Here is a 53,300-nt window from a genome sequence, read left to right as displayed (position 1 = left end):
TTTTCCATATCGATTTTTAAGTAATTGGCCAAAAAATGAAGGGGGTCAGAAAATAGATGCGTTATTCCATTTTATGGATATTAACTTTTTGTTCTATTTTGCCTCTTCACTCAGCTTCATTTTCTTCTTGGCTTGATCATTCCAACCGATGTGTTCATAATAGGCGGTTCCTTGTACATTTTTGTACTCCTTTGACGCCCTTTGTTGTTCTGGCTTTTACTCCTTCGATGAAGCTCGGATTCAAGTAGCAAATTAGGTTTCTCCCATAAAAGACGAAGTGATTGAAGCACTTCCCACAAACTCATTCGGGTTCCACTGATCACATGAATGAGCATGGCCATAGCATAAGCGATCAAAGCGATAAAGATCTGGTTCCATATCCCTTGAGGATCATAGCTATACAGCTTCACTAATCGCAAATGCTGCTTCATCCACTTGAAAAATAGCTCGATCAGCCAACGCTGCCGATAGATGTCCGCGATTTCCTCAGCACTTAGGTCAAAGCACGAAGTAGCCAGACGATACTTGCGCCCCTTTTCATCCAAAAACTCTACAAGGCGTAAAGAATTCTCTGTCTTGCGAAAGGCACTCCCTAATTGAACGATAGCATCTCGGATGATGTTTGAATCCGGATGAACCGGCAGCTCTTGCTCCACCTGCCAAACCCTATGTTTTTCGTTGATTCGAGTTACGAATTGAACTTTTTGCTCTAGCCAAGTATCGAACTGTTTATACTTCACATAACCGCGATCCATCACGTATATTGTGCCGTCATCTTCGACCAGAAAGTTCATGGTTTCGTAGTCACTCACATTCCCCGTAGTAGGGATGGCCTTCTCAGGAATGACCTCTTTCTCTTCATTTTTAGTCAAAACCAAGACTCGAACATGAATTTTGATTTGAGTGTGGTCACGGGTTACGTACGCCCAGTTGGCCAGTGTCGCCGGAAGTCTTAGACAAGTCGAGTCGATAATCCGAATCTGTGTGCCCTTGATTTCCGATGGAGCTTTCTGCTTGACCTTGCCGATGAGTTCAAGGAATAGACCTTCGAGTATCTCGGTAGGAATCATCTTTAGACGCCTGGAGATTTGAGAACTACTGATGCTGGATAGTTCCAGACTTTCCTGCAGCGTTGTGCTTGTTCGAAGTGGCTTGAGAAATGTGTTCATAAGAATCCCACTTAGCGAGTTGGGAGGCTAAAATTAACTTGATACTTTTTAAGGTAGTAAGCTTGCGAACACGATGATCGGAAATTGGAAAGCTAAAATTTTCTTCAGAAATATAAGAAAAGCATTGACGAATCACAGATAAATTGTGTATGTTACCCATGGTTGGCTCCTTTTGTTGAGATGAGTTATGGGTAACGCATCTAACTCAACAATAGGAGCTTTTTTTATTTTATTCCATGAAAATAACATATAAATTAACATATTTAGTAAATACTGTTCCGTTAATTTCTTGTGTCAGGTTTAATGCAATGCTAGTGCCTTTTGGGACGTTAATTCGGCCCGATTCGGCTCCGAGGGAATCATAGCGGTCAAAGGGCCTTATTCCCCTGATGCGGGCCCCGAAATCAGGTTTTGGCCCGCTTTTTCCCTATATAAGGCCCTAAAAAGCAATGACGTTGCATTAAACCTTCCTTGATGCTGCCCATTTAGGGCCAATCCGCCGCTTTGGCAAGCAACATGTCGAACTTAGATCGTCTCCCCCTCTAAATCATGCTAACGGTCGCCACGGCCCCTATTTGCCCTGTTTGCGCTGACTCCAAATTCTAACGGTCGCCACGGCCCCTATTTCATATAAGTATGGCTGTTTTGGTCGAAATAAAGGTAAATAACGGTCCACACGACCGTTAAAATCCCAATACGTGATTCAATCGCAACATAACGGCTCTCACGGCCGTTAGACTTCCTAACTGCAGAACCTTGTTTAGAGGCCTGTACTTATTTCGAAGTTCTCTAAAAGAGATTAAGGCATCAAGCTCCGTTGTAATCATGTGTCAGGGTTAATGCAATGCTAGTGCCTAAAAAGCGCTTATTTCACTCGACCCAGCCAAATTCGACAAAATAGCGCCGCATATGGCACTTATTCACCTACCGGCTTTTCAAATAGCAAAGCTGGCCGCTGACAATATACGGCCTAAATTCCTCCCAAAAACGTGGGGGCTCGCTCCGACGAACCCCTACCGGGGTTCTCATCCCCATTGGACGCAAAAAAGCCGGTTCACGTATGAACCGACTTTCTTCTTACGTCCCAGGAGGGATACTCGCGCTGCTGCGCGAGACTCCGCTCGTCCTTCCCTGCTAAGCGCGGGAGGTCTCGCTCCGACGAACCCCTACCGGGGTTCTCATTCCCAAGGGACGCAAAAAAGCCGGTTCACGTATGAACCGACTTTCTTCTTACGTCCCAGGAGGGATTCGAACCCCCGACCGACGGCTTAGAAGGCCGTTGCTCTATCCAGCTGAGCTACTGGGACATGATACATAAAAAACAGAAGCAAAAAAGATTATATCATGGCAAATTAGTTTGCGCAATAGGGTGGCTGGGATTTGCTATAATGGGATGATTTTTGCCTTCTTTCATCTCTATGCTATAATCTCAATAAATTAGACCGGATGAAAGGAGGTGCCCTTATCAGCGACACTCACAACCAGAAGGACAACGTGGTCTTGTTTCCCAAAACCTTGGATTTTTACCAGATTGAATTGACGAGAATGCTGGAGACCGAGCGATACGGCGAGGCTGCCGAGCTTCTGCGGTTTTTATTGCAATGCCAGGGCCAGGACGACAGGCAGTATGCGGAATGGAGGAACTTGTTGGATTGGCTCACGGACGCGTTTCCCATGCTACAGGATGAAGCGGCGAACCACACCGGCCTATCGGACGATGAGGAAGAGGACGAGGATGTCATAGCCCGGCGGCATGTCGAGGCCAAGATGGCCGAGGATCATCAATACGCCGACAAGCTTTTGCGGGCGGTCATCGGGAAGCCGATGTCGGAGCAGACGTTCCTTGCGCTGGAGCAGCTGGCTTATCTGGATCGGCCGGAAGTCGACGAGGCGCTGATTGATTGGCTGAGCCGACAAGAACTGCATCCTTTGCTTCAATATCGGGTACTTCAAATCTTAAAACGCCGCGGGGCCCATGGTGTCGTTTCGTTTTTTCGCTTTGGGGAGAAGGTGGAGATCGAAATCGAATCCGTGCCGATCAAGCCGGAGGATTTCCCTGCACCGGTTCAGCATGTTCTGGAACGCGTTGGCGATCAGACCCAGGTTCATGATCCGACGTTGTTTTATTTTGCCCAGGAGCTTTGGACGCAGTTTGTTATGGCCATTTACGGGACGATGGATTACAGGTCGCTGCTGAGCGATGAGGACAGCATGATCGACATCTGGGCCGCCGCACTCCATCAAATGGTCGCGGACAGCTTGCCGGGCGGGATTCATGAAGAGGAGATCCGGAGTTTGTACGGCATCACCGACAATTTGCGGCTGCGTTTCGAGCAAGCTTGCCGGTCCATGCGGCAGTTCGTAACGGCGGGGCTGAAGTAATGAACAATGTTTACAATAAAAACCGGTAAATCTGGAACCCGAAGGGGAACCTACTAACAGCTCTTGTAAAATGCTGTATTGTTGTTTATAATATAGTGGTTATTCTCGAACGTGGACTAAGACAGCTATACTGAAACCAAGATAGCTGCTTTATCGCGCGATTCGGTTTCAGTATTCAGTATAAGTGAAATTTGGAGGGGAAAGCATAAAATGAAAGCAACTTGGGAAAAAATAGAGAAGAACCTCGGCGTTCTCGAGGTTGAAGTGGAAGCGGAACGCGTTGCCGCTGCACTGGATAAAGCTTTTCAAAAAGTAATTAAAAAAGTAAACGTACCCGGATTCCGTAAAGGTAAAGTACCTCGGTCGATCTTTGAGGCCCGTTTCGGTGTGGAAAGCTTGTACCAAGACGCCATCGATATTTTGCTTCCTGAAGTTTATACTGAAGCGGTTGATCAAACGGATATTTTCCCGGTAGACCGCCCGGAAGTGGATGTTGAGCAATTTGCCAAGGGACAACCTTTCAAGTTTAAAGCTAAAGTAACCGTGAAGCCTGAAGTGAAGCTTGGCGACTATAAAGGTATCGAAGTTCCTGCAACTAACACCGAAGTTGGCGAAGAAGAGTTGAGCGAAGAGCTTACCCGCATGCAAGAACGCCATGCCGAGCTCGTCGTGATCGACGAAGAAGCTGCACAAAACGGTGATACCGTTGTCATCGACTTTGACGGCTCCGTGGACGGAGTTCCGTTCGAAGGCGGCAAAGCCGAGCGTTATTCCCTTGAACTGGGCAGCAACACCTTCATTCCTGGTTTTGAAGATCAGGTTGTGGGACTGGCTACAGGCGACTTTAAGGACGTAACCGTTACTTTCCCTGAAACTTACCATGCTGAAGAGTTGGCGGGTAAAGAAGCGGTATTTAAAGTGAAAGTTCACGAAATCAAGCGCAAACAGCTTCCTGAACTGGACGACGAGTTTGCCAAGGACGTAAGTGAATTCGATACGTTGGACGAATACAAAGCGGATATGAAGAAACAATTGGAATCCCGCAAGGAAAAAGAAGGCGCATCTGAACGCGAAAGAATTCTCGTTGACAAAATCGGCGAGAATGCCGAAGTGGAAATCCCGCAAGCCATGATCGACAGCGAAGTGGAGAACATGGTACGCGACTTCGATAACCGTCTCCGCGCCCAAGGCATGAACCTGGATATGTTCCTCGGTTTCTCCGGCCAAACGGTTGAAGATTTGAGAGAACAAATGAAGAACGACGCCGAGAAGCGTGTTCGCAACAACCTGGTGCTTGAGCAAATCGCGAAAGCCGAGAAAATCGAAGCGACGGAAGAGGAAGTCAACAAGGAGCTTCAGGATATGGCGGACGCTTACAAGCGCACTCCTGAGGAAATTCGTAACATCCTTGCCGCGAACGGCTCGCTGGGAAGCGTGAAAGAGGACGTTCTTCTTCGCAAGACGATTCAGTTCTTGACGGAAAACGCCAAGGAAGTTCCCGCCGAGCAATTCGAAACGGCGGAGAAATCCGAGGAAGCCGACAAGCCGGCCAAGAAAGCGACGAAGAAAGCGGCCAAAGCGGATGATTCCGCAGCGGAAGAGAAACAAAACGAAGAAGAATAAGTCCTTGCCCGCAAGGAGCTATTTGATCATACAACACAAGGCAAATGCTAAGGCACGTATAACTTAATGCGTGCCTTAATTTTTCACCTTTTATCCATACAATTATTTCCACCCGGGAATAGGATATCCCTATCGGTTATATATTGTAAATTCAAACACATAAACTGTATGGGGTGAAAAATGACATGCGCCTTTGAACGTGATAAAATAATCTAGGGCGCAGGAAATTTGATAATAGAAAAGAGGTTGGTCACATGAGTCTGGTACCTATGGTCGTGGAACAAACAAACCGGGGAGAACGGTCTTACGATATTTACTCTAGACTGCTCAAGGATCGCATTATTTTCTTAAGCAACGCGATTGACGATGACGTAGCCAATCTCGTGATTGCCCAACTGTTGTTCTTGGCAGCCGAGGATCCGGATAAAGACATCCATCTGTACATCAATTCTCCGGGTGGTTCTGTCACTGCGGGGATGGGTATATATGATACGATGCAGTACATTAAACCCGATGTGTCAACGATCTGTGTGGGCATGGCGGCCAGCATGGGCTCGCTTTTGCTGACGGCAGGCGCTCCGGGTAAGCGATTTGCGCTTCCGAACAGCGAAGTGATGATTCATCAACCGCTCGGAGGAGTTCAAGGGCAGGCGGCGGATATCAAAATTCATGCCGAATGGATTATCAAGACACGGGAGAAGTTGAACCAAATCTATGTGGATCGGACGGGTCAACCCCTTGAGAAAATCCAGCGCGACACGGACCGTGATTTCTTCATGAGCGCGGAAGAGGCTAAGGCCTATGGGATTATCGACCAGGTCATCAACAAGCCGATTAAACCATAAAGGGGTGTTTACATGTTTAAATTCAACGATGAAAAAGGACAACTGAAATGCTCATTCTGCGGAAAATCGCAGGAACAGGTCCGCAAACTGGTTGCCGGGCCGGGCGTTTATATATGTGACGAATGCATTGAATTGTGCACGGAAATCGTGGAGGAAGAGCTCGGACATGAGGAAGAGCTCGATCTCAAGGAAATTCCGAAGCCGATGGAAATCCGCGACATTTTGGATCAGTATGTTATCGGTCAGGAGCAAGCGAAGAAGTCGCTTTCCGTGGCGGTTTACAACCACTACAAGCGGGTAAATTCGCAGAGTAAGAACGATGACGTCGAGCTGCAGAAGAGTAATATTCTGCTCTTGGGACCGACAGGTTCGGGGAAAACGCTTTTGGCGCAAACGATGGCGAAGATTCTTAACGTTCCGTTTGCGATTGCCGATGCCACATCGCTTACGGAAGCCGGTTATGTGGGCGAGGATGTGGAGAACATCCTGCTGAAGCTGATCCAGGCAGCGGATTACGACGTGGAGAAAGCGGAACGCGGCATTATTTATATCGATGAAATCGATAAAGTGGCCCGTAAATCGGAGAACCCGTCGATTACGCGCGACGTTTCCGGGGAAGGCGTACAGCAAGCTCTCTTGAAAATTCTCGAAGGTACGGTAGCTTCCGTTCCGCCGCAAGGCGGCCGCAAGCATCCGCATCAGGAGTTCATTCAAATCGATACGACGAACATTTTGTTCATCTGCGGCGGTGCCTTTGACGGTCTCGAGCAAATGATCAAACGCCGGATCGGTAAGAAGGTCATCGGGTTTAACACGGCAAACGACGGACAAAAGGACCTGAAGCCGGGCGAATATCTGTCGATGGTCTTGCCGGAAGACCTCTTGAAATTCGGTTTGATTCCGGAATTCGTAGGGCGTTTGCCGGTCATTTCTACTCTGGAGCCGTTGGATGAAAAGACGCTGGTCCGCATTTTGGCGGAGCCGAAGAATGCCCTCGTGAAGCAATACCAGAAGCTGCTTGAGCTTGACAACGTCAATCTTCAGTTTGAGCCGAAGGCGCTGGAAGCCATTGCTCGCGAAGCGATCAAGCGGAATACCGGCGCGCGCGGATTGCGTGCGATCATCGAAGGCATTATGCTGGACGTGATGTATGAGGTGCCGTCCCGCGATGACATAACCGATTGCGTCATTACCGAAAAAGTCGTGATCGAGAAGACGTCGCCGGAACTCGAAGGCAATAAGAACAAGAAGCAGGAAGAGAGCGCGTAAGGCGGAAGCCGGATCGCTTACAACCCAAGTTTTCCATCACGCAGCAGGAATGGCCCTTTGGGGCCTTCTTTGCCTTTAACGGACCTTTTCCGTTATTCTGCGATTAATCTAAAACGGCACACCACACTTGCTTCGGAGTTTGTTGTCTGACTTGAAGTGCAGTGAGATTTGGCGTTATGGGGGGAGGCCAGAATATGTTCTTGAGACAAGATACGCGACCGGTGAAGGTCGGCAATCTGACGATCGGCGGGAGCAATGAAGTCATTATCCAGAGTATGTGCACGACCAAAACGGCGGATGTCGCCGCGACGGTTGCTGAAATCCACCGGTTGGAGGAAGCCGGCTGCCAGTTGGTTCGCGTGACGGTGAATAACGAGGAAGCGGCTGCGGCCATCAAGGAAATCAAGAAGCAGATTCACATACCGCTTGTGGCCGACATCCACTTTAATTACAAGCTGGCTCTGCTGGCTATCGAGAACGGGATTGACAAGGTACGGATCAACCCCGGGAACATCGGTCGGCGCGAGAAGGTCGAAGCCGTCGTTAAAGCCTGCAAGGAGAGAGGCATTCCGATTCGAATCGGCGTAAACGCAGGCTCTTTGGAGAACCACCTTCTGGAGAAATACGGGTACCCAACGCCGGAAGCGATGGTGGAAAGCGCGTTATTCCATATCGGAATTTTGGAAGAACTGGATTTTCACGATATCATCGTCTCGCTGAAGGCCTCGGACGTACCGATGGCCATTGCGGCGTATACCAAGGCGGCGGAAGTTATTCCTTACCCGCTTCATCTCGGCATCACGGAAGCCGGTACGCTCTTTTCCGGTACCGTGAAGAGTGCGGCCGGAATTGGGGCGCTGCTCTCCATGGGGATCGGTTCGACCGTGCGGATTTCGCTCAGCGCCGATCCGGTTGAAGAGGTCAAAGTGGCCCGTGAATTGCTGAAAACGTTCGGTCTGATCACAAATGCGGCCACGCTCGTGTCCTGTCCCACCTGCGGTCGCCTGGACATTGATCTGTTCTCGATCGCCAATGAGGTGGAGGACTATATCGCCAACCTGAAAGTACCGATCAAAGTCTCGGTACTGGGATGTGCGGTCAACGGTCCCGGCGAAGCCCGGGAGGCCGATATCGGGATCGCCGGTGCGCGCGGGGAAGGATTGTTATTCCGTTACGGAGAAATGATCCGTAAAGTACCTGAAGCCGAGTTGCTTTCCGAGCTCAAGAAAGAGATCGACCATATCGTCGAGGTGTACGAAGCGACCGGCGAAATTCCGGGGCGGAAGGAACATCGGTCGTTTAGCGCGAAATAAGTCTGGATTTTACAAAGCCGTGGGCTGTCATTTACGATAGTCCGCGGCTTTTTTTGCGAAAAAGATATGATTCTTCCGTGTGGGTCGTTTTATGATGGGGTGAAAGGGCTATACTACCAAGTATCAGTCAAAGTGGGGAGGTTCTGTGACATGGATCTGAGTGTCATTCTGATGTCCGTTCAAATGTTTTTTGCTGTAGTCATCGGCCTGTATTTCTGGAATCAGCTGCGCAATCAAAAAGGAAACCGGACGGCGGTGGACCGCGAATCTCGCAAGGAGATGGAGAAGCTGCGCAAGCTGCGGGCGATTTCGCTGACGAAGCCGCTTGCGGAGCGGACGCGTCCGGCTTCATTGAGCGATATCGTCGGCCAGAAGGATGGGCTTCGTGCCTTGAAGGCGGCGCTGTGCAGCGCAAATCCGCAGCACGTGATCATTTACGGGCCGCCGGGCGTAGGCAAGACCGCTGCGGCACGCGTGGTTATGGAGGAGGCGAAGAAGAACCCGGTCTCCCCTTTTAAAACCGACGCGAAATTTATGGAGATCGATGCCACGATCGCCCGGTTCGATGAGCGCGGGATCGCGGATCCGCTGATCGGATCGGTGCATGATCCGATCTATCAAGGGGCCGGGGCGATGGGGGTCGCCGGTATCCCGCAGCCGAAGCCCGGGGCCGTAACCAAGGCCCACGGAGGGATTTTGTTCATCGATGAGATCGGTGAACTGCATTCCATCCAGATGAATAAGCTGCTGAAGGTGCTGGAAGATCGGAAGGTGTATTTGGAGAGCGCCTATTACAATTCCGAGGATACCGGTACGCCGGCGTATATTCATGATATTTTCCAAAACGGCTTGCCTGCCGACTTCAGGCTCGTGGGCGCGACGACGCGCTCGCCCCAGGAGATTCCGCCCGCGCTGCGTTCCCGATGTATGGAGATCTATTTCCGGCCGCTGCTTCCGGAGGAGATCGCGCAAATCGCCGAGGATGCCGTGAAGCGAATCGGATTTCAGCCTTGCCCGGAAGCGGTGGAAGTCATCAAGAAATACGCCACCAACGGCCGTGAGGCGGTTAACATGGTGCAGTTGGCGGCAGGACTCGCGCTGACGGAGAAACGGGATCACCTGCTGGCGGCGGACCTGGAATGGGTGGCCACAAGCAGCCAGCTGGTACCTCGTCCGGACCGGAAAATTCCGGCGCAGCCGGAAATCGGGGTCGTCAACGGGCTGGCCGTTTACGGGGTCAACATGGGCACGCTGCTGGAAATTGAAGCGACGGCTGTTCCTGTGGAACCCGGCAAAGGCATCTACAATATCACAGGTGTAGTGGATGAAGAGGAAATCGGAGGGGGGACTCGGACGCTTCGGCGCAAGAGTATGGCCAAAGGCTCGGTCGAAAATGTGCTGACCGTGCTGAAGCGGATCGGTATCGACCCTTCCGGCTATGATCTGCACATTAACTTTCCGGGAGGGACGCCGATCGACGGTCCGTCAGCGGGTCTGGCGATCGCGACGGCCATCGCCTCGGCGATTAAACGGATTCCGGTGGATCACCGCGTCGCCATGACGGGAGAAATCGGTATCCATGGCAAGGTTAAGCCGGTCGGCGGTGTGGTCGCCAAGGTGGAGGCCGCTTTTCAGGCCGGGGCAACCACGGTGCTTATTCCGAAGGATAATTGGCAGACTCTTTTTGAAGGCTTGGACGGATTGCGGGTCATTCCCGTTGAATCGGTCGGCGAAGTGTTCCGGCATGTCTTCGGCCCCGAAGCCGAGAAGGACTTCGGCTTTATGTCGGGTGGAGAGCTGTTTGCGCCTTTGCCGGCGCCGGCGCCTTTTCTGCATGCCGAGTCGCCTCCATCCAACGGCGTGGTCTGACCGGGGTTGGGTTCTGGGCGGCTGCCGTTTGGGCAGCCGCTCTTCATTGGTGTTTTCATGTAACATTTGTTAAAATAGGAATGATATCTTAACGAGAACGTTTGGAGGTGCGAAAACGATGGGACCCCATAAATCCAGAGGTCGTCGTTTTCCTTTGCTGCCTTTGCGCGGCCTTCTCGTCTACCCGAGCATGGTGCTTCATTTGGATGTAGGCCGGGAAAAGTCGGTGAAGGCGCTGGAGAAGGCGATGGTCGACGACAATTTGATTCTCCTCTGTTCTCAATCCGAAGTGAACATTGAAGAACCGACCCAGGAAGACATTTTTCGTATCGGTACAGTCGCGAAAGTTCGGCAAATGTTGAAGCTGCCGAACGGCACCATCCGGGTGCTGGTCGAGGGGATGGAACGTGCCGAGATTGTGGAATATTTGGATAATGAAGAGTATTACGAGGTGATTGCCAAAGAGCGGCCGGAGGAGGATACGACCGATCCGGAAGTCGATGCGTTAATGCGCACGGTGCTCACCCAATTCGAACATTATATCAATTTATCGAAGAAGGTTACCCCCGAGACGCTTGCGGCGGTTTCGGACATTGAAGAAGCGGGCCGCCTCGCCGACGTCATTACGAGCCACTTGTCCCTTAAAATTAAGGATAAGCAAGAGATTTTGGAGACGATCGACGTCCGAAAACGCCTGGAAAAATTGCTCGACATTTTGAATAACGAGCGAGAAGTGCTGGAGCTGGAGCGCAAAATCAGCCAGCGCGTCAAGAAGCAGATGGAGAAGACCCAGAAGGAATACTATCTGCGGGAACAGATGAAGGCGATTCAGAAGGAACTCGGCGAGAAGGAAGGGCGGGCCGGCGAAGTCGAGGAATTACGGGCTTTGCTCGAGGAGAAGAACCTGCCGGAGAAAGTCCGCGAGAAGACGCAGAAGGAGATTGACCGGCTGGAGAAGATGCCGGCCAGCTCCGCTGAAGGCGGGGTTATCCGCAATTATGTGGACTGGCTGCTGAGCTTGCCTTGGGACGAGAAAACCGAGGATGACCTGGATTTGGCCAAAGCGGAGCAGGTGCTGAACGAAGATCATTACGGACTCGATAAACCCAAAGAGCGCGTTCTGGAGTATCTGGCGGTACAGAAGCTGGTGAAGAAGCTCAAAGGGCCGATCCTCTGTCTAGTAGGGCCGCCAGGGGTGGGTAAGACTTCGCTCGCCCGCTCGATCGCCAAATCGCTCGGACGCGAGTTCGTGCGGATTTCTTTAGGCGGAGTTCGCGATGAAGCGGAGATCCGCGGGCACCGGCGGACCTATGTGGGCGCGATGCCGGGGCGGATCATCCAGGGGATGAAGACGGCCGGGACGCTGAATCCGGTGTTCCTGCTGGACGAAATCGATAAGATGGCCTCCGATTTCCGCGGGGATCCGTCATCGGCGCTGCTTGAGGTGCTCGATCCCGAGCAGAACAACACGTTCAGCGATCACTTCATCGAGGTTCCTTTCGATTTGTCGAACGTCATGTTCGTGACGACCGCCAATGCGGTCCATAACATTCCGCGTCCGCTCCTGGACCGGATGGAAATGCTCTATATTCCGGGCTACACGGAATTGGAGAAGCTGCAAATCGCTACCCGTTACCTGCTGCCCAAGCAGAAGCGGGAGCATGGGCTGGAGCCGGAGCAGTTGGAGATCGGCGAAGAGGCGCTTCTCCGCACCATCCGGGAGTATACCCGGGAATCGGGGGTGCGGAATCTCGAGCAGCAGGTTGCCGCTCTGTGCCGGAAGGCCGCCAAGAAGGTGGTATCCGAAGGGCTGCAGGAGATCACAATCGGCCCCGAAGAGATCAAGGACTATCTGGGTGTGCCTAAATACCGGTACGGCGTAGCGGAGCTCGAGGATCAAATCGGTACGGTGACCGGACTCGCTTGGACGGAAGTAGGCGGAGAGACGTTAGTGATCGAGGTCACCGTCGTCCCCGGCAGCGGGAAATTGACGCTGACAGGAAAGCTCGGCGACGTGATGAAAGAGTCCGCACAAGCGGCTTTTAGTTATACGCGTTCGAAAGCCTCGGAGCTGGGGATCGCTGCCGACTTCCATGAGAAGAACGATATCCATATTCATATCCCTGAAGGGGCGATCCCGAAAGACGGACCATCCGCGGGCATTACGATCGCCACCGCGCTGATTTCCGCGTTAACGGGTCGCCATGTATCCAAGGATATCGCGATGACCGGAGAAATTACGCTGCGCGGACGCGTTTTGCCGATCGGCGGTTTGAAGGAGAAATCGCTGGCCGCGCATCGCGCAGGTTACAAGAAAGTCCTGCTGCCGAAGGATAATGAGCGCGATTTGCGCGATATTCCGGACAGTGTGAAGGACGATATGGTGTTCGTGCCCGTATCCCATATGGACCAGGTGCTGGAACATGCGCTTGTGGAGCAGCCGGAAGTGCATTAGAGAGGATTGAAACGATGAAGATAACCAGTGCAGAATTTGTGATCAGCGCTGTAGGACCCAGCCAATACCCTGAAGACGCCTTGCCGGAGATCGCTCTGGCAGGGCGTTCCAACGTCGGGAAGTCCTCGCTGATCAACCGTATGATCAACCGTAAGAACTTGGCCCGGACCAGCTCGACTCCGGGGAAGACCCAGCATTTGAACTACTACCGGATCAATGACGAAATCTACTTCGTCGATTTTCCCGGTTACGGCTATGCCAAGGTGTCCAAGTCCCAACGTCAGGTTTGGGGAAATATGATCGAAAAATATTTGCTGGAGCGGGAAACGCTCCGGCTAGTCCTGCTTGTCATCGATTTGCGCCATCCGCCGTCCAAGGATGACGAGCTGATGTATGACTGGTTGAAGCACTATGACTTGCCTGTCTGCGTGGTGGCGACGAAAGCCGATAAAATTCCGAAGTCCCGCTGGCAGAAGCACTTGAAGGTAATTCGGGAAGCGCTCGTAATGCGTGCGGGCGATCAGATCGTTATGTTTTCCTCCGAGGAAGGCATCGGTCGGGACGAGCTATGGTCGCAAATATCCCGTTATGCGATGCCAGACAGCTTGGACACTCCCAAAGAGTGAATTAGAAAAAATTGCATAAATCGATGGATCAAGAAGGGATTCGGAGAACAGTCGGCAGGAAAGTGAGCATGCAGGGGGATTGTTGCGGCTAAAAACGGCTAAATCCGTTTTTTTCTGAAAAATGGCAGGATTTCACGTTTTAATCGCTGAGCAAATCATTAAATGAGTAGTGTATAATTATTTTAAAGGATTGTTAAAAGAATTGAGGAGATTTTTATGGCTCAGCGGTTAGCCACAGAGTATGTTAATGCCAGTTTGCGTTTGTCGGAAGTTCAGATGTCGCAGTTTATTCACAAAGTGTATGATCCTCACGTCCGCCAGCGGGTCAAGGTGCTGGATAACGGAAGTCAAGAGGTGGTGCTGGAGGATGACAGCGGAGAGGAAGTCCATCTGCCTTTTGACCGCAGGGACGGTTATTATGTCTGTGAATTGTCTTTCCGCTTGGAAAAACCCCATTTGACCAATGTAATGAGACTTCTGTTTGCCGCCTTCAAGGGTTCGGGCATGGTCACAAGAATTTATAACGGATTCATGATGATGTATTATTATCAAGATGGCCGGGTGCGCAAGATCCTTGAATTCTCCCGGGATTCCTACAAATTGGTGTATGAGTTTAAAGATACGTTGGGCGAGCTTCAAAGAATTTACCGGAATAACGATGTGGAACGGGAGATTGAAGGTATTCATACCCGCATCAACACGTTGCTCGATCAGCGAATCGTCGCCAAAGATGCCGCCTCGGTAACGGCAATCGATGATGAACTGCGAGGATTCACACGCCGGTTGTTCGTTCTGGAGGCCTGATCCTTATCTTGCTGAGTAAGAACTAATCCATCCCATCAATGAATTTCTATGCAGCCCGCGATTTAAGGGGAGACCTTGAATCGCGGGTTTTTCGTTGCTTTTTTTCTGCACCGAACGCCCGTATCCGGAATAATATTTATCTGTGGTCAAAAAAGTGTTGCATTTGTCATCGATAGATGGTATTTTTAATCTCGTTGAAAAGAAAATAGGAACCAGGATTCACTCAGGACATGGAGATGTTGCGAGAGATTTTTCCCTCGGGAAGTGAATGACGTAGGTCCTAGCGGATGAAATTTTTTCAAACATTTTATTCCTAGGAAGGGGGAACCGAAAGATGGAATATTCAACTTTCGGAAGACACGTTGCTGTTGATACTTGGGGAGTCGATTTTGAGGTACTGAACAACGCAGAGCTGCTGCAAGCTCATATGGTGGAAGCTGCCGAATCTTGCGGAGCCACGGTGCTGTCCGTGCAATCCAAACAGTTCGAACCACAAGGTGCCACGGTGCTTGTTTTGCTGTCGGAGAGCCATCTCTCGATTCATACGTATCCTGAGAGAGGTTTTGCTGCGATTGATTGTTACACTTGCGGTGAGACCGTAGACCCGCAGCTGGCAATCGATTACCTGGTTTCCGTATTAAAACCGGAAAAATGCTACGCGAAGAAACTGATTCGCGGTTTGGGCGAGCTTGAGGTCGTGACTCCGGTCGTTAATCAAGCGGAGTTGGTTTAAGACCTATATAATTTACTTAGAAAATGGGAAAGATATTATAACCATGGAAGAACTTCCATGGTTATTTATTTTATTAAAATTTTACATTTCATAAATAATTCATAAAAAACTCATGGAAAACCCCGAGTTTGCGGTGGCCTCTGTGATATAATTAACATAGTTTGTTCAAGAGGAATGCTGTCACAACTTCTAAAAGGCAGGTGAACTTGCAATGCACATTGTCGTAGTCGGGTTAAACTATCGGACGGCGCCTGTGGAAGTAAGAGAACGCTTTGCGTTTGCGGATCAGGATATGCCACAAGCGCTGCAGGAGTTGAAACGCACCAAGAGTGTATTGGAAGGCGTCATAATCGCAACCTGCAACCGCACGGAAATTTATGTGGTCGTAGACAGACTGCATATGTGCGGGTATTTTATCCGAAGTTTTATGGAGAAGTGGTTTGGTATTCCGCGCGAGGAATTTACCAAGCATTTATATATGTATGAAGACGAGCAAGCCATCCGTCATCTGTTTAGAGTCGCATGCGGCCTGGATTCCATGGTGTTGGGGGAAACGCAGATCCTGGGTCAGGTCCGCAGCGCTTTTTTGCTGTCCCAGCGCGAAAAAGGTACCGGAAAGTGGTTCAACATGCTGTTTAAACAGGCCGTTACTCTAAGCAAGCGGGCCCATTCGGAAACCTCGATCGGCGAGAGTGCGGTTTCGGTCAGCTATGCTGCCGTGGAGCTTGGAAAGCGGATCTTCGGAAGCTTCACCGGCAAGCGGGTGCTGATTCTCGGCGCCGGCAAAATGAGCGAATTGACGGCCAAGCACTTAAGCGGAGCGGGAGCGGAGGAAGTGATTGTCGCCAATCGTACGTTCGGACGTGCGCAGGAGCTGGCCGCCAAATTTAATGGCACCCCTTGCTCGATGCAGGAAGCGATGAACCGGCTGACCGAGGTCGATATTTTGATCAGTTCGACCGGAGCCGAGGGTTACGTCATTACGCAATCCCAGGTAGCCAAGAGCATGCAGCAGCGTCCGGACCGGCCGCTGTTTATGATCGATATCGCGGTTCCCCGGGACATCGATCCGGCCATCGGCGAGCTGGAGCATGTGTTTTTGTACGATATCGACGACCTCGAAGGAATTGTGGAGAGCAATCTGGAAATGCGGCGGGGAGAAGCCGTGAAAATTGAAGAAATGATCGAGGCGGAAATCGAGGTTTTCGGAAACTGGCTGCAAACTTTGGGAGTCAAGCCTGTGATCCGGGCCTTGCAGGAGAAGTCTTCCACCATTCATGAGACGACGCTGGAGAGCATGTTCAACAAGCTGCCCGAGCTCGATGAGCGTCAGCGGAAGGTCATTCGCCGGTTGACCAAGAGCATCGTGAACCAGATGATGCACGATCCGATCAACCGGATTAAAGAGATGGCGGGGGAGGAGAAGGGAGCCGAGGCGCTCGACTGGTTTACGCAGATTTTCGCGTTGGAAGAGCATATCAAGATGCTGGACGAGTCGAGTCTTGAAAGCGGAGCTTCCAAGGAGGTTTTGGAGCTTTCCGAAGAGAAAGAAGCGTCGGCACAGCCTCCCCTCTCTCTGGTACACGCATCCGTGTAAAATATGCCCCGAGCCTTCAGTTTGACTTTCGGTCGGATTCGCCGGAATGTTGCGAGGGCTTGGGGTTTCTTGCTGTTTTTCGACCGGTTCGCTGGAAAAATGCAAAAGGGTACAGTATGCTATACACAATACGGAAACTTCAGGAAGGGTACCTATAACTTTATGACTTATTATGTTCCGCTGATGATGAACCTGGAAAACCGTCGGTGCGTGATTGTGGGCGGCGGCTCCGTAGCCGAAAGAAAAATGGTCTCGCTGATCGATGCAGGCGCCCGGCTTGTGCTGATCAGCCCTACGGCCACTTCCTTGCTGGAACGATGGGATGCGGAAGACCGGCTGACCTGGGAGCGGCGCCGCTACCGTGAAGGCGACTTGCAAGGCGCTTTTCTCGTCTATGCGGCCACGGATCAAGCGGAGGTCAACGATGCCGTAACGGCGGAGGCCAATGCTCTCGGAATTCCCGTTAATCATGCGGGAGAGGGCGGAAAGGGATCCTTTATTTCGCCGAGCGTTGTCCGGCGGGGCGGGTTGGTTTTGGGCGTTTCCACGTCCGGGGCGGGCCCTCTGGCGGCGAAAAAGTTAAGCCGGGACTTGGAGACGCATTTCGGCGAGGATTATGAAACCTATGTGGTGTTTTTAAGTTTGGCCCGAAAGATGATCAAAGAGCGGGTGGCGGACACACAGCGAAGAGCCGTTCTCTTCAAAGCCTTGGTGGAGATGGATATACTCGCATCGATCCGCGAGGGCCGTTTTCCGGCTTGGAATGAGGATAAATGGATCGCATGGATGGATGAATACCGGGAGGAATGAAGGATGAGACGAACCATTGTGGTAGGGACAAGGCAAAGCCAGCTCGCCCTGACGCAGACGGGACAGATAATCGACAGCTTGAAGGCGATCTGCAGGGACCGGGGGCTTCCTTACGATTTCGAGATCAAGAAAATCGTAACGAAGGGCGACCGGATATTGGACGTTACTTTGTCCAAGGTCGGAGGCAAAGGCTTGTTCGTCAAAGAGATTGAGCAGGCGATGCTGGACGGGGAGATCGACCTGGCGGTACATAGCATGAAGGATATGCCCTCCGAACTCCCCGAAGGGCTGATCAACGGCGCCGTTCCGAAGCGGGTAGATCCCCGGGATGCACTGATTTCCAAGGAAGGGCGCACGCTCGACGAATTGCCGCAGGGAGCGAAGGTGGGCACTAGCAGTCTGAGAAGATCCAGCCAGCTTAGTGCCTATCGGCCGGATCTCGTACTGGAGCCGATTCGCGGCAATATCGATTCCCGGCTGCGAAAGCTGGAGACGGAAGGCTTTGATGCGATTATTTTGGCGGCAGCCGGCCTGTTCCGGATGGGCTGGGAGGATAAAATCACCGCCTATCTTCCGACGGACGTATGCCTCCCCGCGGTCGGCCAAGGAGCACTCGGGATCGAATGCCGGGAGAACGACAAGGAGGTCCGGGAACTGCTGGCCTTGATCAATGACCCGGAGACCGCGCTGACGGTGGCCGCCGAACGCAGGTTTCTCGGGGTTTTGGGAGGAAGCTGTCAGGTCCCGGTCGGCGCATTTGCGGTTTTGGGCAAAAACGAACAGGGCTCGGGATATGAAGAGCTTGCCCGTGAAATCGTTTTGACCGGGATGGTAGGGGCGCCGGACGGGCGCGTTATCCTGAAAGAAACAATGGCGGGGAATGACCCGGCTCTGTTGGGGGAAGCTGTGGCGGAAAAGCTCATTTCCGAAGGAGCGGACGAAATTTTGGCGGCAGCCAGGGAGTGATGGAGATGACGGGGAGAGTATATCTGGTTGGCGCAGGGCCTGGGGATGCCAGGCTGATTACCGTGAAGGGGCTGGATTGCCTGGCGAAGGGCGATGTGATCGTCTACGACCGGTTAGCGAATCCCAGCTTGCTCGGCAAGGCGAAGCGCGGTGCGGAGAAAATCTATGTGGGCAAACGGACGGACCGACACACAATGAAGCAGGAGGATATCAACCAGCTATTGGTCGACCTGGCCTTGACGGGCAAAACGGTAGTGCGCCTGAAAGGCGGGGATCCGACCATTTTCGGACGCGTCGGGGAGGAAGCCGAGCTGCTGCGCAAGCACGGAATTCCTTACGAAATCGTGCCTGGAATCACCGCGGCAATTTCGGTGCCGGCCTACGCCGGCATCCCGGTAACGCACCGGGATATGGCCTCGTCGCTATCGATCATTACCGGGCATGAGAGCCCGGATAAGCTGGATTTGTCCATTCATTGGGAAAAAGTGACGAACGCGACGGGAACGCTGGTATTTATGATGGGCGTGGCCAAAATCGGCTACATCAGCCGGCAGTTGATGAAGCACGGCCGGCCGCCCGAGACCCCGGTCGCTCTCGTGCGCTGGGGAACCCGCGCCGAACAGGAGACGCTGACCGGCACGCTCGCGGATATCGAGCAGAAGGTAATGGAGGCCGACTTCAAGCCGCCGGCCGTCATCGTGGTCGGCGAGGTCGTGAACCAGCGGGAGCAGTTGATGTGGGCGGAGTCCTTGCCGCTGTTCGGCACGCGTATTCTGGTGACCCGTTCCCGCTCCCAGGCGAGCGAACTGGTTCGGCAGATCGAGGACCTTGGCGGCGAGCCCTACGAATTTCCGGTCATCGACTTCGAAATGCCTTCGGGCGAGCCGCTGGCTGCTGCGGAGCAGGCGTTGGAGCGCTTGCCGGAATATGACTGGGCTTTTTTTACCAGCGTAAACGGCGTGGAGTTTTTCTTTCATCACTTGGAGAGAATGGGTAAAGATATCAGAGCCTTGCATAACGCCCGGATCGCGGCGGTTGGTCCCGCGACGAAAGAAGCGTTGAGACGCTACGGGATCGCGGCGGAAGAACTGCCGGGACGCTATCAGGCCGAAGGACTGCTTGAGGCGTTCGATACGGCGCTGAAGCCCGGACAAAAGGTGCTGCTCCCGCGCGGCGACTTGGCGCGCTCCTGGCTGCCCGCAGCGCTTCGCGACCACGGCCTCGACGTCACGGAGGCGGTGATGTATGCCACCGTTCCGGCCTCGGATGAGGACGAAGAGTTGCTTAAAATGCTGAAAGAAGGCAAGATTCATGCCGTCACCTTCACCAGTTCATCGACGGTGACGAATTTGCTCGGCGCTCTGAAGCGCATGGGGATTGAGGACCCGGCGTCCGCGCTGGAAGGCGCGGCCATCGCCTGCATCGGCCCCGTGACGGCGAAGACAGCCGAGGAGGCGGGACTTCGCGTAGAGATTCTCGCCGAAGAAGCGACGATTTCGAGCCTGGTGGCCGCTCTTCTCGGCTGGAAGCAGGGCGGCGGCCGCCGAAAGCTGAATTGATTCTTTAAGGGAGGATTGTTTCATGAGTTTTCCGATTGTAAGACACCGCCGGCTGCGGCAATCCGCCGCCATTCGCGGCATGGTGCGCGAGACGGTTTTGACGGTGGATGATTTCATTCAACCGATATTTGTGGCCCACGGCAGCGGAATCAAGAACGAGATTTCCTCGATGCCGGGCGTTTATCATTTTTCGCTGGACACGCTTGACGAGGAAGTAAAGGAAATCGTTGACCTCGGCATCCCGGCGGTCCTGTTGTTCGGCATTCCGGAAACGAAGGACAGCGTAGGTTCCTCCGCGTTCAATGAGGAAGGCATCGTTCAGCAGGCTACGCGCAAAATCAAGGCGCTGTATCCGGATCTGCTGGTCGTGGCCGATACCTGCCTGTGCGAGTTTACCGATCATGGCCACTGCGGAATGGTACATACTTTTGAGCGCGACGGCCATCTCTGCGGGGATGTGCTGAACGACGAGTCGCTGGACCTGCTGGTTCGTACCGCGGTCTCTCAGGCCAAAGCCGGAGCGGATATCATCGCGCCCTCCAATATGATGGACGGCTTTGTGCAAGCGATTCGCGCGGGGCTGGACGAGGCGGGCTTCAGCCATATTCCGATCATGTCCTATTCGGTGAAATACGCGTCCGCGTTCTACGGGCCATTCCGCGAAGCTGCGGATTCGGCACCGCAGTTCGGCGACCGCAAGACGTACCAGATGGACCCGGCCAACGCGCGCGAAGCGCTCAGAGAGGCGGAATCGGACGTGCTGGAGGGAGCGGACATGCTGATGGTGAAGCCGGCGCTTGCCTTTATGGACGTGCTGCGCCTGCTCCGGGACCAATTCGATCTGCCGCTCGTAGCTTATAATGTGAGCGGGGAGTATTCCATGGTCAAAGCGGCTTCCGAACGGGGCTGGATCAATGAGCGGGCCATCGTTACGGAGATGCTGCTCGGCATGAAGCGGGCCGGTGCGGATATCATCATCACCTATTTCGCCAAAGACGCTGCCCGCTGGCTGCGCGAGGGTAAATAGAACTAATATTAACGGGTGAGGAGAGGTTCTCATGAGTGAAAAGATCGGGCGGCGCAGCGAAACGCGGTCCCGCCAGGCGTTTGAGGAAGCAAAAACGGTGATGCCGGGCGGCGTGAACAGTCCGGTTCGCGCTTTTAAATCCGTCGGTCTGACCCCGGTATATGTAGAGCGTGGAGCCGGTTCGCGCATTTATGATATCGACGGCAACGAATTTATCGACTATGTCGGATCCTGGGGACCGCTGATTATGGGACATGCCCATCCGGACGTTGTGCAGGCCCTGCAAGAAGCTACGGCCAAGGGCACGAGTTTTGGCGCCCCGACGCTGCTTGAAACGGAGATGGCCAAGTTGGTGGCCGAGCGGGTCCCGTCGATCGATATCGTGCGGATGGTCAGTTCCGGGACGGAAGCGACGATGAGCGCGATCCGTCTGGCCCGCGGCTATACGGGAAGAAACAAGATTATGAAATTCGAAGGGTCCTACCACGGCCACGCGGACAGCCTGCTCATCAAGGCCGGCTCCGGTGTAGCCACACTCGGATTGCCCGACAGTCCCGGTGTGCCGGAAGGCGTGGCGTCCAATACGATTGCGGTACCGTATAACGATTTGGCTTCCGTCGAGCTGGCGTTTCAGCGCTTCGGCGGCGAAATCGCCGGCGTGATCGTAGAGCCGGTGGCGGGCAACATGGGCGTCGTGCCGCCGCAGCCCGGATTTCTGGAGGGCCTGCGGAAGCTGACGACGGAGCATGGCAGCCTGTTGATCTTTGACGAGGTCATGACCGGGTTCCGGGTCGATAAACACTGCGCCCAAGGGCGCTTTGGCGTTACGCCGGATTTGACCTGCCTGGGCAAAGTGATCGGCGGCGGATTGCCGGTCGGTGCCTACGGCGGCAAACGCGAGATCATGGAGCAAATCGCTCCGGTCGGCCCGATTTATCAGGCAGGGACCTTGAGCGGCAACCCGCTGGCCATGACGGCGGGCTTTACGACCCTCTCGTTGCTGACAGCGGAAGTGTATGACCGGCTGGAGGCCTTGTCGGCCCGGCTCGAGGCAGGATTTATCGCCAACGCCAAGGAGAAGGGGATTCCTTGCCGGATTAACCGGGTCGGCTCGATGGTATGCCCATTCTTTACGGATGCGGAGGTCATTAATTACGATACGGCGAAGAGCAGCGACCTTGATATGTTCCGGCGGTATTTTGCCGCGATGATCGAGGAAGGCATCAATATTGCGCCTTCGCAGTTCGAGGGGATGTTCGTATCCGGGGTTCACACCGAGGCGGACATCGATGCGACGATCGAAGCGCACCGCCGTGCGCTGCATAAGCTGTGAGCGCGCCGGTTTCGGGAACCCGGCGGGGCGAATGGTACGAACTGATGCCGGGGAAGCTGAAACCTCTGGAGCCGGGGGGCCGCTATGAAGCGGCCCTCCTTTGGCTTTCGCGGGAGCTGGGGTTCCCGGCCAAGCTGCTCCGGGAGCTGGATGCGGCCGACGAGATCAAGCTGGCCGGGGATCGCCTGCGCCTGCGCTTGTTTCCGCCGCGGGTGTCCCAGTATGCCCCCGTGGAGCGGCCGGTCCGGATTTTGTACGAGGACGACTTTTGCCTCGTCGTGCATAAACCGGCCGGGCTGAAGGTGCATCCGGACGGGGCCGGTTCGCCGCCTACGCTGGCGAACCTCGTGGCGGCGGTGTTCGCGCAGCGGGGCGAGCCGGTCGCCCCCGGGCATATCCACCGGCTGGACGAGTACACATCCGGCCCGGTGCTCTACGCCAAGAACGCCATGGCGCAGCTGAAGCTGGACGCGTCCATGGCGCGGAAGGAGATCGGCCGGGTTTACACGGCGCTGGTGGAGGGGCAGGTCTCCCCGACCCTCCGGGTCATTCGCGAGCCGATCGGCCGGGATCGCCACCACCCCTCCCGGCGGCGGGTATCCCCGTCGGGCAAGGACGCGCTGACGCGAGTGGAGCTGGTCGAAACGTATCCGAAGGCCAGCCTGGTGCGGCTGACGCTGGATACGGGGCGAACCCATCAAATCCGCGTTCATATGAGCCATGCGGGTCATCCGTTGATCGGAGATACCCTTTACGGCGGCGGTTCTGCTCTTTTTCCGCATCAAGCGCTGCACGGCGAGAGCCTGGCCTTTCCCCATCCATTGACTGGGGAACGGATCTGTGTGGACGACCCCTGGCCGGATGGCTGGAACCGGTTGCTAGAACAATTGCAGCAAGGCGGGGACCATCATAAGACAAGCACGGCCAAAGGCCGGAATTGAGCCGGAATTCCGTTAAAAATCAGGCATGCACTCTATTTTCAAGCATATAGATAAAAACGAGCGATGATGGGGCCCTTCATTAGAGCGGACCCCAATCAGGTCTGGTTATGCTGAAAGGAGGCAACCTATTTGACGGATTCATCCTACGGTTTAAGGTTTGATATTTATGAACGCGTCCATTTGTCGGAACAGGTGACCGGTATCGACGAATTGGAGGAAATCGAGCTTTTTCCAAGAATCCAGGTCGTTCCGGGAGAAGAGTATGCTTCCCTCCGCGGCCATCTGCTGTTGTCGGGACTGTATCGGGGGGAAGGCGGTACGCATGAATTGGAACATTGGATCCCGGTTGAGATTACGATTCCGCTAAGCCGGGTCGGAAGGCTGGAGGATATTGCGGTCGAAATCGAAAATTTCGATGTAGACCTGCTAAGTGCCCGAAGCTTGAACATTACGGGGGTTCTATCGCTTCAGGGGATCGAAACCTCTTCGTTGACGGAGGAGCCGGAAGAGTGGAAGGACCGGGAGTTTGTAACTTCCCATGAACCTGCCCCTGAGGTACGCGGCGATGCGGACTTGGATCGTTCCAACCCGTGGGGGCGGGAATTTCATACCGGGAATGTCCGGCCGACTTACGCGGAGAATTTTCGCACTTGGGAACAGGAGGCCGAGCCCGGTTCGGAAGATGCGGACGAGCAGCCGCAGGTTCTGACGTGGAACAATGTGGATTCGCCGCTGTTTGCCCAGTCCGTTCTGGAGGACAAGGAGGCGGAATGGACGGAGGCGCCCCCCGGTTCGCGGGAACCGTCGGCCGAGGCTGCGGGCGGAGTGAAGGAAGAGCTGGACGAGGGCTTGCTTGAGAGAGCTCTGGACCCGGGCGAGGCGCATAGGGAGCAAGACCATTTCCTTTCCGAAACCGCCGCCGAAACAGTCCAACTCCAGAAGGAACGGGACCATACTGAGGACGCCCTTGGTTCTGAACCGACTCAAGTCGAGAATGAGGTTCCCGTCTTGGCCGAATCGGAACCGTTGGAGCATATCGGGACGGAGATTTTGGAAGAAAAGAATCAGATCCCACCGGAGCCCGCCGAGGAGAAAAAGGAATTGAAAATCGCCCTCGGCAGCAAAAAGAACGACGGAGGGCAGCATGACGACCACTTTGGGATCAGCAAGCTGCTATCCACTCAACGGACGGATGCCGAACCTGTCTACGAGGCTTCGGAGGAAGAGAACGTCCAGGCTGCGGCCCAGGATTCGGGGGATGGCGAGGAAGTGCGGTGGAAAAGTCTGTTTATCGGCAATACTGAGGAACAGACGCCTTTCCGTAAGGTCAAGCTGGTAATCGTCCAGCGTGAAGAGACATTGGATGAGATCGCGGAGCGTTATCAGCTCAGCACGCGGGAACTTCAGTTGTACAACCGCCTGAGCGAACAGCATCTGAATGAGGGACAGGTGCTGTATATTCCCTAATCCATGAGACGCGGACTATTGAAAGCTGCACAGTGAATTTGTGCGGCTTTTTTTGTTGTTTAAGAAACTCCGGAGTCCGTGATGCATTTAACGGGAGTTACTCCCGTTAATTGGGTGCCTTTGTGGCAGCAGAGGTGAATTATCTGGAGAACCTCCCGCTAATTCATCTGAAATCGAATAATTGGCGACTGGGATCGCGAAATAGCTGGAGCTTTTCCAGCTAATTTGGACTCAATGGACAAAAGTGGTAAATTAACGTGAGGTTTTCCCGTTACTGGTCTTTAAGTGGACAAATCGCCTAACTTACGCAAACTCTGCTGATAAAAGTCACCGGCCGGGCGGCTAGGAATCTGCTTCTGTCTCCATGAGAAGGACAAATGTCCATTTTTGAATCGTCAGGTTGACTCCGGGACATAATCAAGATATTATGAAAAAGATAAATGCCGCAATACCCATTATTAAAGACCAAGAACGGGAAGAGTAGGCAGTGAACCCTTCAGAGAGCGGAATCGATACGCTGGAAGATTCCGCAGGATACAGCTGGCCGAAGTCGCCCGGGAGTCGTCCGTTTGATCCATATCGTTCTGATATGCTAGACCGGGCCGGCCGCAGCCGTTATCTGCATGAGTGTCGCAAGCATAGCGAAACATTACGGGAAATGGCCATGTGGTTGCTTTGCCTGCGAAACAAAGGTGGTACCGCGAAAGTAAAGCCTTTCGTCCTTTGAGACGAGGGGCTTTTTGTGTTTTCTTGGCCCATCATCACAGAACCTCAAACTTAAATTGTGCCAAAGTCATTTCAAATGTAATGGAGGTCAGGTACAAATGACAGAAAAGCAAGAACAGCAACCCTTGTCGGCGGAAATGCCGACGACCTACGACCCGAAAGCGGCGGAGCAGAAATGGTACCGCTATTGGATTGAGAAAGGTTTTTTCAAAGCGGATCTGAAACCGGATGCCGAGCCGTATTCGGTCGTCATTCCGCCGCCAAACGTAACCGGTATGCTCCATATGGGTCATGCGCTGGGTACAACCATTCAGGATATCCTGATCCGGACGAAACGGATGCAGGGGTACAACACCCTGTGGCTTCCGGGTACGGACCATGCCGGGATCGCCACGCAGACGAAAGTGGAGCAGAAGCTTAGAGAACAAGGCGTATCTCGTTATGATTTAGGACGCGAAAAATTCCTGGAGAAGGTCTGGGAATGGAAGGATACTTATGCCGAGACGATCCATGAGCAATGGGCGAAAATGGGCTTCTCTTTGGATTATTCCCGCGAGCGGTTCACTCTGGACGAGGGGCTTTCCAAGGCCGTCCGCGAAGTATTTGTAAAATTGTATGAAAAAGGCCTGATTTACCGAGGCAAATATATTATTAACTGGGACCCGGCCGCACGCACCGCCCTCTCCGATATTGAGGTGGAATACAAGGAGGTCAACGGGCACCTCTATCACTTGAAGTATCCGCTTAAAGACGGAAGCGGTTCGATCACCGTGGCCACGACTCGTCCGGAAACGATGCTTGGCGATACGGCGGTAGCCGTTCATCCTGAAGACGAGCGCTATAAAGACATGATTGGCAAAATGTTGATTCTCCCAATCATAGGACGGGAAATTCCGATTATCGCGGATGAGTATGTCGACAAGGAATTCGGCAGCGGCGCCGTTAAAATCACCCCGGCCCATGATCCGAACGACTTTGAAGTCGGGATGCGTCATGATTTGCCGCAGGTCATCGTTATGGACGAGAGCGGAAAAATGAACGGGGAAGCCGGGAAGTATCAAGGCTTGGATCGCAGCGAATGCCGCAAGCAAATTGTGAAGGACCTTCAAGAACTTGGCGTATTGATCCGGATCGAAGACCATGTCCATCAGGTTGGACACAGCGAGAGAACCGGGGTAGTTATTGAACCCTATCTGTCGACGCAATGGTTTGTAAAAATGAAACCACTTGCCGAGGCGGCGATTGCGGAACAGAAGGCCAGTCAAGGCGTTCAGTTTGTTCCCGACCGGTTTGAAAAAATCTATATGTACTGGATCGAGAATGTTAGGGATTGGTGTATCTCTCGCCAACTGTGGTGGGGCCACCGCATTCCGGCCTGGTATTCCGAGGAAACCGGGGAGATGGTTGTTGCCCGTGATGAAGCCGAAGCGAAGGCTAAACTGGGCCGTGACGATTTGAAGCAGGATGAAGACGTGCTGGACACATGGTTCAGTTCGGCTTTATGGCCGTTCTCCACTTTGGGCTGGCCGGATACGGAAAGTGAAGACTTCAAGAAGTTCTTCCCCACCAACGTTCTTGTTACCGGGTACGATATCATTTACTTCTGGGTTGCCCGCATGATTTTTACCTCAATGGAGTTCACGGGCAAAAAGCCGTTTAGCGACGTACTGCTTACGGGACTCGTTCGTGATAGCGAAGGCAAAAAGATGTCTAAATCGGCCGGCAACGGGGTTGACCCGCTCGAAGTCATCGAAAAATACGGGGCGGACGCCATGCGCTATATGCTGTCCACGAGCAGCACCCCGGGGCAGGATCTTCGCTTCCATTGGGAACGCGTAGAACAGGCGCGCAACTTTGCGAACAAGATCTGGAACGCTTCCCGCTTTGCATTGATGAACATGGAGGGCGTCAAATTTGAGGATATCGACATCAGCGGAGAGTTGACCACGGCGGATCGTTGGATTCTGCATCGCTTTAACGAAACTGCGCGGGAAGTTACCCGATTGATCGACGCTTATGAGTTCGGGGAAACCGGACGCCAGTTGTACAACTTTATTTGGGATGATCTTTGCGACTGGTACATCGAGTTCGCCAAGTTGTCCCTGTACGGAGAAGACGCCGCCGCGAAGCGGAAGACCCAATCGGTTCTGGCCTACGTGCTGGATCGCACGCTGCGGTTGATTCATCCGTTCATGCCGTTTATTTCCGAGGAAATATGGCAGCACCTGCCGCATCATGGCGAAACGATTACGTTGGCGGAATGGCCTAAATATGATGCTGCGCTGGAAGCGCCGGACGCCGTTCAGGAAATGAACCTGTTGGTTGATATGATCCGGGCCGTCCGGAATATTCGGGCGGAAGTGAATGTGCCGATGAGCAAGAAAATCGAACTGCTCGTTAAACCGGCGAATGCGGAGTTGCTTGAAATCGTCAACCGGAACGCCCATTACATCAGCCGTTTCTGCAACACTTCCCGATTGGATCTGTCGATCGAGGCGGCGGTTCCGGACAAAGCGATGACCGCGGTGGTTACCGGAGCCGAACTTTACCTTCCACTTTCGGGGCTCATCGACATCAGCCAGGAAATCGCCCGGCTGGAAAAAGAACTGGACCACCTGAATAAAGAAGTCGAGCGCGTGGAGAAGAAGCTGGGTAACGAAGGATTCGTTTCCAAAGCCCCGGCCAAAGTCATCGAGGAAGAAAAGGCCAAGATGGCGGATTATGCCGAGAAGCGGGATAAGGTTCTTGCGCGGATCAGCGAATTGAAGGCTTAGGCTAAAGGATGCAACCAATCCGGCTGTAGTTATTCCCGGCATCGGGAGAGGCGCAGCCGGATGCTTACTGTCTGCTGTTTTAATGCAGGTTCATTCCATCAAAAATATGAAGGTGAATGCAATGGGGGTTCAAGTAGAAGAAGAGAACGGCGGAGCGCTGCGAAGCTATGGCGAGGCCGTCGATTGGATCAACGGTTTGATTCCATTTGGAATACGTCCGGGGCTTGACCGGATTCATAAGCTGATGGAGCGGCTTGGGAATCCGCACCGGCGTTTGAAATTTATTCATGTGGCGGGGACGAACGGGAAGGGATCTTCCTGTGCCTTTTTAACCCGCACATTGCTGGAATGCGGTTATAGCGTAGGGACATTTACCTCGCCGTATATTACCAAATTTACGAACCGGTTTCAGTATAATGCACAGGATATTCCCGAGGAGACGCTGCTGTCGCTCAGCAATCGGGTGCTGCCCTTGGTGCGGGATATCGCCGATAGCGAGCTGGGTTCTCCAACGATGTTCGAGGTCAGCACGGCCATCGCCATCCTTTATTTTGCCGAGGAATGCTATCCGGATGTGGTAGTATGGGAGACGGGCCTTGGGGGAAGGATGGATGTTACCAATATTGTGACGCCTATCGTTTCTTTAATCACGAATATAGGTTATGATCATACGGATATTCTCGGTGACACCATCGAGCAGATCGCCAGGGAGAAAGCGGGAATTATCAAGCCCGGTGTTCCGGTGGTCAGCTGTGTCGAGCAGCCCGAGGCCATCGATGTATTAAAAGAGACGGCAGCCAGGCAAAAAAGCACACTTTACTTGCTTGGCGAGCAGTTTTTCTATGAGCGGTCCCAATTGGGTGATCAAGGGCAGGAAATGCATTTTCGCGGACCGTTTCGCGACTTCCGGTTGAATCTCTCCATGCTGGGAGAGCATCAATGCAAGAACGCGGCCGGCGTGATGATGGTTCTCGAAATATTGCGGCAGTACATGGCCTTCGTGTTGGAGGACGGGGATGTTCTTCACGGCTTCCGGAAGACGGCGTGGGCGGGAAGGCTGGAGCGAGTGTCCGTGAATCCGCACATCGTGCTTGACGGGGCCCATAACCCCGAAGGGGCGGAGTCGTTGGCAAAAAGCCTGAAGGAGACGTTTCGCTACCGCCGGTTGATTTTGATGATGGGGATGTTGGCGAATAAGCATCATCGTGCCTACCTGGAGCATATATTACCTATAGTGGATACGCTTATACTGACCGAGCCCGATTTCCGTCGAAAACTGGATGCGGGCGCGCTGTATGATCTGGTACTGGAGCTGAAGGATTCAGTGGCGAAACCCGGTCTGGAAATCGTTGTGGAGCGTGATTGGAAAAAGGCGCTTGCGCTTTTGGCGTCACGGACGGAACCGGAGGATCTTGGGGTGGTCACCGGGACGCTGTATATGATCTCGGATGTGCGGGCAACCCTTTTGCATCAAACCGATTCTGAAAAAGGCTGGTGAATGGAAATTGCTGAATACAACTGAACAACATGTGCATTTTATCGGTATCGGTGGCTATGGTATGAGCGCTATTGCCCGGGTGATGCTGGAGATGGGGTATACCGTGACCGGATCGGATGTCGCTTCCCAGGAACTGACCGAGAAGTTGGCCGCCAAAGGGGCGAAAATTTATATTGGACATACCGCCGAGCATGTGCACGGCGCCGATCTTGTCGTTTATTCCACGGCGCTTCCAAAGGATAATGTGGAGCGTCTAGAAGCGGAGGAGCAAGGAATTCCGATCTTGCACCGTTCGCAGATGCTGGCCCGTTTGCTGAATGAACGGCAGGGCGTCGCGGTTGCCGGCGCGCACGGCAAAACGACGACTTCGTCGATGATCGCGCTGGTGATGGAGCAGTGCGGCACGGATCCGACTTACATTATCGGCGGAGAAATTATGGGGATCGGAACCAACGCCAAGGCCGGACAAGGGCGCTTTGTCGTCGCCGAGGCGGATGAGAGCGATGGGTCCTTTCTCCAATATCACCCTTCAATGGGCGTCGTCACCAACATCGAGGCGGATCATCTGGAGAATTACGGAGGGGACTTTGCCCGGTTAAAAGAAGCGTACGTCCAGTTTTTGAACCAGACCAAGCCGGACGGAACGGCGGTCGTTTGCGGAGACGACGCCAACATTAAGGAACTTCTTCCCAATCTCAACTGCCGCGTGATCACTTACGGCATGGGAACGGGTTGTGATTATTCGGCAGATGCCGTTAAGCTGGGTGACCGCCACGTCACTTTTATCATGAGAAAGGGACAGCAGGAATTGGGGATGATCGAGCTTTCCGTACCGGGTAAACATAATGTTTATAACGCTATGGCTACAGTCATCGTCTGTCTGGAGGCGGGCATTCCCTTTGCGGACATCGCGTCAGCGATTATCGGCTTCCATGGCGCAAAGCGCCGGTTCCAGGTGCTGGGCGAAAAAGGCGGCGTTCTCGTCATTGACGACTACGCCCATCATCCTACGGAAATCGAGGCCACGATCGCCGCAGCGAAAGCGACGGGTAAACGGATTATCGCCGTATTCCAGCCGCAGCGGTATACGCGTACGTTTTTCCTGCTGGATGCGTTCAGCCGGGCGTTTGGCGAAGCGGATGAAGTGATCATTACAGACATTTACTCTCCCGCCGGCGAACAGCAAATCGAAGGGGTTCATTCCTCCAAGCTGGTTGATCTCATCAAGCAGAACAGCAATGCCGGGGCCCGGTATCTTCCGACGAAACAGGATGTGATCGCGGATCTTCAGGGCCGGCTTCAACCGGGGGACCTCGTTCTTACGATGGGTGCCGGCGATATTTGGAAGGTTGGCGATACGCTGGCCAAAACTTTATCCGATTAATGGAAATAGACGAAAAACCTCGCGGGCAGCGAGGTTTTTCTTGCGGTTTGGCATATAAAGGACCACACGCTCATATGGTAACTTTAGAAGAATGGACAAGGAGCGTGCGGACAGTGGATAAGGCCAAAATGACATTCCGTTTTGACGATGAGCAGCAGCGGCGGCGGGACATGAAGGAGTCCGCGTTATATGCGGCCCCGGCTGCCGAAGCGAAGCCGGAGATGTTGCCAGCGGTTGGAGAGCCGGCGATGCCTATGTCCGGCGGGCAGCCGCGGTCTCACGAGGAGCCGCCTCCCGGAGGAGGGATCACCTACCGTCCGGTGGAAATCGCCGACGACTGGAACGACCCGTTTTCGGATTATACCGGAACGGGAGGGGCGATCCTGCCGTCATATACCACCCGAAAATCAAGGACATCGTGGTGGAAAGTGGCGGGATCCTTGACCGGTGCGATCGTTACGGGCGCCCTGTTCGGATTCGTGGTCTTGTCCATGTTTAGCGGGAATGTGAGCGTCCCCATCCCGGGGATTACCGTCCCCGATCGTTCCTCGGCCGGACAGTCTGCGGAGATTCCTGTCTTTGGGCAAATCGGCGGGGAGCTTGGGGAGGAGGACGATAAGGGGATGCCGGTAACCATCGCAATGCCGGGGCAGACCTATCATTTTTTGCAGTACGGCGTATTTTCCACGGCGGAAGGAGTCGAACTGGCTCAACAGGAACTGGAGGCATCCGGCATCGCCGCCGCCAGGGATACCGTTGACGAGAAGCGGGTATACGCCGGGGTTTCTTCCGACCGCGAACAAGCCAAATTGTTAAGCGGCCAGCTTAAAACGGCGGGAGTCCACCTTATCCTTCATGAAATTGCTCTTCCTTCTTCCGCCGAGCTCGTTTATAACGGGGACGTCACCGTCCTGGAGCGTTATTTTGCCCGGAGTGCGGAGTTGATCGATTGGCTCGGTACATTGTCCGCGTCCCGCCTGGTGGAGGTCAAGCCTCAACTATTGACGGCGGAGGAACAGTCGGAGCTGGGGGAGCGCCATCAGCGATGGACGGAAAGCGCGGCGGCGGTGCGTGAGCAACAGCCCGAGGCCTTCGCGCAAGATGTAGGGAACCTGGAAAAGGCGATGAACAGCGCCGTCGAGGCGATGGCCGAATACCAGAAAACGGGGGCCAAAACGCTGCTTTGGGAAGTGCAGGATCAAATTATGGGCTTTATATTAGGCGAACAAAAAATGCTAGGGAGTCAAGATTAGATCATGGCTTCACGAGCATATAAAACGGCAGGAATGGTAATACCTTCCCCTGCCGTTTTTGTGTTTGTATTGCTGCTAAATAAACCTTATAATAATGAAGTGTCAAAAAATGGCGAGGGTGACAGTGTCAGAACTGTCGAATCGTTATCACCGTCAGAGTCCAGCGGCCGGCATCATGAAGGAAGAGAGGCTTCCTTTAGACAAGCCGGCTTCGAAAAAGGAGAGTAGTGCATCTTGGATGCTACCATAACCCGACGCATCATCCTGGCTTCGACATCCCCGCGACGCCGCGAGCTTGTCGCTTCTTTGCATATTCCGTTCGACATTGTTCCCAGCCATGCCGAGGAGACGACTCCCGAGGGCTGGGAACCGGATAGAATCGTAACGGAGCTCGCCAAGCGGAAGGCTGAAGCCGTATACCGCCAACTGGATGACGGGGACCGGCACGGCGTGATCGTCGGTAGCGACACGATCGTCGTCAGGGACGGAGCGGTTTTGGGCAAGCCGGCGGACGCACGTGAGGCCGCCTCGATGCTTCGTTCACTGCAGGGTAGAACCCATCAGGTGTATACCGGGGTAGCTTGCATCGACAGCCGCACCGGCGCCAGCAAAGTGGATTACCGCATGACCGTAGTGACGATGAGAGCTTTGCGCGAAGAAGAGATTGAAGCGTACGCCGCAAGCGGTGAAGGACTCGACAAGGCCGGCGCTTATGCGATTCAAGGCTTGGGGGCGACGATCGTCACCGGGATCGAAGGGTGTTACTTTAATGTAGTCGGATTACCGTTGTCCTTGCTCGCGGAAATGCTGGCATCGTTCGGAATTCAAGTGTTTTGACCAGTTAGGGAAGAGATAAAGCATATCCTTCCGAATCGTGACTTTGTCGTAAGGCCGTTATGGCTTTGCTAATACATTCGGAAGCGAGGGATCGCATTTGGTAGATGCATCAACCTATATGCTGCGTGACATTCCCAATGAGGAGCGCCCCAGAGAGCGTATGCTCCGCTGCGGGGCGGGAGCTTTAAGCCAGACGGAGCTGCTGGCTATTTTGCTGCGGACGGGGACCCGTCGTGAATCGGCGATTCATATGGCGCAGCGGCTGCTCGGGGAAATCGGCGGCATTCGCGGCATGATGGACCTGAGTCTGGAGGAATTAACGAATATGAAAGGGATCGGCCCCGCCAAGGCCGTCCAGATTAAAGCCGGCATCGAGTTGGGTCAGCGGCTGGCCAAAACCCGGCTGCCCGAGGCGCAGGTAATTCGCAGCCCCGGCGACGCCGCCGACCTGCTTATGGAAGAGCTCCGATATTTACAGAAGGAGCACTTCGTCTGTTTGTTTTTAAATACGAAAAATCATATCATTGCTCAAGAAACACTGTCGATCGGAAGTCTTAACGCCTCGATCGTTCATCCGCGGGAGGTATTCCGTGCCGCTATCAAATGCAGCAGCGCCTCCCTCGTCTGTGCCCATAATCATCCCAGCGGCGATCCGACGCCAAGTCCGGAAGATATCCGGATGACCCGGCGGCTCATGGAAGCTGGCGAAATCGTAGGCATTGACGTGCTGGACCATATTGTGATCGGAGACGGGAAGTTCGTCAGTTTGAAGGAGCAGGGCTTGATGTAATATAATCGATAAGATATAGAAGGAAAGGGAGATACAGCATGTTTGGTGGCTTTACGAAAGATTTGGGAATCGATTTGGGAACGGCAAATACCTTGGTTTATACGCGTGGAAAAGGCATTATCGTGAGAGAGCCTTCGGTAGTCGCTATTCATACCGATACGAAAAACATCGTCGCGGTCGGCGAATCGGCCAAGAAAATGATCGGCAGAACGCCGGGAAACATCCGGGCGATTCGTCCGATGAAAGACGGCGTGATCGCGGATTTCGACACGACGGCTACGATGATCAAATATTTCATTCGCCAGGCACAGAAGCAACGTTCTTTGTTTCAACGCCATCCTAACGTGATGGTTTGCGTTCCTTCCGGCATTACGGCCGTGGAACAACGCGCCGTGGAGGACGCGACCAAGCAGGCCGGAGCCCGCGAGGCTTACACGATCGAGGAGCCGTTTGCCGCGGCGATCGGGGCGGATCTGCCGGTCTGGGAACCGACCGGCAGCATGGTGGTGGACATCGGCGGCGGTACGACCGAGGTCGCCGTGATTTCGCTGGGCGGCATCGTGACCAGCAAATCGGTGCGCGTGGCCGGGGATGAAATGGATGAATCGATCATCCAATACATCAAACGGCAATATAATTTAATGATCGGGGAAAGAACGGCCGAGCAGCTCAAGATGGATATCGGATCCGCACTCGCTTTGGAAAAGGTGGAGACGTTGGAAATCCGGGGCCGCGATCTGGTGAGCGGCCTGCCCAAAACGATTACGATCACTTCGGATGAAATTTCCGAAGCGCTTAGCGATACGGTAAACGCGATCGTCGAAGCGGTGAAAGTCACGCTGGAAAAATGTCCGCCCGAGCTGGCCGCGGATATTATGGATCGCGGGATTGTGCTGACCGGTGGAGGCGCGTTGCTCCGCAATCTCGACAAACTGTTGGCCCGCGAAACGGGCATGCCGGTCATCGTCGCGGAGAATCCGCTGGACTGCGTGGCGATCGGAACGGGCAGAGCCTTGGACAACATCCATTTGTTTAAGTCAAAAAGCAGCTCGGCCCTCCGCTCCAGACGCTAGGCCGAAATGAAACCCTTGGATAAAGCGGCGCCGTCCAGACCGGACGGCCAGGCCGTTTTTCTCTGTTTTTATAGTGAGTAACTTGAAATGGGAGAATTTAGTAAGGTTGGAGGGTGCTGAAACTGTTTAAGCTGCTGGGCAACAAAAGACTGTTTATTTTGTTGATGGGACTTATTCTTTTTATTGCGGTCATGGGCTTCACCCTGGGATCCAGAGCCGGCTTGTCCTGGCCCGAGAAATTTGTCAAGGACACGGTCGGTTTCGTGCAATACGTATTTTACAAGCCTACTAGCTATGTGGCGGGTTTGTTTGAAGATATTTCTGAACTGCATGCCCTGCAGGAAGAGAACGAAGAGCTCAAAATTGCGCTCTCCCACTATACGCGCGACAAAGCCCGTTTTAATTTTATTGAGCAGGAATACACTCGGCTGCAAAATGATCTTCATTTTACCGAGGAGCAGAAAAAACTGTATAAGTATGAATGGAAGATTGCCCAGGTTATCAGCGTGAATGATGATCCGGTCAATCAGACCATCGTTGTCAATCTCGGCAGCCGTGAGGGCGTCAAAGAGGGAATGGCGGTTCATTCGTCCAAAGGCCTCGTCGGCATTGTCAGCCGCGTCAGCAGGCTTACGTCGACGGTGAAGCTGATCACGACGATGGATGCGCGCGACCCGAATTCCAACGGAATTGCCGTTACGGCCCAAGGCAAGGAAAACTCGGTGTTTGGCGTCATCGAATCCTATGACAAGAAGACCGGAACGTTTCTGATGAGCCGCATTGAAGATCCAAAGCCGTTGGCCAAGGAGGACCTGATCGTATCCTCAGGGATCGGCGGCGTATTCCCCCGGGGAATGATTATCGGGAAGGTCAAGGACATACAAGTGGGCGAGTTCGGATTAACCTATACAGCGACGATACAACCCGCGGCCAGCTTTACGGACTGGAAGGAGCTGTTTATCGTGTTCCCGGAGGCTGAGAGTGGTGAATAAGCGCAGAACGATCCTGATTTTGCTTCTGTTCCTCCTCTTTATACTGGAGGGCACGATTCTCCCCTGGCTCATTCCGGCGGCGTGGGAAACCCGGATTAATCCGCATCTGGTTTATATCGCCATCTTATTTTTCTCCGTTTATGAGGATCGCCATTCCGGGCTTATTCTGGGGCTTTGCTTCGGCTTGTTGCATGACGTCGTTTATTATGGCGCGATGGTCGGAACTTATTCCTTTGCTATGGGCCTTTGCGGCTATTTGGTCGGATTGTTGTCACGAAGCAAGCAAACTCCGCTGCCTTTGATGCTGATTTTTGTCATCACCGGAAGCCTGCTCTTCGATTCGATTGTTTTCGGCACCTATTCGCTGTTCGGGGTGGTGCATGAGCCGTATTCCTGGGCCATGATGAATCACATCATTCCCAATGTATTCATCCAATTTTTGTTTGCTTTGATGATCTATGTACCTCTGCGGAAGCAGCTCGAGATTATTACGAAACGCCGTTCCCCCGAGGAAAAGGCCTGACTTTTCGGCACATTTCAAGGGAAACTAGCAGGAACTTTCCGCCTCCTGCACGAAATGAATAGGGGGGAGGGACAGGCTTATGACAGTAAAGTCGAATCATGTTACGATTAAAGGCATCAAAGATGGCCTGGTTTTCCTGCTGGACGACAAGTGCGACTTCGGAGCTTTGCTTGAGGAATTGCGTTATAAACTGGAACATAGCCATCAAAACATATTGACGGGTCCGATTATTCATGTTGACGTGAAGCTGGGAACTCGGATCGTGAACGATGAACAGAAAGAAATGATTCTTGATATATTGAGCCGGAAAGGAAATCTGCTGGTTCGTTCCGTGGAAATGCCCGAGCTGATGCCGGCGGTAGACCCGATGAAGTCGCTGACGACCATGACCGGGATCGTCCGCTCGGGACAGGTCCTTCACCATGAAGGAAACCTGTTGTTCCTGGGCGATGTTAACCCGGGAGGAACCGTGGCTTGCACGGGAGATATTTTTATACTCGGCGCTTTGAGAGGTATGGTGCACGCCGGGCTGAAGGGCAATGAGGAGGCGGTCATTGCGGCCTCCTATTTGGCGCCGACTCAACTGCGGATCGCCGAGGTGATCAGCCGCCCTCCGGATGAATGGGAAAACCGGGAGACCAGTATGGAGTTCGCTTTTCTGCGTGACGGGAAGATGCAGATTGATAAAATAGGGAACATGTTTCGAATTCGGCCGGATTTTAACGCGTTTAAAGGGGTGTAATCTATGGGAGAAGCTATTGTGGTCACATCGGGGAAGGGCGGCGTAGGCAAAACGACAACCTCGGCAAACATCGGTACGGCGCTTGCGCTGCTTGGCAAGAAAGTATGCCTGGTGGATACGGATATCGGTTTACGCAACCTCGATGTCGTGATGGGTCTGGAAAATCGCATCATTTACGACCTGATCGATGTAGCCGAGGGCAGATGTCGGTTAAATCAGGCGCTGGTGAAGGACAAGCGCTTCGATGAACTATACATGTTGCCCGCGGCGCAAACGAAAGATAAAAACGCCATTTCGCCGGAACAGGTGAAGGATATTGTCCTGGAACTGAAAAAGGACCATGAATACGTGATTATCGACTGTCCGGCCGGGATCGAGCAGGGATTCAAGAATGCGATAGCCGGAGCGGACCAGGCCATTGTCGTGACCACGCCGGAGCATGCCGCCGTTCGCGACGCGGACCGGATTATCGGGCTGTTGGAAAGCTCGCATATTTCCTCGCCCAAACTGGTCGTGAACCGGATCAGGCCTAATATGGTCAAGTCGGGAGATATGTTGGAAATCGAGGATATTCTTCAGGTGCTGAATATCGATCTGATCGGGATCGTTCCGGATGACGAACTGGTCATCAAAGCGGCCAATTCGGGCGAACCGACGGTGATGAACCCGGATTCCAGAGCCGCCATCGCCTATCGGAACATCGCCCGCCGGATTCTGGGCGATACAGTTCCGCTTATGCTGCTGGATCAGAAAAAAGGCGTGTTTACGCGGTTTAAAAAGTTTTTTGGAATGGGTTGATTTTCGTTGTTCTTTAAATTAAAAAAAGTGGATTGGCCGATGGTCGGCGTTCTGGTACTTTTTATGGTATTCAGCGCCTTGCTGGTCCGAAGCGCAATCGCGCCTTACGAGACCCAATTCAGGGCATACGATCTGAAAACCCTGGCATTTTATTTGGCAGGGTTTGTTGTTGTTTTCGGTATGGCTTTAGTGGATTACAGAACTCTTTTAAAGTACAGTTGGTATATTTATGGGGCGGGTTGTGTATCGCTCGTTGCGGTGTATTTGTTGGCCCCGGAAATCAACGGAGCCCGCAGTTGGTTCGTACTGCCCGGGGGCCTGCAATTTCAGCCGGCGGAACTCGTGAAGATCATTCTGATTTTGGCGGTAGCCTACATGCTGGGTCAGCGGGAAGGGCAGCCTCTGCGCTTTCGGCGCGATATCGTTCCGATCACGGCCGTGACGCTGCTTCCGTTCTTGCTCGTTCTGATCCAGCCCGATCTGGGGAACGCCATCATTTACCTCGTTATTCTTATCGCGATGCTATGGATCGGGAACACGAAATACAGCCATGTGCTGATCGGTCTGACCGCAGTCATAGCGGTGCTGATCGCTTTCGTAACGCTGTTCCATGTGTATAATACCCAAATTCATGATTATTTGGAGAAGCATCAGAAACTGCACTGGTATCAGCGGATCAACACGTTTATTAACCCGGATCAGGCCTCAAACGATGACAAGCACCAATCCAATTACGCGAAGATCGCGATCGGTTCCGGCGGTTTGACGGGAGACGGATATATGAAGGGGGAACTGAAGAATAAAAAGTTCGTCCCTTACCCCTACTCCGATTCCATCTTTGTCGTGGTCGGCGAGGAGTTCGGCTTCCTGGGCTCCGCCCTGCTGCTGCTCGTATATTTCCTTTTCGTCTACCGGATGATACTCATTGCGATGCATTGCATAGACCGGATGGGCGCTTATATTATCGTGGGCATCGTGGCGATGTTTCTGTTCCAAATTTTCGAAAATGTCGGGATGATGATCGGATTGATGCCGATTACGGGGATTACTCTCCCGTTTATCAGTTACGGAGGGACCTCCTTGCTGATCAACATGCTCTGTATCGGTTTGGTGTTCAGCATCAAACTGCATCAGGAAAAATATAAGGTCGATTAACTACCGGGGCCGGAAGGCTCCGGTTTTTTTGCTTGAGCTTCCGAACTCCGCCGGACGCCGGCGGCTTGTTCATATTTCGGCCAAGCTCCTCATACATATATAGCACTAGATGCGACCGGGAGGGTGCGGAGATGGACGTAAAATCGAATGTTCGAAAGCGACGCGAGGAACGCATCAGGCAATTGACGGCCGGAGATTTGGCCGGTACCGGCCAGATTTATGCTTTTGACGACGCCCAAGGGGGAGGAAGGGATCGTGGGAGAACGGAGGAGCACAGCCCTTCGGTTGTCCATCAACAGCCCGCAAGGGCGGATTACGATCCCGATCCTGATCCGGAGCTTCTGTGGAAGCGGGGAAAAGGGCGATGGAACGACAAAACGGAGGTTTTTCCTCCCGGAGGGGATGGGGGGGATACGGAAAGAAAGCGCCGTTCTTTTGGGTCGTCCTTGTGGGTTCGTACGGTCCTAAGTGCGATTCTGTTTGCGGGAATATGGGGGGTTGACCGGTTTCAGCCGGACTGGTCCTTACCTATTCGCGCTTTTGTGGCCCAGTCTTTGACGCAAGAAATGGATTTTGGGGCCGCTGAGGCCTGGTATGAGAAGATTTTTGGCGGTCCGCCTACCTTTATTCCAATATTCAAGCATCATGAAGAACAGGGGCTTAAAGTTGATGCCCCGAACGGTTTTGTCCCCCCGATCCAGGGCACGCTCGCCGAGCCCTTTGTGCTTAATCTTAAGGGTGTGGAAGTCATCCCCGGCGCAGATTCGGGCGGCGGGGCCGAGGTGAAAAGCATAGAAACCGGGCGTGTACTTAACGTGACGAATGACGCGTTGACCGGCACGACGGTGACGGTTCAGCATGCCGAAGGATATGTTTCGGTTTATGGTCACTTGGAGAAGCTTGCCGTCGGTAAAGGGGATTGGGTGGAAGGAGGCGATCTGCTCGGAACTTTGCCGGCTTCCTTGGACGACGCGCATCCTACCTTGTATTTCGCCCTGAAAAAGCAAGATCGGTATATCGATCCTACGGATGTGATTTCATTTGAATAATTGGGGCGGAATGCGGATATCTTTTCATCCTTTGTTCGTGCTGGTGATGCTCGCTTCCGTTTTTACCGGGCATTTTATCGAGCTTGCGGCCCTGTTTGCGATCGTGTTTGTCCATGAACTGGGCCATGTCGCGGCGGCCCGGATGTTCGGGATACCCGTGATATCGGTGCAACTGCTTCCCTTCGGCGGCGTGGCGGTGATGGAAGATACCGGCCGCCTCAGCTCGGCCCGGGAGATGATCATCGCTTTGGCCGGTCCGGCCCAAAATGTGCTGCTGATCGGAATCTCCTGGCTGCTTCATGCGGGCGGGCTCTGGGAAGGCCCTTTTTTCGCTTATTTTGTGGAGTGCAACTTGCTTATCGCACTGTTCAATTTGCTGCCGATTTTGCCGCTGGACGGTGGTAAAGTTTGTCAATCCCTGTGCGGGATGTTCCTTCCGTTTCATCCTACACTGGTATGGTCGATCCGGATCAGCCTGGCGGGCAGCGTGCTTGTCGTTTTATATTCGGCGCTGCCTCTTCTCCTCGGAACCGGCCCGCTTCATTTTAACCTATTGCTGGTAGGCGTTTTTTTGCTCTATTCCAATTATGTCGATTACCGGAACATTCCTTATCGTTTTGTGCGTTTTTTGGTGAACCGGGAGGGGGCTTTCACCCGCCATCTGATGTACGGGAGTTTGGCCCAACCCATTATCGCCGATAGATCGAAACCTTTGGATCAGCTTTTGCGTCTTTTCAGGAGAGAAAAGTATCATTTTATATATATCATGAACCTGCAGGGACAAATTGTGGCGGTAGTGCCCGAACAGCGGGTAATCTCCTCCTATTTGCGGGGCGACCCGGGCGCCTGATGCAGGAAGCCGTGGTATAATATAAAAAAGCGTTTGGTCAGAACGTACGAATGAGGGTGAAATCAATGAAACAGTTGATGATTCACTGCGGTCCTGATTCCACCCAGATGGCGCTGCTGGAAGAGGATAAGCTGGTGGAATATGCAGCTGAGCGTTCTCAAAAAAGAGGACTCATTGGCAGTTTTTTTAAAGGCAAAGTGATGAATGTAGTTCCGGGAATGCAAGCGGCTTTTATCGACATCGGGCAAAAGAAAAACGCATTTCTTTATATTGATGATTTGCTGCATCCTCACTTGGAAAAGCAACCCAAGACAAAACCACCGATCACGGATTTGGTTCGTCCGGGACAGGAACTTATCGTCCAGGTCGTCAAAGAGGCGATCGGCAACAAGGGAGCGAGGGTGACGACGCACTACTCGCTGCCGGGACGTTGGCTCGTATACATGCCGTCGGCCGGTTACGTGGCGGTATCGAAGAAGATCGGCCGGGAAGAGGAGCGCAACCGCCTGAAAGAAATCGGCGAGGCGCTTCGCCGCTCCGAGGAAGGGCTTATCCTCCGGACCATAGCGGAACATGCCGGGGGGCAGGAGGTGCTTGAAGACCTAACCCAGCTTCGGAAGCAGTGGGAAGCGATTCTTGGGAAAGGGGAGCAGGCTCCCGCACCTTCCGAACTGCATCATGACCTCAGCATGGTGCAGCGGCTGTTGCGGGACGTATACAGTCCGGAAACGGACGAGCTTATCATGGATTGCGCCGAGCAGGCGGGGGAAACTTCCGCCTTTTTGGCCGGAATGCTGCAGGGGAAGAAGCCGAACATCCGGTTGTATCAAGGCGATGTCCCGATGTTTCAGCATTATGGTATTCGGCAGCAATTGGACAAGGATTTTCAACGCAAAATTTGGTTGCCGGGAGGCGGTTATCTCATCTGGGATATAACCGAAGCTTTGACGGTCATCGACGTCAATACGGGGAAATTTACCGGGGGTGATAATCTGGAGGATACCGTCTTCAAGACGAATCTGGAGGCGGCCCGGGAAATTGCCCGATTGGTCCGGCTCCGGGATACCGGAGGGATCATCATCGTCGACTTCATTGATATGAGCCATGAAAACCATCGCTCCACCGTGTTGGACATGCTGGAGAACTCGATGACCGGGGACCGTACGCAGCATCATATTTTAGGCTGGACCAAACTGGGCTTGTTGGAAATGACGAGGAAACGGATAAGGGAACAGTCGCAATTTCCATGTGATCATTGATTTTTTAGGTAACCCGTGATAGTATATTAGGGTATGTGTTATAAGTTGGTCTTGTACACATGCTGCAACCGCTCCGATCGGGTTTGGAAGTCCGCTTGTCTTCAGCGACGGCGGCACCTGAATCAGGCGAGTCTGAGACATGAGGAGGTGCAAGCAAATGTACGCAATTATCGAAACCGGCGGTAAACAATACCGTGTTCAAGAGGGCGATGTTCTTTACATCGAGAAATTGAACGCTGAGGATGGCGCTAGCGTGACGTTCGACCGCGTGTTGGCAGTATCGAAAGGCGAAGGTTTGGTAACGGGAGCTCCATTGGTATCCGGCGCGAGTGTAACGGCGAAAGTCGAGAAACACGGCAAAGGCCAAAAAGTCATCGTTTACAAATACAAGCCGAAAAAGAACTACCACAAGAAGCAAGGTCATCGTCAACCTTACACAAAAGTGACCATCGAGAAAATCCAAGCGTAAGAAGGTGCGATAGGTGATTATCGTCTCCATTCTGCGCGACGGGGATAACGACATTGCTGGTTTTGAAGTATCCGGTCATGCGGGTTATGCCAAACCGGGACAGGACATTGTGTGCGCCGGTGTTTCCGCCGTTACCGTTGGTACGGTGAATTCCATTGAGGCGCTGACGGGAACCGTAATGGAAGCCGAGATGAAGAACGGCTTTCTGAATGCAAAGCTTCCCGGTGAAGTTCGTCCGGATATGGCACAGCAAGTACAACTGCTGCTCTCATCCATGGTCGTTATGCTGCGGAGTATCGAAGGCTCATACGGAAAGTATATTCAAATAAAAGACGTGATTACTTGAAGAAGGAGGTAGATGGACAATGTTGAAATTGGATCTTCAGTTGTTCGCTTCGAAGAAGGGCGTAGGTTCCACGAAGAACGGACGCGACAGCATCGCGAAACGCCTGGGCGTTAAACGTGCTGACGGCCAAACGGTTACCGGCGGAAGCATTCTCGTTCGCCAACGCGGCACGAAAATTCATCCGGGTACCAACGTGGGAATCGGTAAAGACGACACGCTGTTTGCCAAAGTGGACGGCGTCGTGAAATTCGAACGTTGGGGTCGCGACCGTAAAAAAGTGAGCGTCTACCCAGTGGAAACCGCTCCTGTAGCGGCTGCGGTAGAAGCTTAAGAGCTTTGCTGACTAGCGAGGTATAGAAGCCCTTGGCATATGGATGCCAGGGGCTTTTTTATTCGGATGTATGCAAGAAAAGTATATATTGATGTGCAGTTTTTCTGACAAGGTTTATGATATACTGGGTATTGATGTCAGGGTGGAAGGCACACCCAATCTGTTTAGAGGAACGGGGAAACGCATGAAACATCGGCTAATGGCGCCGGCTTTGGTTGCCGCGCTATCCATTGCTTGTCTGATTCTTATGTATTATCTCCACTCACCGGCGGCTTATTTACTTCTTAGTGCTTGTCTGCTCGGCATTTTTTACGGGTATGTAAGGTATATAAACAAGAAGGCGGAAACCGAGCGCAAGCAGTTGCTCGAATCCGTGCAAAGAACAGCGACGGCGACGCTGGGACATCATCGTCATGATTGGATGAACGATCTGCAAATTTTGTATGGTTATATTCAGTTGGGCAAGTATGATAAACTGGCCGGATGTGTGGACAGAATAAAAGAACGGATGGTTGCGGACAGCAAAATCTCCAAATTAGGGGTTCCTTCGCTTGTGTTCTTCCTCCATTCGTTCCGCGAGCTGAACAGGTCGGTGCAGCTTGAGGTTTCCATCGCGGACGATTTGCAGCTTGGCGATCTGCTCACCGTTGAAGACGCCGAGGAATTTACGGAAGCGATCATCGAGACCATCCGGGCCTATCAGTTTAGCGGGCGGTCTTCCTGGGGAGAGGTGTTGCAGTTGAAACTGTCCCTGTGCCGGGAGGGCGGCGAAGTGCTTGCGGTTTTTGAAAGGGACGGCGGCTCCGCGGATAATGTGGAAATTTTGAAACGGCATCTGGATTTGTGGAACTCCGGAAAAAGAGTGCTGGCCGAGCAGGTCGATCCCAAGCTGATCTGTTTAAGGCTGAGAGTGTCTTGCGCAAACTAGAATGAGGTGAAGGCATGTTTGTAGATAAAGCGAAAATATATGTTAGAGGCGGCGATGGCGGCGACGGCCTCGTCGCGTTCCGGAGAGAGAAGTATGTGCCTGAGGGAGGACCGGCGGGCGGCGACGGCGGCAAGGGAGGAGACGTCATTTTCCGCGTGGACGAGGGGCTGCGGACTTTGATGGACTTCCGCTATCAGCGGCATTTCAAGGCCCAGCGCGGAGAGAAAGGGCGCAACAAGAGCCAGCATGGGGCCAATGCCGAGAATATGATCGTCCGAATTCCTCCGGGAACGGTCATCATTGACGACGATACGCAGGAAGTGCTGGCGGACTTGACCCGGCACGGACAGCAGATCGTTGTCGCCCGCGGCGGGCGCGGCGGGCGCGGCAATATCCGTTTCGCTACGCCGAACAATCCCGCTCCCGAACTGGCCGAGCACGGGGAGGAAGGCGAAGAGCGCTGGATCGTGCTGGAGCTGAAGGTGATGGCCGATGTGGGGCTTGTCGGTTTTCCCAGCGTCGGGAAATCCACGTTGCTTTCCGTGGTGTCGGCAGCCAAGCCGAAAATCGGCGCCTATCACTTCACAACCATTACACCGAACCTCGGAGTAGTGGACGTCGGCGAGGGGCGCAGCTTTGTCATGGCCGACCTGCCGGGACTGATCGAGGGTGCGCATGAAGGCATCGGCTTGGGCCATGAGTTTTTGCGGCATGTGGAACGAACGCGGCTAATTATCCATGTCGTGGATATGGCCGGTTCGGAAGGGCGTGATCCGTTCGAGGATTGGCTGAAGATCAACGATGAACTGAAATTGTACAATGCCGATCTGGAGAACCGTCCGCAAATCGTGGCCGCCAACAAAATGGACATGCCGGAAGCGGAAGAAAATCTGGAGCGGTTTAGAGAGCAAATCCAGGAAATTCGTCCGGATCTGGAAATCCTGCCGATCTCCTCATTGACCCGTAAAGGGGTCCAGGAGCTCATGTACAAGGCAGCCGATATGCTGGATCAAATTCCGGAAGCGCCGGCCATTGAAGAGGTAACCGAGCTAGCGGAAAGAAAGATTTACAAGCTCGAAAAAACCGACGACAACAGCTTTACGATCCGCAGAGAGAACGAAACCTTCATCGTCGAAAGTCCGAAGATCGAGCGGATGATGAAGCGGATGCAGTTGAATACCCATGACGCGATTCTCAAGCTGGCCCGCACTTTACGCCATATGGGCGTCGACGAGGAGCTCCGCAACCGCGGTGCCAAGGATGGAACTTTGGTTCGCATCGGGGATTTTGAATTCGAGTTCGTCGAAGGAAGCAGCTACTACTATTAAACCTTTTATATAAACGGATATGCTGAACTAAACGAAACGGGTACCGCCCTTCAAAGGGACGTTGTATCCGTTTCTGTATATTCTGGCGTCGCCCGACAAGGAGGTAATAAATGGGCAATTACGCGTACATAAAAATCCGCGCTGGTATTTCACAAATAAGGATTGCCTCTGACCGGTGATTTCGATATAATGTCCACTATACGTAAACAAGAGTCTCTAAGGAGAGGACGTTTGTGAAAGAACGCTATTATTTGGTCCGTGAGGATATTTTGCCCGAGGCGATCATCAAAACGCTGCAGGTGAAGCAACTGTTGGCGGTCGGGGATGCGAAGACGGTCCATGAAGCGGTGGCACAGGTAGGGCTGAGCCGCAGCGCTTTTTACAAATACAAAGATGGGATTCATTTGCTGAATCAGATCGAACGCGAGAGCATCGTTACGGTCTCTTTTGATCTGGAGCATCGCTCGGGGATTTTATCCAAAGTTCTTGCCCAGATCGCCGGGGCCGGCGGGAACTTGCTCACGATTAATCAGAGTATTCCTCTGCAGGGCAGAGCGAATGTGGTCATTTCCGTGGAGACCTCCCGGATGACCGAGGATTTGGATACGATGATGGAAATGCTCCAAAGCATTCCGGGTGTCAAAAAGACGCAAATCGTCGGCCAAGGGTAATGGCAACAAAACAAACCCGGCGAAAGAATTAAGTTCATGCCGGACAATATGATGAAGCAGGAGGGGACATATCGTGAAACCCGTTAAAGTAGGTCTTCTTGGATTAGGTACGGTCGGTACTGGGGTGGTCCGTATTGTGGAGGGGCACCAGGAGGATTTGAGCAGCCAGGTCGGTTCCCCGATCGTAATCGAGAAGGTAGCTGTCAAGAGTTTGGACAAAAAGCGGAATATTGAAATCGACCGCGGCAAGTTGACGGAGGATCCATGGGAGGTCATTCGCGATCCCGAGATCGATGTCATCGTCGAGGTCATGGGTGGGGTTACAAGCACGAAAGAGTACATTCTTGAAGCGCTGGACCGCGGCAAACATATCGTAACCGCCAATAAGGACCTGATGGCGCTCTACGGATCGGAAATTTTGGCCAAAGCCATGGAGAAGCAATGCGATGTATTCTACGAAGCCAGCGTCGCCGGAGGTATCCCGATTATCCGGACGCTGATCGAAGGCTTTTCCTCGGATCGAATCATGAAAATTATGGGGATCGTCAACGGTACGACAAATTATATTTTGTCCAAAATGAGTGAGGAAGGCGCTTCATATGATGATGTTCTTCAAGAAGCCCAGGCTCTTGGTTATGCGGAAGCGGACCCGACCTCCGATGTGGAGGGGCTGGACGCCGCACGCAAAATGGCGATACTCGGTACGCTCGGCTTCCGGACCAATGTGGAGCTGCAGGATGTACAAGTCCGCGGAATTTCGTCGGTGAGCAAGGAAGATATTCTTTACGCGAAGCGGCTGGGGTATGAAATGAAGCTGCTCGGTATCGCAGACCGCCAGGATGACGAATTCAGCATCAGCGTTCAGCCGACGATGGTCAAGAAGAGCCATCCGATCGCCGCGGTGAACGGTGTTTATAATGCGGTGTACGTCTACGGTGAGGCGGTTGGCGAAACGATGTTCTATGGAGCCGGTGCGGGCGAAATGCCGACGGCCACTTCGGTGGTAGCCGACCTGGTGGCCGTTGTGAAGAACTTGAAGCTTGGCGTGAATGGACTCAAGGCCATCGTACCTTACAAACCCAAAAAGCTGAAGAGCGACGAGCAAATCATGTTCAAAAATTTCCTCTTGCTTCAGGTTGCGGACAAAGCGGGGGTCCTCGCGCAAATTACCCAAGCGTTCGCGGAATACGAAGTGAGCCTGGAATCGGTTGTTCAATCCCCTAACGCGGACACGCCGGACGCCGAGATTATGATCGTTACCCACAATGCCAGCAAAGCAAGCATGGATCAGGTACTGCAGCATTTTGAAACTCTGGAAGTGATACGCCGGGTTAAAAGCGTATACCGGGTGGAAGGGTAACGGCAGAGGAAAAACTAGACCGCAATTCCAAATGATAAAGGAGCTTCGCATTCATGAATGCCTTAATAGCACGAAATATATACAAGGAATATAGTCGAGGTTGGTTATGATCCGGCAGGAAGGGGTGCGGGTCAAGGTGCCGGCCAGCACCGCGAATCTCGGGCCGGGCTTTGACACGCTCGGCATGGCGCTGAATCTTTATGCCTGGCTGGAAATCAAACCGGCGTCTTCTACGGTTTTTCATTTGTATGGCGACAATTTGAACGGATTGCCCAAGGACAAAAGCAACTTGATCTACAAGGTCGCCCAGTCCGTGTTTGCAACGGCGGGCATTTCCGTGCCGGAGTTGGAAATTTCGATGTACTCGGACATCCCGCTGACGCGCGGACTTGGCAGCAGCGCTTCGGCGATCGTCGGCGCGCTCTATGCCGCCAATCTGCTGATCGGCTCGCCGCTGACGCGCGAACAACTTTTCGACATGGCCACCGCTTTGGAGCATCATCCCGACAATGTAGGCGCCTCTTTGTACGGCGGGTTTATTACGGCCGTTTGGGACGGGATGCACGCCACCGCCCTGCGGATTGAGCCGCCGGAGGAGCTGGAGGTGCTCGTCGCCATTCCCGATTTTCAGCTTTCCACTACCGCGGCAAGAGAAGCGCTGCCGAAGCAAGTCAGCATGAGCGACGCGGTTTATAATGTCAGCCGTGCCTCGTTGCTTACCGGTGCTTTGGCTGCCGGAAGATTGGATCTGTTCGCGGAAGCGATGCGCGATCGCCTGCACCAGCCATACCGGGCGGCTCTTGTTCCCGGGATGGCCCGAATTCTGGATGAGGCCCCCCGGTACGGGGCCCTGGGAGCGGCGCTAAGCGGCGCGGGGCCCACCATCCTGGCATTAACGGACCGTAATAATCAGCGCGGGGAGGAACTAAAGGATTTCCTGCTCCGCGTCCTTGATAGCGAGGGGATTTCCGCCAAAACACTTTGGTTAAAACCTTGCACGCATGGAGCCGCCGAGATTACTATGGAAAAAGAACGTTCAATACTGGACATTATTAAAGGGGAAGTAAAAGCATGAAACGAATCGCTTTGCTGCCGGAGGGCTCGGTTTCTCATGAGGCGGTGCTTCATTTGTTCGGTGATGAGCCTGTGGAACTGCACCATTATAAACAGATCTCGGATGTGTTTTTAGCGACGGCAAATGGAAAAACCCAGTACAGCGTTATCCCCATCGAGAATACGATCGAAGGCTCCGTAACCTTGCATATGGATTGGCTCGTCCATGAGGTGGATATCCCGATGCAAGTCGAATGGGTCTATCCCTCCATTCAAAATTTGATCGGAAGAAGGGATGAATTCCAATCAGAAGGGGTTTTGGATTTTTCCAAAGTGAATAAGGTCCTTTCACACCCGGTCGCGATGGCTCAATGCATGCAGTTTATCCGTTCGCGCATGCCGCATGCGGAGCTGGAGCATGTGGGCAGTACTTCCGAAGCGGTGGAGATCGTAAGCCGGCATCCGGGGGCGGGTTGGGCCGCCGTCGGAACCACTTTGGGGGCCAAACGGCATCATTTGGACATTCTGGCGGATCGGGTTACCGACCATAACAATAACTATACGCGTTTTGTTCTGATCGGACCTGAGCGCCTGCCAGTCGGCTCAAGCCGATTCGAGCAAAAAACCAGCATTCTCGTTACCCTGCCGGAAGATTTTCCGGGCGCGCTTCACCAGGTGCTGTCGGCATTTGCCTGGCGCAAACTGAACTTGTCGCGGATTGAATCGCGGCCAACCAAGAAACGGTTGGGAAGTTACTATTTTTATATGGATGTACTCGCTCCAATGGACTCGGTGCTGCTTCCTTCGGCGATCGGGGAAATTGAGGCGTTGGGATGTCAGGTGCGTATTCTGGGCAGCTATCCAAGTTACACCTATGAAGGACTAAAATCGGAGGTGCAGTAATCATGGCAGAACAATGGATTTATTTAGACGGACAATTCGTGACAAAGGAAAATGCAAAAGTCTCTGTATACGACCACGGTTTTTTGTATGGTGACGGGATTTTTGAAGGAATTCGCATCTACAACGGCAATATTTTTAAATGTAAGGAACATCTCGACCGGCTCTATGACTCGGCCAAATCGATCATGCTGAATATTCCGCTTACCTATCAGGAGATGGAAGAGGCCCTCGTCGAAACCCTGAAGCGGAATGAACTTCGCGATGGTTACATCCGGTTGGTGGTTTCGCGCGGACCGGGCAACTTGGGACTGGACCCGAACCGCTGCCCGAAGGCATCGGTCATCATTATCGTAGAGCAGTTGGCGATTTATTCGGAGGAAGCTTACAAAACCGGCTTGAAGACCGTTTCCGTATCTACGAGACGAAATGTTCCGGATGCGCTCAATCCGAAGATCAAGTCGCTTAACTACCTGAACAATATACTGGTGAAGATCCAATCCAATCTTTCGGGCGCGGGCGAAGCGATTATGCTGAACGCTCAAGGGTATGTTACCGAGGGCTCCGGGGATAATATATTTATCATCAAGAACGGTGTCATCACAACGCCGCCTTGCTATCTCGGAGCACTGGACGGCATTACCCGCCAGGCGATCATCGCCATTTGCCATCAAAAAGGCTACAAAATCAAGGAGGAGCCTTTTACGCTGCATGATGTTTATGTCGCTGATGAGGTGTTCCTGACGGGGACTGCGGCTGAAGTCATCGCCGTTCGGGAAGTCGACGGCCGTGTGATCGGCGAAGGCCATGCCGGACCGATTACCTTGGCATTGCTGGAGGAGTTCCGCAGCATCGTCGATAAAGACGGCGTTAAAGTTTGGTAAGCCGCTGAAATTAGGAAGATCCTACTCTATCTCGGAAGAGACGGGTAGGATTTTTTTATTTTCCCGAGAGTCAAAAAACTGGGCTTCTGCATAGGATGTATTAATTGGGCCCCGGGGCGGGAGATTCACGTACCGGAGAAGAAATTTAGGAGGTCTTTAGCGCGTGAAAATTCACATTGTCAAAAAGGGAGACACTTTATTTGAACTATCCAAGAAATATAATGTGCCCCTTCAAAAGTTGATTGAAGCCAATCCGCAAATCGTTAATCCGGAACAATTGAATCTGGGCGATAAGGTGAAAATTCCGGCGGCTGCGGTCCCGGTCGAAGGGGAGGGCTTCAATGTATACAAACATGTGGTGAAGTCGGGTGATAGTTTGTGGAAGCTCGCGAAAGCCTGGGGAATGTCCCTGCAAACTTTAATCGGGGCTAACCCTCAACTCAGTGACCCTAACGAATTAAAAGTAGGGGAAGTTATCAACATTCCCTCAGGCGCACCTCATTCGCCTTCGTCGTCAAGCCAGGAAAATTCGAATAAACCGCCTGTCGTTTCGGGGGCCGCCGGTAAGAAAAACACGGCTCCCATGACGGAAGCCAAGAAAGAAGTGAAGCTGGAGAAGGTTGAAAAAGTGGAGAAGGCGGAGAAAGCGGAAGAATTGAAGCAGGTTCCCGCTCCCGCTCCTGCTCCAAACGTAGCGCCCATTCCGGCTCAGGAACCCGTACCTTCAGCCCTCTCTGAACCGATGCCGGCTCCGGTAAATGTGGAACCGCCCAAGCCGCCTGCACCGTTGCCGACACCCGTACAAGTGGAGATTGGCGTAGAACATATCTCTTATGAACCAATCTTTTATGAGAATATTAACATTCAGCCCGTACATTCCGAAGAGCCGCCATGTCCGCCAAAGCCCGAATACCCCATCTTACCGTCCCCGTATAATTATCAGCTGGAGCAGCCGACATTTGTAGCACCGACTCAAGCTTATCCGGTCTCGCCTTGCGGTTGCCATGGGTCCGTACCGAAATATGAAAATGAGAACTTGTTTCATCAGTACCCCGTAGAAGCGGAAAAAGTCTTTAGTTACGACTATCCTCAATCGCTGGATCATTTGATGCCTTCCCAACATGCGTACAGCGGGGAATATCCTGGAATCTCCAACGCACCGATGTATATGGCACCCGATAATATCGGGCCGGAGACCGGAGGTTATCCTATGGACTCTTATATGGAGAAGCCATGTGATAATATGCATCACAGCCATGAACCGGCTTGGCAGCAGCCTTGGACGGGATATCAAGCGCCGGCAAATATGCCGTTAACCCACGAAGCGTATGGAGGGGTTCAATCTTACGGTTGGCCGACTCCGTATATCCCATCGCCTTGCTGCGGTCCTCAAACGTTCTATCACCAAGCGCATTACCAGCCTGGAGAAAACTATCCTCATACGATGCCTATGTCGAATCCACACTATCCTGTATCCCCCTATGGAATTCCTGAAATGCCGGGAATGCAGGGAATGCCGGGAATGCCGGGAATGCCGGGAATGCAAGGAATGCCGGGAACGCAGGGAATGCAGGGAATGCAGGGAATGCAGGGAATGCCGGGAATGCAGGGAATGCAGGGAATGCAGGGAATGCCGGGAATGCAGGGAATGCCGGGAACGCAGGGAATGCAGGGAATGCAGGGAATGCAGGGAATGCAAGAAATGCCGGGTATGTATGGTATGGCTGATATGTATGGTATGCCGGAGATGCCTAATCAGCCTAACGTTCCCGTGGCACCTCTGGGAGGGTTTGGAGCATCAGTGCCTGGTTACTTTGAACGGGATGCGGAGGCTGATTCGGATGCCGCGACGGATGAGGCTTTGAAAGCCAATGCGACCACAAGCCAGGCAGATGTTTCTTCCCAAGCGGCGAAAACCCGAACAAGGGAAAAATCCAATGCCAAAAAAGATGCCAGGATATCGGGAAGAACGCTGGCCGGGAAAACGAATAAAAGAAAAGGCGGATCTTCCTCTGATTCTATCAAAAAGAAATCGAATTCAGAGGTTCGGGATGCAAGATCCGAGCTGCGCAACCCTTGGATTAACGGATAAGCAGATAGATGATGCGAAGGAAAAGCGGAGGTAACCCCTCCGCTATATTTTCTATTTTGTCTCCTCATAATGCTTGGATGGACAATATTCCATTAAATACTAGAGCTTAATTGCTTGAGCCTGTTGCTGTTTTATGTTATATTAATTATCCCGATGAGCGGACAAGCTTGTCGGCCGGAAAGCCGCTTTTCGAAACCTGATTTTTTCTCAAAAAAAAGTGCTTGCTTTCTATGAAACAGTATGATATATTATTTAAGTCGCCGCTGAAACACAGCGATGACGAAAGAAACGAAGTTGATCTTTGAAAACTGAACAACGAGTGGGTATTAAATGAGAAGTAAAATTCTCGTCAGATTCAAAATGAGCTATCAGCTTATTCAATGAGTTTCAACTTTATTGGAGAGTTTGATCCTGGCTCAGGACGAACGCTGGCGGCGTGCCTAATAC

Annotated in this window: 45 protein-coding genes, 1 tRNA gene and 2 other annotated features; of the genes, 44 read left to right on the top strand and 2 right to left on the bottom strand. The window is 53.0% G+C overall.

The genetic code is table 11. The features are described 5' to 3' along the window. Positions 1-116: 116 nt before the first annotated feature. Complete coding sequence (locus V4U88_RS25695) at positions 117-1,169, bottom strand: IS4 family transposase (protein WP_334073952.1); 1,053 nt, start codon at positions 1,167-1,169, stop codon at positions 117-119. A gap of 1,233 nt (positions 1,170-2,402) precedes the next feature. Continuing rightward, positions 2,403-2,476, bottom strand: a tRNA-Arg gene (locus tag V4U88_RS25690). Positions 2,477-2,615: 139 nt separating this feature from the next. Between V4U88_RS25690 and V4U88_RS25685 the strand changes: the two genes are divergently transcribed. From V4U88_RS25685 to V4U88_RS25470, 44 genes are all read left to right on the top strand, one after another. Continuing rightward, a complete protein-coding gene (locus V4U88_RS25685; protein ID WP_334076040.1) occupies positions 2,616-3,551 on the top strand; it encodes a hypothetical protein in 936 nt (311 codons plus the stop codon). 210 nt (positions 3,552-3,761) lie between these two features. Continuing rightward, the gene (tig, locus tag V4U88_RS25680; RefSeq protein WP_334076039.1) at positions 3,762-5,174 is read left to right on the top strand and encodes a trigger factor; all 1,413 of its coding nucleotides are present in this window, start codon (positions 3,762-3,764) and stop codon (positions 5,172-5,174) included. Between the two features lie 254 nt (positions 5,175-5,428). Next, entirely contained in the window at positions 5,429-6,019 is a 591-nt protein-coding gene (gene clpP / locus V4U88_RS25675; protein ID WP_148457252.1) for an ATP-dependent Clp endopeptidase proteolytic subunit ClpP, read from the top strand. 12 nt (positions 6,020-6,031) lie between these two features. Then, positions 6,032-7,288, top strand: a complete 1,257-nt coding sequence (clpX, locus tag V4U88_RS25670) for an ATP-dependent protease ATP-binding subunit ClpX (protein ID WP_334076038.1) — start codon at positions 6,032-6,034, stop codon at positions 7,286-7,288. Positions 7,289-7,482: 194 nt separating this feature from the next. Continuing rightward, complete coding sequence (gene ispG, locus V4U88_RS25665) at positions 7,483-8,601, top strand: flavodoxin-dependent (E)-4-hydroxy-3-methylbut-2-enyl-diphosphate synthase (protein WP_334076037.1); 1,119 nt, start codon at positions 7,483-7,485, stop codon at positions 8,599-8,601. Between the two features lie 150 nt (positions 8,602-8,751). After that, complete coding sequence (gene lonB, locus V4U88_RS25660) at positions 8,752-10,470, top strand: ATP-dependent protease LonB (protein WP_334076036.1); 1,719 nt, start codon at positions 8,752-8,754, stop codon at positions 10,468-10,470. A 118-nt stretch (positions 10,471-10,588) separates the two neighbouring features. Further along, on the top strand, positions 10,589-12,925 hold the full coding sequence (gene lon, locus V4U88_RS25655; RefSeq protein ID WP_334076035.1) for an endopeptidase La: 2,337 nt from the start codon (positions 10,589-10,591) through the stop codon (positions 12,923-12,925). Between the two features lie 14 nt (positions 12,926-12,939). Then, complete coding sequence (gene yihA, locus V4U88_RS25650; RefSeq protein ID WP_334076034.1) at positions 12,940-13,551, top strand: ribosome biogenesis GTP-binding protein YihA/YsxC; 612 nt, start codon at positions 12,940-12,942, stop codon at positions 13,549-13,551. 216 nt (positions 13,552-13,767) lie between these two features. Then, entirely contained in the window at positions 13,768-14,355 is a 588-nt protein-coding gene (locus V4U88_RS25645; protein ID WP_334076033.1) for a non-ribosomal peptide synthetase module, read from the top strand. A 334-nt stretch (positions 14,356-14,689) separates the two neighbouring features. Then, positions 14,690-15,088 (top strand): adenosylmethionine decarboxylase, encoded by a 399-nt coding sequence (speD, locus tag V4U88_RS25640; RefSeq protein WP_148457265.1) that lies wholly within the window; start codon positions 14,690-14,692, stop codon positions 15,086-15,088. 211 nt (positions 15,089-15,299) lie between these two features. After that, positions 15,300-16,685: a glutamyl-tRNA reductase gene (gene hemA / locus V4U88_RS25635; protein WP_334076032.1), complete on the top strand. Its 1,386-nt coding sequence runs from the start codon at positions 15,300-15,302 to the stop codon at positions 16,683-16,685. A 162-nt stretch (positions 16,686-16,847) separates the two neighbouring features. Next, positions 16,848-17,495, top strand: coding sequence for a precorrin-2 dehydrogenase/sirohydrochlorin ferrochelatase family protein (locus V4U88_RS25630; RefSeq protein ID WP_334076031.1), 648 nt, complete (start codon positions 16,848-16,850; stop codon positions 17,493-17,495). A 3-nt stretch (positions 17,496-17,498) separates the two neighbouring features. Further along, a complete protein-coding gene (gene hemC / locus V4U88_RS25625; protein ID WP_334076030.1) occupies positions 17,499-18,461 on the top strand; it encodes a hydroxymethylbilane synthase in 963 nt (320 codons plus the stop codon). Between the two features lie 5 nt (positions 18,462-18,466). Continuing rightward, a complete protein-coding gene (gene cobA / locus V4U88_RS25620; RefSeq protein ID WP_334076029.1) occupies positions 18,467-20,020 on the top strand; it encodes a uroporphyrinogen-III C-methyltransferase in 1,554 nt (517 codons plus the stop codon). Positions 20,021-20,042: 22 nt separating this feature from the next. Continuing rightward, positions 20,043-21,047 (top strand): porphobilinogen synthase, encoded by a 1,005-nt coding sequence (hemB, locus tag V4U88_RS25615; RefSeq protein ID WP_334076028.1) that lies wholly within the window; start codon positions 20,043-20,045, stop codon positions 21,045-21,047. Between the two features lie 31 nt (positions 21,048-21,078). After that, the gene (gene hemL / locus V4U88_RS25610; RefSeq protein WP_334076027.1) at positions 21,079-22,380 is read left to right on the top strand and encodes a glutamate-1-semialdehyde 2,1-aminomutase; all 1,302 of its coding nucleotides are present in this window, start codon (positions 21,079-21,081) and stop codon (positions 22,378-22,380) included. Then, positions 22,377-23,321, top strand: a complete 945-nt coding sequence (locus V4U88_RS25605) for an RluA family pseudouridine synthase (RefSeq protein WP_416367298.1) — start codon at positions 22,377-22,379, stop codon at positions 23,319-23,321. Before hemL ends, V4U88_RS25605 begins: the two co-directional genes overlap by 4 nt. 129 nt (positions 23,322-23,450) lie before the next feature. Continuing rightward, positions 23,451-24,788: a LysM peptidoglycan-binding domain-containing protein gene (locus V4U88_RS25600; protein ID WP_334076026.1), complete on the top strand. Its 1,338-nt coding sequence runs from the start codon at positions 23,451-23,453 to the stop codon at positions 24,786-24,788. 458 nt (positions 24,789-25,246) lie between these two features. Continuing rightward, positions 25,247-25,515 (top strand) — a binding site (T-box leader). A 97-nt stretch (positions 25,516-25,612) separates the two neighbouring features. Next, positions 25,613-28,288 (top strand): valine--tRNA ligase, encoded by a 2,676-nt coding sequence (locus V4U88_RS25595; RefSeq protein ID WP_334076025.1) that lies wholly within the window; start codon positions 25,613-25,615, stop codon positions 28,286-28,288. Positions 28,289-28,409: 121 nt separating this feature from the next. Then, positions 28,410-29,786 carry a bifunctional folylpolyglutamate synthase/dihydrofolate synthase gene (locus V4U88_RS25590; protein WP_334076024.1) on the top strand — a complete coding sequence of 459 codons (1,377 nt, stop codon included), beginning with the start codon at positions 28,410-28,412 and terminating at the stop codon, positions 29,784-29,786. A 10-nt stretch (positions 29,787-29,796) separates the two neighbouring features. Continuing rightward, positions 29,797-31,170, top strand: a complete 1,374-nt coding sequence (gene murC, locus V4U88_RS25585) for a UDP-N-acetylmuramate--L-alanine ligase (protein WP_334076041.1) — start codon at positions 29,797-29,799, stop codon at positions 31,168-31,170. A 113-nt stretch (positions 31,171-31,283) separates the two neighbouring features. Continuing rightward, on the top strand, positions 31,284-32,423 hold the full coding sequence (locus tag V4U88_RS25580) for an SPOR domain-containing protein (RefSeq protein WP_334076023.1): 1,140 nt from the start codon (positions 31,284-31,286) through the stop codon (positions 32,421-32,423). 234 nt (positions 32,424-32,657) lie between these two features. Continuing rightward, the gene (locus V4U88_RS25575; RefSeq protein ID WP_334076022.1) at positions 32,658-33,260 is read left to right on the top strand and encodes a Maf family protein; all 603 of its coding nucleotides are present in this window, start codon (positions 32,658-32,660) and stop codon (positions 33,258-33,260) included. A gap of 118 nt (positions 33,261-33,378) precedes the next feature. Continuing rightward, positions 33,379-34,050 carry a RadC family protein gene (gene radC, locus V4U88_RS25570; RefSeq protein WP_334076021.1) on the top strand — a complete coding sequence of 224 codons (672 nt, stop codon included), beginning with the start codon at positions 33,379-33,381 and terminating at the stop codon, positions 34,048-34,050. Positions 34,051-34,088: 38 nt separating this feature from the next. After that, positions 34,089-35,123, top strand: coding sequence for a rod shape-determining protein (locus V4U88_RS25565; protein ID WP_334076020.1), 1,035 nt, complete (start codon positions 34,089-34,091; stop codon positions 35,121-35,123). Positions 35,124-35,236: 113 nt separating this feature from the next. Further along, positions 35,237-36,115 carry a rod shape-determining protein MreC gene (mreC, locus tag V4U88_RS25560; protein ID WP_334076019.1) on the top strand — a complete coding sequence of 293 codons (879 nt, stop codon included), beginning with the start codon at positions 35,237-35,239 and terminating at the stop codon, positions 36,113-36,115. Beyond that, entirely contained in the window at positions 36,108-36,638 is a 531-nt protein-coding gene (gene mreD / locus V4U88_RS25555) for a rod shape-determining protein MreD (RefSeq protein WP_334076018.1), read from the top strand. The genes mreC and mreD overlap by 8 nt, the downstream gene beginning before the upstream one ends. Before the next feature lie 79 nt (positions 36,639-36,717). Further along, entirely contained in the window at positions 36,718-37,380 is a 663-nt protein-coding gene (gene minC / locus V4U88_RS25550) for a septum site-determining protein MinC (RefSeq protein WP_334076017.1), read from the top strand. Positions 37,381-37,383: 3 nt separating this feature from the next. Next, positions 37,384-38,178, top strand: coding sequence for a septum site-determining protein MinD (gene minD, locus V4U88_RS25545; protein ID WP_334076016.1), 795 nt, complete (start codon positions 37,384-37,386; stop codon positions 38,176-38,178). Positions 38,179-38,184: 6 nt separating this feature from the next. Continuing rightward, on the top strand, positions 38,185-39,333 hold the full coding sequence (locus V4U88_RS25540) for an FtsW/RodA/SpoVE family cell cycle protein (RefSeq protein ID WP_334076015.1): 1,149 nt from the start codon (positions 38,185-38,187) through the stop codon (positions 39,331-39,333). A gap of 131 nt (positions 39,334-39,464) precedes the next feature. Next, positions 39,465-40,382 (top strand): M23 family metallopeptidase, encoded by a 918-nt coding sequence (locus V4U88_RS25535; protein ID WP_334076014.1) that lies wholly within the window; start codon positions 39,465-39,467, stop codon positions 40,380-40,382. Beyond that, positions 40,375-41,232, top strand: coding sequence for a M50 family metallopeptidase (locus V4U88_RS25530; protein WP_334076013.1), 858 nt, complete (start codon positions 40,375-40,377; stop codon positions 41,230-41,232). Before V4U88_RS25535 ends, V4U88_RS25530 begins: the two co-directional genes overlap by 8 nt. A 65-nt stretch (positions 41,233-41,297) precedes the next feature. Then, entirely contained in the window at positions 41,298-42,491 is a 1,194-nt protein-coding gene (locus V4U88_RS25525) for an Rne/Rng family ribonuclease (RefSeq protein ID WP_334076012.1), read from the top strand. Between the two features lie 56 nt (positions 42,492-42,547). Next, positions 42,548-42,635: a sequence feature (ribosomal protein L21 leader region), on the top strand. Between the two features lie 13 nt (positions 42,636-42,648). Then, the gene (gene rplU / locus V4U88_RS25520; protein ID WP_059040908.1) at positions 42,649-42,960 is read left to right on the top strand and encodes a 50S ribosomal protein L21; all 312 of its coding nucleotides are present in this window, start codon (positions 42,649-42,651) and stop codon (positions 42,958-42,960) included. 13 nt (positions 42,961-42,973) lie between these two features. Next, positions 42,974-43,306: a ribosomal-processing cysteine protease Prp gene (locus V4U88_RS25515; RefSeq protein WP_334076011.1), complete on the top strand. Its 333-nt coding sequence runs from the start codon at positions 42,974-42,976 to the stop codon at positions 43,304-43,306. A gap of 19 nt (positions 43,307-43,325) precedes the next feature. Continuing rightward, on the top strand, positions 43,326-43,637 hold the full coding sequence (gene rpmA, locus V4U88_RS25510; protein ID WP_044481732.1) for a 50S ribosomal protein L27: 312 nt from the start codon (positions 43,326-43,328) through the stop codon (positions 43,635-43,637). Between the two features lie 184 nt (positions 43,638-43,821). Further along, positions 43,822-44,565 (top strand): Spo0B domain-containing protein, encoded by a 744-nt coding sequence (locus V4U88_RS25505; protein WP_334076010.1) that lies wholly within the window; start codon positions 43,822-43,824, stop codon positions 44,563-44,565. A gap of 14 nt (positions 44,566-44,579) precedes the next feature. Further along, positions 44,580-45,893: a GTPase ObgE gene (obgE, locus tag V4U88_RS25500; RefSeq protein ID WP_334076009.1), complete on the top strand. Its 1,314-nt coding sequence runs from the start codon at positions 44,580-44,582 to the stop codon at positions 45,891-45,893. Positions 45,894-46,126: 233 nt separating this feature from the next. Then, complete coding sequence (locus V4U88_RS25495; RefSeq protein ID WP_334076008.1) at positions 46,127-46,564, top strand: ACT domain-containing protein; 438 nt, start codon at positions 46,127-46,129, stop codon at positions 46,562-46,564. A gap of 73 nt (positions 46,565-46,637) precedes the next feature. Continuing rightward, positions 46,638-47,924, top strand: a complete 1,287-nt coding sequence (locus tag V4U88_RS25490) for a homoserine dehydrogenase (protein WP_334076007.1) — start codon at positions 46,638-46,640, stop codon at positions 47,922-47,924. A 106-nt stretch (positions 47,925-48,030) separates the two neighbouring features. Next, positions 48,031-48,999, top strand: coding sequence for a homoserine kinase (gene thrB, locus V4U88_RS25485; protein WP_334076006.1), 969 nt, complete (start codon positions 48,031-48,033; stop codon positions 48,997-48,999). Then, positions 48,996-49,880 (top strand): prephenate dehydratase, encoded by an 885-nt coding sequence (pheA, locus tag V4U88_RS25480; protein ID WP_334076005.1) that lies wholly within the window; start codon positions 48,996-48,998, stop codon positions 49,878-49,880. Before thrB ends, pheA begins: the two co-directional genes overlap by 4 nt. Before the next feature lie 2 nt (positions 49,881-49,882). Beyond that, entirely contained in the window at positions 49,883-50,761 is an 879-nt protein-coding gene (ilvE, locus tag V4U88_RS25475) for a branched-chain-amino-acid transaminase (RefSeq protein ID WP_334076004.1), read from the top strand. A gap of 163 nt (positions 50,762-50,924) precedes the next feature. After that, complete coding sequence (locus V4U88_RS25470) at positions 50,925-52,853, top strand: LysM peptidoglycan-binding domain-containing protein (protein WP_334076003.1); 1,929 nt, start codon at positions 50,925-50,927, stop codon at positions 52,851-52,853. The last annotated feature ends 447 nt before the right edge of the window (positions 52,854-53,300 follow it).

Source organism: Paenibacillus sp. A14 (assembly GCF_036864815.1).
In the GTDB taxonomy this organism is placed as follows: domain Bacteria; phylum Bacillota; class Bacilli; order Paenibacillales; family Paenibacillaceae; genus Fontibacillus; species Fontibacillus sanfengchensis.
This window is presented reverse-complemented; position numbering and strand designations above follow the sequence as displayed.

Excerpts from the sequence above, each read along its gene's own strand:
- V4U88_RS25695 (WP_334073952.1), bottom strand. The coding sequence starts at position 1,169 with ATGAACACATTTCTCAAGCCACTTCGAACAAGCACAACGCTGCAGGAA.
- V4U88_RS25685 (WP_334076040.1), top strand. The coding sequence starts at position 2,616 with ATGAAAGGAGGTGCCCTTATCAGCGACACTCACAACCAGAAGGACAAC.
- tig (WP_334076039.1), top strand. The coding sequence starts at position 3,762 with ATGAAAGCAACTTGGGAAAAAATAGAGAAGAACCTCGGCGTTCTCGAG.
- clpP (WP_148457252.1), top strand. The coding sequence starts at position 5,429 with ATGAGTCTGGTACCTATGGTCGTGGAACAAACAAACCGGGGAGAACGG.
- clpX (WP_334076038.1), top strand. The coding sequence starts at position 6,032 with ATGTTTAAATTCAACGATGAAAAAGGACAACTGAAATGCTCATTCTGC.
- ispG (WP_334076037.1), top strand. The coding sequence starts at position 7,483 with ATGTTCTTGAGACAAGATACGCGACCGGTGAAGGTCGGCAATCTGACG.
- lonB (WP_334076036.1), top strand. The coding sequence starts at position 8,752 with ATGGATCTGAGTGTCATTCTGATGTCCGTTCAAATGTTTTTTGCTGTA.
- lon (WP_334076035.1), top strand. The coding sequence starts at position 10,589 with ATGGGACCCCATAAATCCAGAGGTCGTCGTTTTCCTTTGCTGCCTTTG.
- yihA (WP_334076034.1), top strand. The coding sequence starts at position 12,940 with ATGAAGATAACCAGTGCAGAATTTGTGATCAGCGCTGTAGGACCCAGC.
- V4U88_RS25645 (WP_334076033.1), top strand. The coding sequence starts at position 13,768 with ATGGCTCAGCGGTTAGCCACAGAGTATGTTAATGCCAGTTTGCGTTTG.
- speD (WP_148457265.1), top strand. The coding sequence starts at position 14,690 with ATGGAATATTCAACTTTCGGAAGACACGTTGCTGTTGATACTTGGGGA.
- hemA (WP_334076032.1), top strand. The coding sequence starts at position 15,300 with ATGCACATTGTCGTAGTCGGGTTAAACTATCGGACGGCGCCTGTGGAA.
- V4U88_RS25630 (WP_334076031.1), top strand. The coding sequence starts at position 16,848 with ATGACTTATTATGTTCCGCTGATGATGAACCTGGAAAACCGTCGGTGC.
- hemC (WP_334076030.1), top strand. The coding sequence starts at position 17,499 with ATGAGACGAACCATTGTGGTAGGGACAAGGCAAAGCCAGCTCGCCCTG.
- cobA (WP_334076029.1), top strand. The coding sequence starts at position 18,467 with ATGACGGGGAGAGTATATCTGGTTGGCGCAGGGCCTGGGGATGCCAGG.
- hemB (WP_334076028.1), top strand. The coding sequence starts at position 20,043 with ATGAGTTTTCCGATTGTAAGACACCGCCGGCTGCGGCAATCCGCCGCC.
- hemL (WP_334076027.1), top strand. The coding sequence starts at position 21,079 with ATGAGTGAAAAGATCGGGCGGCGCAGCGAAACGCGGTCCCGCCAGGCG.
- V4U88_RS25595 (WP_334076025.1), top strand. The coding sequence starts at position 25,613 with ATGACAGAAAAGCAAGAACAGCAACCCTTGTCGGCGGAAATGCCGACG.
- V4U88_RS25590 (WP_334076024.1), top strand. The coding sequence starts at position 28,410 with ATGGGGGTTCAAGTAGAAGAAGAGAACGGCGGAGCGCTGCGAAGCTAT.
- radC (WP_334076021.1), top strand. The coding sequence starts at position 33,379 with ATGCTGCGTGACATTCCCAATGAGGAGCGCCCCAGAGAGCGTATGCTC.
- V4U88_RS25565 (WP_334076020.1), top strand. The coding sequence starts at position 34,089 with ATGTTTGGTGGCTTTACGAAAGATTTGGGAATCGATTTGGGAACGGCA.
- minC (WP_334076017.1), top strand. The coding sequence starts at position 36,718 with ATGACAGTAAAGTCGAATCATGTTACGATTAAAGGCATCAAAGATGGC.
- minD (WP_334076016.1), top strand. The coding sequence starts at position 37,384 with ATGGGAGAAGCTATTGTGGTCACATCGGGGAAGGGCGGCGTAGGCAAA.
- V4U88_RS25535 (WP_334076014.1), top strand. The coding sequence starts at position 39,465 with ATGGACGTAAAATCGAATGTTCGAAAGCGACGCGAGGAACGCATCAGG.
- V4U88_RS25525 (WP_334076012.1), top strand. The coding sequence starts at position 41,298 with ATGAAACAGTTGATGATTCACTGCGGTCCTGATTCCACCCAGATGGCG.
- rplU (WP_059040908.1), top strand. The coding sequence starts at position 42,649 with ATGTACGCAATTATCGAAACCGGCGGTAAACAATACCGTGTTCAAGAG.
- rpmA (WP_044481732.1), top strand. The coding sequence starts at position 43,326 with ATGTTGAAATTGGATCTTCAGTTGTTCGCTTCGAAGAAGGGCGTAGGT.
- V4U88_RS25505 (WP_334076010.1), top strand. The coding sequence starts at position 43,822 with ATGAAACATCGGCTAATGGCGCCGGCTTTGGTTGCCGCGCTATCCATT.
- obgE (WP_334076009.1), top strand. The coding sequence starts at position 44,580 with ATGTTTGTAGATAAAGCGAAAATATATGTTAGAGGCGGCGATGGCGGC.
- thrB (WP_334076006.1), top strand. The coding sequence starts at position 48,031 with ATGATCCGGCAGGAAGGGGTGCGGGTCAAGGTGCCGGCCAGCACCGCG.
- pheA (WP_334076005.1), top strand. The coding sequence starts at position 48,996 with ATGAAACGAATCGCTTTGCTGCCGGAGGGCTCGGTTTCTCATGAGGCG.
- ilvE (WP_334076004.1), top strand. The coding sequence starts at position 49,883 with ATGGCAGAACAATGGATTTATTTAGACGGACAATTCGTGACAAAGGAA.